Genomic DNA, 57671 nt, shown 5'->3' on the forward strand with positions numbered 1-57671 from the left:
GAAAGCGGCACTTACAAAGTCTGGTTCGCCGCCAGCGATGCAATGTTCTACTTCTTCCCGCTGGTGATCGGTTACACCGCCGGTAAGAAATTCGGCGGGAATCCGTTCGTCACCATGATGATTGGCGGGGCGATGGTTCACCCGCTGATGATTGCCGCCTTCGAGGCACAGCAGCCCGGTGCGCAGAGCGAGCATTTCTTCGGTATCCCGCTGGTGTTTATTAATTACGCCTCATCAGTGATCCCGGTGATTCTGGCTGCGTGGGTATCAAGCTGGCTGGAAAAACGCGCGATGAAAATTCTGCCTTCTTCACTGCGCAACTTTATCACCCCGCTGATTTGCCTGATGGTGGTGGTGCCGCTCACCTTCCTGGTCATCGGCCCGGTCGCGACCTGGGCGAGTCAGCAACTGGCCAATGGCTATCAGTTCGTTTATCACGTCAGCCCGATGGTCGCGGGTGCCTTTATGGGCGCGCTGTGGCAGGTATGCGTGATCTTCGGTCTGCACTGGGGGCTGGTGCCGCTGATGATCAACAACTTCAGTGTGCTCGGTCATGACACCATGCTGCCGCTGTTACTGCCTGCGGTAATGGGCCAGGTCGGTGCGGTCGCCGGTGTGATGCTGCGCGCCAAAGATGCACGGACAAAGGCACTGGCGGGTTCCGCAATCAGTGCCGGTATTTTCGGCATTACCGAACCGGCGGTTTACGGTATCAACCTGCCGCGCCGTCGTCCGTTTATCTTCGGCTGCGTCGGTGGTGCGCTGGGTGCGGCGGTACTCGGTTACTTCCAGACCACGGCGTATTCCTTTGGTTTCGCCAACATTTTCACCTTCACCCAAATCATTCCACCGACAGGCTTCGATAAGACCGTCACCGCCGCGATTGCCGGCACATTGATTGCCCTGTTATTTGCGGCACTGGCGACCTATTTCTTCGGCATGAAAGAAGAAGCAACGCCGGAAGTCAGCGAAAAGGCCAAAGCCGACGCAGTACAGGCCCCGCGAGGAAAAACGCTGATTGCCAGCCCGATGACCGGTGCCTGTATCCCTCTCGAGAATGTCGGGGATCCGACCTTCGCCAGCGGCCTGCTGGGCAAAGGTGTCGCGGTGGTGCCGACGGCGGGACGGGTGGTCTCACCGGTGAACGGCACCGTGGTGTCCCTGTTCAAAACCCATCACGCCATCGGGATTGAATCGGAGGACGGCGCAGAAATCCTGATCCACGTCGGCATCGATACGGTGAAGCTCGACGGTAAATTCTTTACGCCACACGTTGACGTCGATGCGGTGGTGAAGCAGGGCGATTTGTTGCTGGAATTCGACGTGCAGGGGATCACGGATGCCGGTTACGACCTGACGACGCCGGTGCTGGTCACCAACAGCGACGATTATCTCGACGTCATTCCGGCCGGTGTCGGTCAGGACGTCAGCGAACAGACACCTTTACTGACTTTATTACGATAACGACCAGAGCCTGGAGGTTCACATGAACAAGCAATTCCCAAAAGGATTCTTATGGGGCGGTGCTGTTGCCGCTAATCAGGTTGAAGGGGCTTACCTGACTGACGGAAAAGGGTTATCTACTTCGGATCTGCAACCTCAGGGCGTTTTCGGCCCGGTGCAGGAACGTACGGAAGGGGATTTCGGCGTGAAAGATGTCGCCATCGACTTCTATCATCGTTACCCGGAAGACATGAAGTTGTTCGCCGAAATGGGCTTTACCGTCCTGCGTACTTCCATCGCCTGGACGCGCATTTTCCCGCAGGGCGATGAAGCGCAGCCGAACGAAGCGGGTCTGGCATTCTATGACCGCCTGTTTGATGAAATGGCGAAATACGGCATTACGCCGCTGGTCACGCTTTCTCACTACGAAATGCCGTACGGCATCGTAAAAAAACACGGTGGCTGGGGCAGTCGCGACACCATCGGTTTCTTCGAGAATTACGCCCGCACGGTGTTCACGCGCTATAAAGACAAAGTGAAACACTGGCTGACTTTCAATGAAATCAACATGTCGCTGCACGCCCCGTTCACCGGCGTCGGCTTGCCGGAAGACAGCAGCAAACAGGCAATCTATCAGGCCATCCATCATCAGCTGGTCGCCAGCGCCAAAGCGGTCAAAGCCTGTCACGAGATCATTCCTGACGGCAAAATCGGCAATATGCTGCTCGGCGGCATGTTATATCCGCTGACCTGCAAACCGGCCGATATGATGGAAACCTTGCAGCAAAACCGCGACTGGTTATTCTTCGGCGATGTGCAGGTGCGCGGCGAGTATCCGGCCTATATGCAACGATTCTTTAAAGATCGCGGAATGGAGATCATTATTACCGCTGAAGATAAAGCTGCATTAAAAGAAACGGTCGACTTTATTTCATTCAGTTATTACATGACCGGTTGTGTGACGACCGATGAAGAACAAAATATTAAGGCGCGCGCCAATATATTAAATATGGTGCCCAACCCGCATCTGAAAAGTTCTGAATGGGGCTGGCAGATTGATCCGGAAGGTTTGCGTTTCTTAATGAATGAACTTTATGACCGTTATCAGAAACCGTTATTTATTGTGGAAAACGGTTTGGGTGCGCGGGATAAAGTCGAAGCAGACGGCAGTATCAACGACGATTACCGTATTCAATATATCAACGACCATCTGGTGCAGGTCCGCGAAGCCATTGAAGACGGCGTTGAAGTGATGGGCTACACCAGCTGGGGGCCGATTGATCTGGTCAGCGCCTCGAAAGCGGAATTCTCCAAACGCTACGGCTATATCTACGTTGACCGCGACGATCAGGGTAATGGCACGCTGGAACGCCGCCGTAAGAAAAGTTTCTTCTGGTATAAAGAAGTGATTAATTCAAACGGTGCAGCGTTAACATCCTGATCTGAATTTCCCGCTAATTATCAATAACCCGTGCGGCTTATATATTATAAGCCGCCTGTTCGCCTTGTATTGCCCGATAACAATAATGATGATGTTAATAATCATACGGAAATATAATAATGAAAATTTCTCAGACTTCTGCAACACCTACCACTACACCTGTAAATAAGAATATCCGGCTGCTGAAAAGCAGCCTTCTGGCGCTGTGTTTTACCACGGCAAGTATTTATTCAGCGCAGGCTGCCGAAAACTGGAACGGTACCGTTCTGGGTTTTGAAGCGCCCGGCGAAGGGATGCTCGGCGATATGATGGGCATCCGGCCGATTATTGAAGATCACGGTTTCCATTATCAGCTGGGCTACCTGAGTGAATCTTCTTATAACGCCGGTGGCGGGTATAACCACGATAAACATCTGGCGTATATCGATCAGTTCTCGCTGACCTTTACCCAGGATCTGGAGATGTACACCGGCATTCCCGACGCCGCCATTGAAGGCAACATTGTTAACCGTAACCACAATGATAACCTGACCACCAAACGGACGCAGGATCCGCGCGTCGGGATTAACGACATTGCGCAGGAAAGCTGGGGCGGGCAGTCGATTACCCGTCTGGGCTGGCTGACGTTTGGCCGCAGCTTTGATGACCGCAAGCTGCACTGGCGTATCGGCATGATGAACAAGAATCAGGATTTCGATCAGATCATTCCCTGTGATTTCCAGTTGCTGAGCCAGTGCGGCGGTAAATCGGCTAACTCAATGACCTGGTACAACTGGAACAAACATTACTGGGGCACCACGATCCAGTACAAACTGACGCCGGAACTGACGCTGAAAACCGGCATCATGGAACAAAACCCCGACGCGTCGGATCGCAAATACGCCTGGAGCGGTTCCCTGAAAGGCGCGCGCGGTATCCTGCTGCCGATGGAAGCCGAGCTGAAAACTAAAGTGAATGGTTTGCCGGGGATTTATAACTTTGGCCTGCTGTATACCAACTCACCGCAAACCGATTTGTCAGAAGGCAAAACGCAGAGCGTGGGCGCGACGGATCCTGAAGGGTATCGCAAACACAGCAGCACCTGGTTTATGTACACCGGCTTCAACCAGCAGGTGACGCAGCGCGGCGACGATCCGAACCGTGGCATGAGCGTCTCTTACAGCCTCGGTCTGGGCGATCAGCGCAGCAACAGCATTCATTACACGCAGGCGGCGTCTATGCGTTATCGCGGGCTGTTTGATGCCCGTCCTGACGACTGGCTGGGCTTTGGCATGACTTACATTAAAATGAGCAATCACTACCGTCAGAATCAGGAAAACCTGAATGACATTTATCAGGTGGATGATTACGGCAATCCGCTGTATACGCCGCTGTCGGGGCATTCGGTGAACGCCGATTTGTATTATCAGATCAAAGTGCGTTCATGGCTGATTCTGCAACCGGATTTGCAATACTGGTACCGTCCGGGCGGGGTGAAGGAAACGCAGGATGCCTGGGTGACGGGACTGAAAGCCATCGTCACGTTCTGAGTGCAAAATTTACGTCTGACTGAGGATCGGATCTGGTAAAATTATCAGGCAGATCCCAAGACTGCGGCAGACAAAACCTGATCATCCGTACGGACGATCGGGTTTTTCTTTTCAGGGAGTTACAATGAAAATCGCCAAAATACTCAATAATAATGTGGTGGTGGTTGTCAGCGAACAGCAGCGCGAACAGGTGGTGATGGGCCGCGGGCTGGCGTTTATGAAAAAAGCCGGGGATGAACTCGATGACAGCAAGATCGAGAAAATCTTCGCCCTGCAAAATGACGAACTGGTGGCGCATCTGACGGAACTGCTGTCGCATATTCCGATGGAAGTGATGACCACCTGCGATCAGATCATTTCGCTGGCGCGGGGACGGCTGGGGAAATTACAGGAAAATCTGTATATCGCGCTGACCGATCACTGCAATTTTGCCATCGAACGGCAAAAGAAAGGCGTGCCGATCAGCAATGCCTTGCTGTGGGAAACCCGCCGTTTGTACCCGAAGGAATATGCGCTCGGGCTGGAAGCGCTGGAGATTATCGATTCCCGTCTGGGCGTGCGTCTGCCGGTGGATGAAGCGGGGTTTATTGCCCTGCATCTGGTCAATGCGCAGCTCAACGGTGAAATGCCGGAAGTGGCGCAAATCACCCGCGTGATGCAGGAAATCCTCAATCTGGTGAAGTACCAGTTACGCATCGAATATGACGAAGAGTCGCTGAGCTATCAGCGTTTCGTCACCCATCTTAAATTTTTCGCCCAGCGGATGCTCAGCCGCACGGTGGTGGCGGATGACGACATGACCCTGCATGTGGCGGTGAAAGAAAATTACCCGCAGGCGTGGCTGTGCTCGGAAAAAATTGGCGATTACCTGACCGCGCAGTATCAGCGTGAACTGACCACCGAAGAGATCATGTATCTGTCGATTAACATCGAACGGGTGAGAAAAGAGTGTTTACCGAAAGGAACGGCCTGACCGCACGCAAGGGCAAAATTCTCTGCGCGAAATATGACTGCTCACAATTTTTAATGACGGTTTTTTTTGCCACGGTTAATGAGAACAGGTAGCATCCCTCGCCGTTATTGCACCAAAACAGTTCCGGCTAAAAAAACTACAGTGGGTAAACCCCATAAACGGCGAGGCTTGCAATCGTTTGCTTGCAGCACCCGGCGTCAGGTGAAGGTTATTTTGGAGAACAAGTCATAATGAAGTCTCATAAGAAAACGGCAGAGGCGAAGCACGCGGCGAAACGACGCTGGCTGGACTCGCACGATCATGGTTATCACAAAAGTATGGGCAACCGTCAGGTTCAGATGATTGCCATTGGTGGTTCTATCGGTACCGGTCTGTTTCTCGGCGCGGGTGCGCGATTGCAGATGGCCGGCCCGGCGCTGGCTATCGTCTACGCGGTTTGCGGTATTTTCTCCTTCTTTATTTTGCGCGCACTGGGCGAACTGGTGTTACACCGTCCGACCAGCGGCAGCTTCGTATCCTATGCACGTGAATTTCTGGGCGAAAAAGCCTCTTATGTCGCAGGCTGGATGTACTTCCTCAACTGGGCGATGACCGGCATTGTCGATATCACCGCAGTGGCGCTGTATATGCACTACTGGGGCACCTTTGGTGATGTCCCGCAGTGGATGTTTGCCCTTGGCGCACTGGCGATTGTCGCCACCATGAACATGATCGGCGTGAAGTGGTTCGCTGAGATGGAATTCTGGTTTGCGCTGATCAAAGTTGCCGCGATTGCGATTTTCCTGGTGGTGGGCGTGGTGTTCCTCGGCACCGGCAAACAACTCGACGGCAACACCACCGGCTTGCATCTGATCACCGATAACGGCGGTATCTTCCCGCACGGGTTGTTACCGGCGCTGGTTCTGGTTCAGGGCGTGGTCTTTGCCTTTGCGGCGATCGAACTGGTCGGCACCGCAGCGGGCGAAACCAAAGATCCTGAGAAAGTGCTGCCGAAAGCCATCAACAGCGTGATCTGGCGTATCGCCTTATTCTACGTCGGTTCCGTGGTGCTGCTGGTTCTGCTGCTGCCGTGGAATGCCTATCAGGCGGGGCAGAGTCCGTTCGTGACCTTCTTCAGCAAACTGGGCGTGCCTTATATCGGTACCATCATGAACATCGTGGTGCTGACCGCCGCGCTGTCGAGCCTGAACTCCGGGCTGTACTCCACCGGCCGTATTCTGCGCTCGCTGTCGATGGGCGGTTCCGCACCGAAATTCATGTCGAAGATGAGTGCGCAACAGGTGCCTTACGCCGGTATTCTGGTGACGGTCGGTATTTACGTGATCGGCGTGGTACTGAACTACTACGTGCCTTCACAGGTGTTTGAAATTGTCCTGAACGTCGCGTCACTCGGCATCCTCAGTTCCTGGGCTTTCATCATCGTCTGTCAGATGAAACTGCGTACCGCGATTAAAGAAGGCCGCGCGAAAGACGTCTCCTTCAAAATGCCGTGGGCACCGTTCACTTCGTGGCTGACGCTGGCGTTCCTCGCGGGCGTGCTGATCCTGATGGCGTTTGACTACCCGAATGGTACGTTCACTGTGGCGACGATCCCGGCGCTGATTATCCTGCTGGTTCTGGGCTGGATTGGCCTGCGCAAACGCGCCGCTGAAGTACACGCCGAACAGGCTGCGCAGGAAGAAGCGCATCAGGAAAGCATTGAAGCGAAATAACCTATTTCGTGGAATATCCGTAAAGGGCTGCCGTCATGGCGGCCCTTTTTTATATCCGCATGAGTAATAAATCCGAAACCGCCGGAGTGACCCTGTGGATTGACTAGGCTTAGCCTTTGGTTATGGAGGCCAACCTATGCTTAAGATTGTATTGCAGATTTTTTCCAGCCCGGAAAAATTCCTCGGATTGTTCAGTGCTGCGGATATGGAAAATACGCTGGAAGAGGGCGAGCGTATTTTGATTGATGAGAATGGTACAGCGTCGGTGAACCCGGCCAATCAAAGTATGCAGGCAGACTTTGCCCGCCACGTAAAACGCATGAGTGTGCTGTAATGGCGACAGCGGTTTTCATGGTGTTAATGGTCTGCGGCTACTGGTATACCACCCGCGACATCTCATCACGTTTCAAACTTAAACGGACTTTCGGCTGGGACGTCTATTTTCTGGTGGCCTTGTACGGCTGCATTTTTGTCCTTCAGGGCGTACTGGTCATCGCCCTGGTCTATATGGCGCTGTGGGGGATTTCCGGCGTGATCAACTGGCTGCCCGCGCTGCCACACTTGCATCAGGATGTGCATTATCATCGCGATTTCATCAACTGGAGTTTCCTGGGCATTCAGGCGCCGGTGGTGATTATGCTCGCGGTGTCCGTGATGCTGTGTCTGGTGCGAACCACCTGGTCGCCGGGTTTACGGCTCAATACCGCCGGACGCAAACAGTTGTACAAACAACTCACCCGCGCCAACGGGGTAGAAGGGCTGTTATATCAGTGCATGGAAGAGGGCGACATGGTGTTTATCACCTTACAGTCACGTCGCGTTTATATCGGCATGGTGCATACCGCACGCTGTGAAACCAGTTCGTCGGACAACGTGGTGGTGATCCCGATGGTCAGCGGCTATCGCGATAAAGACACGCTGGAACTGCGCGTTGAGCACAATTATGCCCGTTATTATCAGGAACACGGCGTTACGCCGGTATCTGATCCGGTGAATGCGCTGAAATTCCGCAAGGTGATTTTACTGAGTCAGATCGAAACGCTGTCGTTGTTTGATCCGTCAAGTGCCTGTGCGTTTGAGAAGCTGATCCCACAGGTTGAGGAAGAGATGAGGAGAGAACCGGCTGAAAAGGACGCCTGAGAAAAGGCGTCCTGTGCGCATTACACGAGGGTGAAGCTGAACTCGCTCAGACCGTCGATGCCGCCGGTGATCACATCACCGCGCACTGCCGGGCCGACGCCCGCCGGTGTGCCGGTGTAAATCAGATCGCCTGCCTTGAGTTCCACCGCCTGCGACAGATAACTGATGACATCCGCCACCTGCCAGATCTGGTCACTCAAATCGCCGCGCTGACGTTTCTCTCCGTTCACATCCAGCCAGATTTTACCGGCCGCCGGATGTCCGGTCTGGCTGACAGGCAGCAGCGGACTGGCCGGTGCGGACGCATCAAACCCTTTGGCAAAATCCCACGGACGCCCTTGTTTCTTGGCCTGCGCCTGAATATCGCGACGGGTCAGATCCACGCCGACGGTATAACCCCAGACGTGCGACAATGCCTCTTCAGCAGTGATGTTTTTGCCGCCTTTGGCAATCGCAACCACCAGTTCCACTTCGTAATGCAGATCTTCGGTCAGCGTCGGATAAGGCACGTTGCCGCTGGCGGGAACCACCGCATCAGCCGGTTTACCAAAGAAGAAAGGCGGTTCACGGTCGGGATCATGGCCCATTTCGCGGGCATGTTCGGAATAGTTGCGGCCAACGCAATACACGCGGCGCAGAGGAAAACGGGCGCTCTGGCCAGCAACGGCAAGAGAGGGAACTTCGGGTGCAGCAATTACATAGTCAGTCATCGTATTCACTTCACAAAGTTGTCGAATTAACATATTTGCAAAGCGAATCCACATTGACCAGTAAATTTATGTTACTGGTCAATGTGTCAGTGTCAGGCTTTGTAACGCGGTGCCGCGTGAGCCTGCAGGAAGTTCGGCACCATCGCGCCGCGCAGGGCATCAAAATCGTCCCACTGTTTTTCATCCTGCAATGGCGGGATAGTGACTTTCTCTTTGCGGTCAAAGCCCAGCAGGGCGGCGTCCACCAGTTCACCCACTTCCATCACGCCCGGCACTTCATCGATATTCTTGCCTGAACGTTCCCAGATTTCCGTACGTGTTGCGGCAGGCAGCACCGCCTGAACGTACAGGCCGCGCTGAGCCATTTCAAATTGCAGTGTCTGGCTGAAGGTCAGTACAAACGCTTTGGTCGCGGAATACACCGCCGATTGCAGCTCTGGCGTCAGCGCCATCACGGACGCGATATTAATGATCGCGCCGTCCGGATGTTTGATCAGGCCATCAAACGCCACGCGGGAAAGTCGCGCCACGGAGGTCACGTTCAGGGTGATCAGATTCTCAATGGCATCGGCATCGCTGTTCTCAAAACCGGCTTTGAGGGACGCCCCGGCATTGTTGATCAGCAGGGAAATCTGCGGCGTGGCGCGGATAAAATCCTCAACCCGGGCTAACTCTTCGCTGCGGGTTAAATCGGCAGGCAGCACGGTGATATTGACGCCCGTTTCCTGTTGCAGGCGTTCAGCCAGCGTTTTCAGACGCGCCGCATCACGGGCAACCAGCACCAAATCATAGCCGCGTTTCGCCAGACGGTCGGCATAAGTGGCACCAATGCCGCTGGAAGCGCCGGTGATTAAGGCTACAGACTGAGAGCGAATTGAATCTGACATGAGAAGACCTCTGGGTTGATTAAGTGGTTTAATAATGAAACCAGATGATTTTTAGCACCAGTGGTTTTATAATGCAACCAGATTCTTTCCGACCCTATGAGCAGGAAGTGCCATGAAACGAACCCGTCTGGAAAACACGCCGTGTCCGGCTGGCCGTGCGCTGGATTTAATTGGTGACTGGTGGACGCTGCTGATCGTACGCGACGCCATGCGTGGCATCTCGCGTTTCAGCGAGTTCCAGCGCAGTCTGGGCGCGGCAAAAAACATTCTCAGCACCCGTCTGAAAGCACTGGTGGCGGAAGGCATTTTGAAAATTGAACCGGCAGCCGATGGCTCGGCGTATCAGGATTATGTGCTGACTGAAAAAGGGCTGGCGCTGCAACCGGTGCTGGTCGCGCTGGGGCAGTGGGGAAGTGAATACCTGTTTGAGGAAGGCGAAGCCTGTACGCAACTGGTGGACAGTGAAAACCGCCAGCCGCTGCGCAAACTGGAAATCCGTGCGCAGGACGGGCGGGTACTGGAAAGCCAGGATATTACGGCGATTTTTCCTGAGATTTAAAATTTGAACGCGATCGGCTCCCGCGCCTGCGCAGGGGAGGAGCTAAAAGCGAAACCTGCAATGGCTCGATCGGCTCCCACCCCTGCGAAGGGCAGGAGCACGATTACCGCGCAATCCTCTCGTGCCAGTATTTGGTGAACTCTTCCTCGCCGTTGAGGCTCACCACCATATCGCCGCTGACGATAAAGTGCGTCAGGTCGCTGCGCAGTTCGAGGGTGATTTCCGCTTCCATCCACCAGCCTTCACGTCCCATTTTCATGGTCTGCGTCAGCAGATAACGGGCGGATAGCGGATCGCTGTTACTCACCGTCAGTTCGCGGCGCAGACCGTGATCGACGGTGGTATCGATATCATCAAAGCGGTAAACCCCTTCACCAAAGACGCCGCCCACGCCGTGCGTGACGCTGGTCCAGCTGTCGGTGAGGAAATCATAAGTGATGTTGCGGTCAACGCGTCCCGGCGACAGCACGGTTTGCGGCGTCAGCGGCGCGCTTTGCGGTTCTTTGATCGGGCCTTCAATCGCCACCGGCTGCTCGCACACCGGCAGGCTGAGTTGCGCACTGTGCAAATCTAACGTCAGGATCGCCGCTTCTGCCATCGGCCAGATCATCGGCCAGAAGGTGGTCGCCAGCGAGAGTCGCATCCGGTGGCCGGTGGCAAAGCGGTGCGCAATGCCGTCCAGTTGTACCGGTACTTTAACTTTCTGACCGGGGATCAGCGGCACAGATTTGTCGTGACCGTGCAGATGGGAAAGATTCAGCCAGCCGTGGGTGACGCGGTTTACTGCGCCGTCCGGCGAAACGTCTGAAAGCCGGACGTACAGCATCGCCGCCGGTTTATCGCTGCTCAGTTCGACGGTGAATTCCGGGAAACCGAAAATGGTCAGCGGTTCGGCCAGCGGTTCGCCGTCGAAGATTTCCGCCATGCCGTCATCGACACGCTGATCCGGCGGCATTTCGCCGGGCACACCGGCGCCCATCCATTCTCCGGCCATCAGGCCGTGATTCTGCGGCGAACAGATATTGAGCACGCCTGCGTCAACGTCCGGCTGGGTATTCAGCTGGCCGCGTGTCAGCCAGCGCGGGCTGTGATTAATGTTGCTGGCGGTGCCGCGATCAAATCCGACCCATTCGCCACGACTGGCCGGACGCATCGCCGAGGGCGGCTGACTGTCCTGCAACCAGGTCTGGATCATCGGGCCTTCCATCGCGCCGTTGTCTTCGCCTTTCAGCCAGTGATCCCACCAGCGGACGGCTTCCTGTAAGAAACCTATCGCCGGTTCCGGCGTGCCGTCCTGCGGATAAATATGCGCCCACGGGCCGAGAATGGCGCGGCGCGGGACTTTCAGGTTGTCCATCAGGCGGAACACGGCGTTGCTGTAGGCATCCGCCCAGCCGCCGATCGCCATCACCGGACACTGGATTGCTGACCAGTCTTCGCACACCGAACCGTGCTGCCAGTATGCATCGCGCAACGGATGTTCCATCCACAGCGCCGGGAAGAATGGCATGTTTTCCAGACGGTTCAGCCAGTCCTGATACCAGCTTTCGCCGACCAGTGCGGGGTCGGCAGGGCGGCTCTGGTACGCCAGCATAATGCCGCCCCACCAGAGATTGTCGTTGAGCAGGCAGCCGCCTTTGTAATGAATATCGTCGCGGTAACGGTCATCCGTTGAACACACCGTGATGATGGCTTTCAGCGCGGCGGGGCGGCGGGCGGCCACCTGCAGGCCGTTAAAGCCGCCCCAGGATTTCCCCATCATGCCGACGTTGCCGCTGCACCAGCGTTGTTCGGTGATCCACTGAATAACTTCCAGCGCGTCGTCCTGTTCCTGCAACAGGTATTCATCGGCCAGCAGACCGTCGGACTCGCCGCTGCCGCGCATATCCACACGTACGACTGCATAGCCGTTTCCGGCGATAAAGCCGTGCATCGGTTCATCGCGGGTGCGGGTGCCGTCGCGTTTACGGTAGGGAATGTATTCAAGAATGGCCGGAACCGGCTGGCGTTCAGCGTCATCCGGCAGCCAGAGACGGGCGGCGAGACGCGTGCCGTCGCTCAGCGGGATCCACAGATGTTCAGTCACGGTGACGGCGTGAGGGAATTCGGTCACGATACGTTTGGTGCTCATAAGACTCCTGTCGAAGAAATGGCTGCCGCCGGAAGCGCCGTGCCGCGCAGGGCGAGAACTTCGTCCAGCCAGCTGGTGCGCATTTCCGGTACGGAGGTCAGCAGTTTTTCGGTATAGCTGTGCATTGGCGCGCTGAAAACCACGTCGGTATCGCCGCTGGCGACCACCTGCCCCTGATACATCACCGCGACCTGATGAGCGATACGTTTAACCGTACCGAGATCGTGTGTGATGAACAAATAGGACAGACCGAGCTGTTCCTGCAAACGACGCAGCAGATTCAGCACTTCCTCCGCCACCAGCGGATCGAGCGCCGAGGTGGCTTCATCGCAGATAATTAGTTCCGGCTGCGCGGCCAGCGCGCGGGCAATACAGACGCGTTGTTTCTGTCCGCCGGACAGTTCGCCGGGGCGACGGTCGATCAGTTTGACCGGCAGTTCGGTCAGGCGCAGTAACTCTTCCACGCGTTCGCGCACCTGCTTTTTGTTCATCCCGAAGTAGAAGGTCAGCGGGCGGCCGATGATGTCCAGCAGGGTCTGGCGCGGATTGAGCGCCACATCGGGAAGCTGATAAATCATCTGCATACGGCGCAGCGTTTCTTTATTGCGCTGGTGGAAATTGTGCGAAAGCGACATGCCGTCGAAATCCACCGTACCTGCGGTGTCGGGCAGCAATCCGACCAGCGCCCGCGCCAGCGTACTTTTCCCGCTGCCGGATTCGCCGATAATCGCCAGCGTTTTGCCGCGCGGCAGTTGCAGGCTGACATCGTGCACCACCCGTTTACCATTGTAGCCGGTGCTCAGTTTACGCATCGTCAGCAACGGCTGACCGGCAGTGTCATGGTCGTCTGCCAGCGGCTTCAGCCCCTGTTCGCGCTCCGCCACCAGACGCCGTGTGTAATCCTGCTGTGGATTTTCCAGAATGGTTTGTGTGTCGCCGGTTTCCACTTCTTTGCCGTGGCGCAGGACCATAATGCGGTCGGCAAGCTGCGCAACAACCGCCAGATCATGCGTGATGTACAGCGCCGCCGTGTTGAATTCGCGCACCAGTTTGCGCAGCATCACCAGCACTTCAATCTGCGTGGTGACGTCCAGCGCCGTGGTCGGCTCATCCATGATCAGTAAATCAGGTTTACAGGACATCGCCATTGCAGCCATCGCACGCTGAAGCTGTCCGCCGGAAAGCTGATGCGGATAGCGTTTGCCGATGTTTTCCGGATCCGGCAAATCCAGCGAGCGGAACAGTGAAATCGCCCACTGACGGCTTTCTTCTTTGTTCATCAGCCCGTGGCGGATGGGACCTTCGCAGACCTGTTTTTCAATGGTCAGCGCCGGATTAAACGAAGCGGCCGCGCTTTGTGCCACATAGGCCACACGCCTGCCGCGCCATTCACGCTTGATGCGTGAGGGCTGCGAAACGATATCGGTGCCATCGAGGAAGACTTCACCACCGGCAATCCGGCAGCCCTGCCGCGCATAGCCTAACGCGGCCAGCCCGATAGTGGATTTGCCTGCGCCGGATTCCCCGATCAGGCCGAGCACTTCGCCCGCGGCCAGCGTCAGGGAAATATCCTGTACCAGCGGCGAACCGTCGAGAGTTTCGATGCGCAACCCGCGCATTTCTAAAATCGTGCGTGTCATGCTTCATCTCCATGCGGCAGGCTGTTGCGTGCCAGCAGCCAGTCGACCACCAGATTGACGCCGATCGTCAGCAGGGCAATGGCCGCCGCCGGATACAACGGCGCGAACTGACCAAAGTTAATCGCCTGCGCGTTGTCGCGCACCATGCTGCCCCAGTCGGCATACGGCGGCTGAATACCCAGCCCTAAGAAACTTAAGCCCGCGATAAACAGGAAGGTAAAGCAGAAGCGCATACCAAACTCTGCCAGCAGCGGCGGCAGGGCGTTGGGCAGAATTTCTTTCATCAGCACCCAGCGCAAGCCTTCACCCCGCAGACGGGCCGCTTCCACGTATTCCTGACAGACGATTGCCTGCGCCACCAGGCGCGCCAGACGAAACACGCGGGTGGCATCGAGCAGGGCGATGGTCAGCACCAGCACCGGAATCGAGGTGCCCATCACGGACAATACGATCAGCGCGAAAATCAGCACCGGAATCGACATCACGGTATCGACGATGCGCGACAGCACCACATCAACCCATTTGCCATAAATCGCCGCCGTGAAGCCGGTGACAATGCCGATGATGAAGGAGCTGAAGGTGATGGTCAGCGCAATGGCAATGGTGGTGCGGGCACCGAACAGAATGCGGGACAGCATGTCGCGCCCGAGACTGTCAGTGCCAAAGGGCGTGGCGGCGGAAGGCAGCAGCCAGATGTCGCCGACCTGCTCGGTTTCGCTGTGCGGCGCCAGCCAGGGCGCAAAAATAGCCGCCAGCAGGTTCACCGCAATAATCACAATACCAATCCAGGCCGACAGCGGGATGTTAATGAAATATCGGTTCATGTGTTCCCCCTTTTAGCGCGCATGGCGCAGACGTGGATTGCACCAGATCGCCAGTAAATCGGCGGTGGTGTTGAGGAAAATATAAGTGCCGCCAAACAGCAGACCGCAGGCCTGAACCACCGGCAGGTCGCGTTTGGTCACGGCATCTACCATGTATTGCCCGATGCCCGGATAGACAAACACCACTTCCACCAGGATCACGCCGACCACCAGATACGCGAGGTTAAACGCCACCACGTTGATGATCGGCGCAAGGGCGTTCGGCAGGGCGTGAGAAACCACAATGCGCCAGCGCGGAATACCTTTGAGCACCGCGCTTTCGATATACGGGCTGGCCATGACCGCCGTCACCGAAGCCCGCGTCATGCGCAGCATATGCGCCAGCACCACCAGCGTCAGGGTAAGCATCGGCAGGGTGCAGACGTAAAGACGGTCAATGAACGACGAGCTGCTGTCGACCATCGCCAGACTCGGAAACCAGGTCAGACGGATGGCGAAGGCGATCACCAGAATGTAGCCGACGAAAAACTCCGGCACCGAAATGCTGATAAGCGTCAGGGTATTGGCCAGCCGGTCAAAGACGGAACCGCGCCAGATAGCCGACGCGATACCCAGACCGACCGCCAGCGGAATGGCGATGACTGCCGCGTATCCGGCGAGGAACAAGGTGTTTGCCAGACGGGGCAGCAGTTCGTCGCTGATGGCGCGACCGTTCGCCAGTGAATGCCCCAGATCGCCGTGCATAATGCCCGCCAGCCAGTGCAGGTAACGCAACACAGAGGGTTCATCCAGCCCGAGTTGCAGGCGCAATGCGGCCACGGTTTCAGGCGTGGCGCTCTGGCCTAAAATGGCGGTGGCGACGTCACCGGGCAGCATTTCCGTGCCGATAAAAATCAGCACGGAAACCAGCCACAGCGTGATGATGCCCAACAGGACCCGCTGTAAAATCCGTTTTTTCATCATGCCTCCAGCCAGACGCGCTCGGCCAGACGACCACCCATAAAGTTGAACATCGGATGCGGTTTGATACCGCCGACTTTTTTGCTGGCCGCATCCAGATAATCGCCAAACAGCGGGATCATCGCGCCGCCGTTATCGCGCACGATACTTTGCAGTTCGCCATAGATTTCTGCGCGTTTGCCTTCATCAAGCAGGGAACGGGCCTGTAACAGCAGGGCGTCAAACTTCTCATCTTTCCAGTGCGTATCGTTCCATTTGGCGGTGGACTGGTAGGCGGTGGAGAACATCTGGTCCGCCGTCGGGCGTCCGCCCCAGTAACCCATGCTGAACGGCGCTTTCATCCACACATCATCCCAGTAACTGTCGGCGGGCTGGCGCTTGATGTTGACCTGAATACCGCCTTTCTGCGCCTGTCCCTGGAACAGGGCAGCGGCGTCGAGCGCACCGGCAAAGGCGGCGTCAGAGGAAGACAGCTCGATTTTGAGATCCGTCAGACCGGCTTTTTTCAGGTAGAATTTTGATTTATCCGGATCGTAAACGCGTTGTTCCAGACTGTGATTGAAGAAGCGGTCAGTTTTCGGGATCGGATGGTCATTGCCCAGCGAGCCGTAGCCGCGCAGCACGGTATCGAGGATTTTCTGGCGGTCGATGCCGTGTTTGATCGCCATGCGCACGTCGTTGTTGTTGTACGGCGCGACGCTGCAATCCATCAGGAAGGTGAAATGCTGGCCGCCGGAAGAACGCACAATGTTCAGCGCCGGGCTGCGTTTAAGGAAATCGACAGTTTTGAAATCGACGCGGTTAATTGCATGAACCTGACCGGAAATCAGGGCGTTGGTACGCGCGGTCGGGTCGTTGATAACCAGCACTTCTACCGCATCGACAAACGCGCGATCCGGCTTCCAGTAGTTCGGGTTGCGTTTGAACAGGGAGCGTACACCCGGCTCATACTGATCAAAGATAAACCCGCCGGTACCAATCGGGTGCGACCAGTCGGTGAAGCCGTCCGGCACCACCACCAGATGGTAATCCGCCAGCAGATACGGCAGGTCGGCGTTGCCGCTGTCGAGGGTGATCAGGATCTGGTTGTCGCCCTGTTTGGTCAGGCCGGTAATCGGTGCCAGCTGGGTTTTGATGGCGCTTTTCGATTTGTCGCCGCGATGCAGGTTGATGGAGTAGAGGATGTCCTCGGCATTGAGTTTCTTGCCGTTATGGAAGGTCACGCCATCGCGAACGGTAAACACCCATTCGGCGGCACCCGGTTTGGCTTCCCAGGCGGAGAACAATTCCGGCGTGGCTTTGTTATTTTCATCAATTTCAATCAGGCCGTTCATCAGCATATACGCCTGATTTAAGGGCACCCAGTCGCTGAATAATGTCGGGTCCAGCGTATCACTGGTATTTCCGCCTGACATACCCAGTTTTAATACGCCGCCTTTTTTCGGTCCGGCCGCGAACGCAGAGAACGGTGAAAAGCCCATGGCACTGGTAATACCCACAGCGGAAGCGCTGGTAATAAAGCCGCGACGGCTAAGTTGTGCATCCTGCATTAATTTCGTCAAAGGGGAATTATTATCTTTCATTAATTTTCTCCATAGTACGTGCTGGAATTTTATAGGTGCAGGCGAAATACCCCGGGTGTTTCTAAATGGCGCAATGGATTGCCTTGATGATTTATATCAAAACCCCCTGTTGAACTTGCATGAGAATTTATCATGAGGGTATGCGAAAAAGACGCGGCAGAACACCCTGAAAAGCTTTATTTTTCCAGCTAATCACTATGAGGAAAGGAAAGGGACCCGTGGAACTGCATACGGTTGTCGGCTTAATTGGCGTGTTTTGCTATCTTCTGGCTTATGCGCTGGTTCAGATGCGCAGGCTAGCGGTTGATGCTAACAGTTACGCCTATCTTAATATAATCGGCGGTGTGTTTGGGCTGTATTCGTTAAGCCATGATTTTAACCTTGCATCCTGTATTTCACAGTCATGCTGGCTGTTGTTTACATTAATTGGTATGAATTCTGCGAGAAAACGAAGATATCTGGAAAGGAATAAAATCCCGCCTGCAGATATATAATTAACATATAAGATTATTATTATTTTACGCCTCCCCGGCAAAGGGGGAGGCGTTTATTATGGCTGTTTCAGCCAGTTAATCACTTTGTGCACCACCGGTTTCAGGAATCTGTCCTGCGGGGTCAGCATGTAGCATTTTCCGGCGGCGGCCAGTTTGCCGGGGTGTGCGGCGACTAACTGGCCGTTGTTAATATAATCCTGTACCAGTCCTTCCCAGCCCAGCAGAATTCCATCCCCCAGTACCGCCGACTGCACCAGAAACGGGTAGTTATTGGCACGCCAGGTTCTGCGCGGCGTCACGAAACTGACATCCTGTGAGGCAAACCAGTCGCGCCAGCCGGTCCATTCCCGCTGCGGGTCGTCCTGGATCAGCAACGTCTGTTCGAGCAGATCAGCCGCAGACGCGTCCGGCGGAAGCCGGGTAAGAAATTCCGGCGAACACATCGGATAACACACTTCATCAAACAGGGCCTGAACGTGATAGCCGGACGGTGGCTCGCGGAGATAGAAAATAGCCAGATCAAATTCTGATGACTTGAGGTCTGAAAAACTGTCAGAAATCTTCATGCGGATTTGCAGGTCAGGCAGTAACTGGCGCAAAGAGGAGAGGCGGGACGAAAGCCACAGCCCGCTCATGGCGCTGGTGCAGGCCAGCGTAACCTGCGGCAGGCCATTCCAGCCCATGACTTCCGCAGTGGATTGCGAAATATCGCCCAGCAGTTTACGTACCTGTTGCGCATAGGTTTCACCGCGCGGTGTCAGCGTGGTTTTACGCTGGGCGCGCTGGAAAAGCTTACAGCCGAGCATGTCTTCCAGCTGGATAATCTGGCGGCTGATGGCGCTCTGAGTCAGATTCAGCTCATCGGCAGCCCGCGAAAAACTGCAATAACGCGCCACGCATTCAAAAGCCACCAGTGTGTTCAGTGGCGGTAACGGTTCTATCTGCACGGTAAAAGTCTCTCCGGATGGCGTTTAGCAGTTTTCCAGCATTTGTGAAATCGTCATGCCCACCTGCTGGACAGCACGTTCAGTTTTGGCCGTCAGCGTCTGGGCATAGTTGATGCGCAGACAGTTGCGGTATTTGCCAGAGGCAGAGAATATCGAACCGATGGCAATTTGCACGAAATGTTCTTCCAGCAACCGGTTCAGGCGCTGTGTATCTACGCGTTCATCGAGTTCAATCCACAGCAAAAATCCGCCCTGAGGACGGCTGACCCGCGAGCCGCAGGGGAAATATTTCATCACCCAGTCGGTCATGGTGCACAGATTTCGCTGATACTGATTACGCATCCGCCGCATATGTTGCAGGTAATGCCCCTGTTTGATGAAGTCCGCGATAGCGATTTGCGGCAGGGTGGCCGACGCGCCGGTGGTGATGTATTTCATGTGCAGGGCGCGGTCATGATAGCGACCCGGTGCAATCCAGCCGACGCGCAGACCGGGCGCCAGCGTTTTGGAAAACGAGCTGCACAGCAGCACGCGGCCATCTTCATCAAACGAGGTAATGGTGGCCGGGCGCGGATACTGATAGGCCAGTTCGCCATACACATCGTCTTCGATAATCGCGATATCGTAGCGTTGCGCCAGTCGCAGCAGGCTTTTCTTGCGGTCATCCGGCATGTTGTAACCGAGCGGATTATTGCAGTTGGGCGTCAGCTGTATGGCTTTGACCGGCCACTGCTCCAGCGCCATCTCCAGCGCTTCCAGACTGATGCCGGTCACCGGGTCGGTGGGGATTTCCAGCGCCTTCATGCCGAAGCCTTTCAGGGTCTGCATCGCGCCGTGAAAACTGGGGGAATCCACTGCCACAATATCGCCATGCTCGCAGACCGAACGGATGGCGATAGACAGCGCCTCATGGCAACCGGTGGTGATCAGAATATTGCTGGCATCCATATGGCTGCCGCTGTCGATCATCAGGCGGGCAATCTGTTCGCGCAGATCTTCTGAACCGTAAATGCTGTCGTAATGAAACGCGCTGAGGTTTTGATGCTGCCCGGCACGCCCCATCAGGCGGCTGAGCGGCCTGAGCGTGGCAGCAGTCACGTCCGGCGAGCCGCGTCCCAGCTGAATGACGCCGGGACGATGCGGGGAAGTGATCAGTTCCAGCACCTGATCCCACTGGGAAATATCCACCGGACGCTGCGTCGGACGGCAAACCGCCGGAAGGGCCGCCTGAATACGGGAATCTTTCACGAAGTAACCCGATTTCGGCCGGGCTTCCACCAGCTGTTTTTCTTCCAGCACCCGGTACGCCTGCTGAACAGTGCTGACGCTGACGCCGTGTTCACTGCTTAACACTCGCACTGAAGGCAGACGGATCCCCGCCGGATACAGCCCCTGTTCAATACGATCACTCAGGACATTTGCCAGATTTTCGTAACGATTCATTATCTTTTCCTCAACGCCTGTGCAAAGAAAGCAGTACAGATGGACACAATCTAACGCTGAATCTGTCATCAGATCCAGATCTGTATGGTCGAAATACAAAAAAACTGAATCTGTAATGTTTTTGCCCGTTGTTAGATCCTGATGTCAGGTCGTCAACGGGAGCAGAATATGAAAAATATCATTGAAGAACGGCAGTTTGCCGGATGTGAGACACGGGTTTGTGCAGAAATTGCGGTGCATGAGCGGGCAGTACAGATGCCGCAGAAAAAGGCCGGATGGTTGAAACAGTTTTTTGCCGCAGTACATGGCTGTAATGAGCGGCGCGTCAGTCGCAAGATTTTGCATGCGCTGAGTGCAGATCAGCTGAAGGATATCGGGCTGGCGAAATCGGATATCGACAGGGAGTATCCGCGCAGCGTGTGGCCGAACTGGCCGAAGTGATTATGCTCCCACCCCTGCGAAGGGGAGGGCCTAAGCTGAAGTTTTCTCCAACCCTTAATTTAGTCTGTAAAACCCCCTCCCAACCTCCCCCTTCGCAGGGGGAGGAGCAGTCATGAGTTTTATTTAACCTGCATACCTGGCTGTGCGCCGGAATCCGGGCTGAGCAGGAAGATGTCTTTTCCGCCCGGGCCTGCTGCCATTACCATCCCTTCAGAAATACCGAAACGCATTTTACGCGGGGCGAGGTTGGCGACCATGATGGTCAGACGGCCTTCCAGTGCTTTCGGATCAGGATAGGCTGAGCGGATACCGGAGAAGATCTGACGGGTTTCGCCACCCAGATCCAGTTGCAGACGCAGCAGTTTGTCCGAACCTTCCACGAAATCAGCGCTCTTGATCAGCGCGATACGCATATCCACTTTGGCGAAATCATCAAAAGTGATGGTTTCCTGAATCGGATCATCTGCCAGCGGACCGGTTGCCGGTGCGTTGGCGGCAGCGATATCTTCTTTCGAGGCATCAACCATCGCGGTCACTTTATCCATTTCAATACGGTTAAACAGCGCCTTGAACGGATTCACCTGATGCGAGAGCAGCGGTTGCGCAATCGCGTCCCAGTCCAGCGTGCAGTTGAGGAACGCCTCGGTGCGCTCTGACAGGGAAGGCAGAACCGGTTTCAGATAGGTCATCAGTACGCGGAACAGGTTGATGCCCATTGAGCAAATCGCTTGCAGGTCGGCGTCGCGGCCTTCCTGTTTTGCGACCACCCACGGGGCCTGCTCATCGACATAACGGTTAGCCAGATCTGCCAGCGCCATGATTTCACGGATTGCACGGCCTGATTCACGGCTGTCGTACGCCTGAGCGATGCTTTCAGCGGCATCGGTGAAGGTTTTGTACAGCGCTTCGTCAGCCAGTTTGTCAGCCAGTTTGCCGTCAAAACGTTTGGCGATGAAACCGGCGTTACGTGACGCCAGGTTAACCACTTTATTCACGATGTCTGCGTTAACGCGCTGCACGAAATCTTCCAGATTCAGGTCGATATCGTCGATGCGTGAAGACAGTTTCGCCGTGTAGTAATAACGCAGGCAGTCCGCATCCAGGTGATTCAGATAGGTGCTGGCCTTGATGAAGGTGCCGCGTGATTTTGACATCTTCGCGCCGTTAACCGTGACATAACCGTGCACGAACAGGTTGGTTGGCTTGCGGAAACCGCTGCCTTCCAGCATCGCCGGCCAGAACAGGCTGTGGAAATAAACGATGTCTTTACCGATAAAGTGATACAGCTCGGTGGTGGAATCTTTTTTCCAGAACTCGTCGAAGTTCAGGTCACTGCGGCGGTCGCACAGGTTTTTGAATGACCCCATGTAGCCGATCGGCGCATCCAGCCAGACGTAGAAGTATTTGCCCGGCGCATCCGGAATTTCAAAACCGAAATACGGCGCATCGCGGGAGATATCCCACTGTTGCAGACCGGATTCAAACCATTCCTGCATTTTATTCGCCACCTGCTCCTGCAGCGCGCCGGAACGTGTCCACGCCTGCAACATGGCGCTGAATTCTGGCAGATCGAAGAAGTAGTGCTCGGAATCACGCAGTACCGGCGTCGCGCCGGAAACCACTGATTTCGGCTCGATCAGTTCGGTCGGGCTGTAGGTCGCGCCACACACTTCACAGTTATCGCCATACTGATCAGGCGATTTACATTTCGGGCAGGTGCCTTTGACGAAACGATCCGGCAGGAACATGCCTTTTTCCGGATCGTACAACTGGGAAATGGTGCGGTTCTTGATGAAGCCGTTTTCTTTCAGACGACCGTAAATAAGCTCAGACAGCTCACGGTTTTCGTCGCTGTGCGTGGAGTGATAATTGTCGTAGCTGATGCCGAAGCCGGCGAAATCTTTCTGATGCTCCTGGCTCATTTCGGCAATCATCTCTTCCGGCTTAATCCCGAGTTGCTGCGCTTTCAGCATGATCGGCGTGCCGTGTGCATCGTCCGCACAGATGAAATGCACTTCATTGCCGCGCATTCGCTGGTAACGAACCCAGACGTCAGCCTGGATGTGCTCGAGCATGTGACCGAGATGGATGGATCCGTTGGCGTACGGAAGTGCACAGGTTACCAAAATTTTTTTCGCGACTTGAGCCATAGTAAGAGCTTGCTTTCTGTAGTTGAAATCAGGGGTATTGATGTTAACCGAAACCGCCGCCCCGCGTAAACAAACGGGGGGATCTCCTTACGCGTGTTCTGTTATGCTTAAAGGCAGATACATAGTCTGATAACACCTTTCAAGGAGCCGGGATGACATCTCAATCCCCACAGCAGACCACCCCCGCAGGGCTGCGCGCACTCGTGACCGGCGTACTGGCCACCTTCCGCCATTCCACATTGCAAAAAGACCTGTCCGCGATGAAAGCGTTGCATCAGTGCGTGCTGATGGACGACGTATTGCACATCGATCTGACGTTGCCGTTCGTGTGGAACAGCGGATTTGACGCATTAAAAGAAGAAACCAGCAATGAACTGTTGCGGGTTACCGGTGCTTCGGCGATTCAGTGGAACCTGCGTCACGATGTCGCCACGATGAAGCGGGCCAACGATCAGCCCGGCATCAAAGGTGTCCGTAATATTCTGGCGGTCAGTTCAGGCAAAGGTGGCGTGGGTAAATCCACCACCGCGGTGAATCTGGCGCTGGCGCTGGCGGCAGAGGGCGGCAAAGTCGGTATTCTGGATGCCGATATCTATGGCCCGTCAGTGCCCAATATGCTGGGCACCGAAGACGAACGCCCGACCTCGCCGGACGGGGTGCATATGTCACCGATTATGGCGCACGGACTGGCGACCAACTCGATTGGTTATCTGGTCACTGATGAAAACGCCATGGTGTGGCGCGGGCCGATGGCCAGCAAAGCCCTGATGCAGATGCTTTCCGACACGCTGTGGCCGGATCTGGATTATCTGGTGATCGACCTGCCACCGGGTACCGGTGATATTCAGCTGACGCTTTCGCAAAACATTCCGGTGACCGGTGCCGTTGTTGTGACCACACCGCAGGACATCGCGCTGCTGGATGCGATGAAAGGCATTGTGATGTTTGAGAAAGTGCATGTGCCGGTTCTGGGCATTGTCGAGAACATGAGCATGCATGTGTGCAGCAACTGCGGGCATCATGAGCCGATTTTCGGCACCGGCGGTGCGCAACGTCTGGCGGAGAAATACCGCTGCGAATTACTGGCGCAATTGCCGCTGCATATTTCATTGCGTGAAGATCTGGATCGCGGTGAACCGACGGTAGTGTCGAATCCGGAAAGTGAATTCACCACGATTTACCGCGAACTGGCGGCAAAAGTGGCGTCACAATTGTTCTGGAAAGGCGACGCCATCCCGACAGAAATTGCATTCCGGGCCGTTTAATCTCCCAACTCCGCGATTTATTGCCTGATGTCAGCGATTACACAGCCTTAACGCTGGCATCGGGCAGTGTCTTGTACTTATAATTGGCGCGTTCAAAGCACATGCCTTGTGCTTGCCTTCCAACTTCCAAATCAGGTCTTTAATTTTATGTCTGACAAATTCCATCAGTGTGTCATCGTGGGTATCGCTGGCGCATCTGCTTCGGGAAAAAGCCTTATCGCCAGTACGTTATACCGTGAACTTCGTGATCAGGTGGGTGATGAGCATATCGGGGTGATCCCGGAAGATTGCTACTATAAAGACCAAAGTCACATGACCATGGAAGAGCGGGTCAAAACCAACTACGACCATCCAAGTGCGATGGATCATAATTTACTGTTCCAGCATTTGCAGGCCATGAAGTCGGGTCAGGCGATTGAATTGCCGAGCTACAGCTTCATTGAGCACACGCGTCTGCCTGAGACAGTGACGTTAAAACCGAAGAAAGTGATTATTCTGGAAGGGATCCTGCTCCTGACCGACGCGCGCTTGCGTGATGAAATGAATTTCTCCATCTTCGTTGATACCCCGCTGGATATCTGTCTGATGCGCCGCATGAAGCGTGACGTTAACGAACGTGGTCGTTCGATGGACTCCGTAATGGCGCAGTATCAGAAAACGGTACGTCCAATGTTCCTGCAATTTATCGAGCCTTCAAAACAATACGCAGACATCATTGTGCCGCGCGGCGGCAAAAACCGGATTGCGATTGATATCCTCAAGGCGAAAATCAGCCAGTTCTTCAATTAATCGCGGAACAATCCGTAAAAACCATACCGGAGAAACGATGAGACTTTGCGACCGAGATATAGAAGCCTGGCTCGACAGCGGCAAATTAGGCATTTCACCCCGTCCGCCGGTTGAACGAATTAACGGCGCAACGGTAGATGTGCGTCTGGGTAACGGATTTCGCGTTTTTCTGGGGCATAACGCGGGTTATATCGACCTGAGTGGCCCGAAAGATGAAGTCAGCGCCGCGCTCGATAAAGTGATGAGCGATGAGATTGTCTTGCCGGAAGGCGAAGCTTTCTTCCTGCATCCGGGCGAACTGGCGCTGGCGGTCACCTATGAGTCTGTCACCCTTCCTGACGATCTGGTCGGCTGGCTGGACGGACGTTCATCCCTGGCACGTCTCGGACTGATGGTGCACGTGACTGCACACCGTATTGATCCGGGCTGGCAGGGGCGTATTGTCCTGGAGTTCTATAATTCAGGTAAGCTTCCGCTGGCGTTGCGCCCGGGAATGTTGATTGGTGCACTGAGTTTTGAACCGTTATCTGGTTCAGCGGCGCGCCCGTACAACAGCCGTCAGGACGCGAAATACCGCGACCAGCAAAGCGCAATTGCCAGTCGTATTGATAAAGACTGATTCTGTTTTTTATCCGTTCATTGGGATAAAAACGTGAGGAAGGCATGAGAAGACTACTGACAACACTGGTGATTTTACTGGTGGTTATCATTGCCGGCATGACTTCGCTGGTGTTCCTGATCAACCCCAATGATTTTCGCCAGTACATGGTGGAACGCGTTGAGGTCAAAAGTGGCTATCATTTAGCCATTAACGGATCCCTGCGCTGGCATGTCTGGCCGCAGCTCAGCATCATTGCGGGACAAACCTCCCTGACCGCACCGGGTGCTAAAGAACCGGTTGTCAGTGCTGAAAACATGCGGCTGGATGTCAAACTCTGGCCTCTTCTGTCTCATCAACTTGCGGTGAAAGAAGTTCTGTTCAAAAACGCGGTGATCCGTTTAACGCCCGATACTGAAGAGAATCAGCCGGATGCGCCGGTCGCGCCTTCCACACCGACGCCGATTGCCCCAGTGGCCACCGGCATCGACGCCGGATGGAAATTTGATATCGATAAGATCACGGTCGCCGACAGTCTGCTTATCTGGCAGCGCGGCGATGATGAGCAAATCAATGTGCGTGATATCAATCTGGAAATGGAAAAAGACGACAGCCGTCAGGCGACGATCCAGCTTTCCACCCGCATCAACCGTAACCAACGTGATCTTGCCTTTACGATGAAGGCGGATCTGGATATGCAACATTATCCGCAGGCTGTCTCTGCCAATATCAGTCAGTTCAGCTATCAGCTCAGCGGTGCCGATATTCCGGTCAAAGGCATTCAGGGCAAGGGCGCTATGCAGGCCCGTTACGAGCGTGATAATGATTCCCTGACCCTGGAGCAGCTGGCATTAACGGCGAATGACAATCAGATTTCAGGCACCGCGTCTGCCATGCTGGGCGGCGATACTGCGGACTATCAGCTGAATTTAAATGCCGATAAACTCGACCTTGATGCGCTTTCCGGCTGGCAGCCACCGGCTGCGGAACAACCGGCAGATCAGACCGCTCAGTCGATGACATCAGCCCCTGTTATTGCGCGCGATGTGGACGAGCAGCCTAACGGCCTCAGCAGCCTGCAAGCTTTCAATGCGCGTCTGGCGTTGAAAGTCGCGGATCTGACCTATCGCGGAATGAAAATTCACGATCTGGCACTGAACGCAGATAACCGGCAAGGCAAGGTCTCTCTCGCGACGTTCAGCGGGACAATGGGCAACGGACATTTCTCCCTGCCGGGTGATATGGATGCCACCGGGAAAAATATCCGGGTTCATATGACCCCGGACGTCGATAAAATTGAACTGGGTAATCTGCTGACCGCGTATGGATTACCGCAGGCGCTGACCGGTAGCTTTTCCATGAAAGGTGAGGTGAACGGCGAAGGATTGTCAGCAGCCGATTTTGCCCGTCGCTGGCAGGGCAACGGCCAGTTGTCGATGGATAATGCACGCCTCAATGGTCTGAATATCCAGCAACTTATCCAGCAGGCGGTCTCGCGCAACAGCGATAAGGTTCAGGGGCTTGAACGTTATGAGCATTACAGCCAGATCGATACCCTGAAAGCGGAAGGGGAACTCGCCGGCGGCAAGCTGACGCTGAGTAATCTGGAAGGCCAGTCGCCGATGGTGTCGGCAAAAGGCGATGGCACGATTGATATGGCCGCGCAGAAAGTGGATATGAACCTGCTGATCCGCGTGACCGGCGGCTGGAAAGGCGACAGTAACCTGATCAATACGCTGAAAACCACCGACATCCCGCTGCGTGTTTACGGACCGTGGGCGCAAATGGGTTATCAGTTGCAGGTCGATCAGGTGCTGCGTAAAACACTTGAGCAAAGTGCCCGCAGCGCTATTCAGAACTGGATCGACAAGCGGAAAGACAGCAAAGAAAACGATGATGTGCAGAAATATCTGAATAAGTAATTGTTCTTAAACCAAAAAGATTAAACGGGGTGCCCGCAAAGGCATCCCGTTTTTTTATCGGCGAATCGTAACATCTCAGACTTCGTAATCGTCTTCTGATTCGGTTTTAGGCGGGGTGATTTTCACTTTCAATATACGGTGACTGCTCACTTCCAGCGGTTCAAACAGATAATGGTTAATTTCTATCTGTGCGCCAACCTGCGGGATGCTTTGGGTATATTCCATCAACAGACCGGCAAGGGTATGGTATTCCCGCTTTTCATCCACCGGCAGCGCGATATACATCACCAGATCTTCAAGAGGCATATAGCCGTTGGCAATCCAGCTGCCGTCGTCCTGTCGCTGGATATCGTGACGGGCGTCCGGCGTTTCATCCGATTCCGGCAGATTTCCGGCAATGGTTTCCATCACATCGGTCAGGGTAACAATCCCTTCGACAGAACCAAACTCATCCACCACAAAGGCAAAATGGGTTTTCGCCAGCCGGAATTGTTCGAGGGCCATCAGCAGCGAAAGTTGCTCAGGGAAGATCAGCGGCTGACGGATCAGTGCCTTCAAATCTAATTCATTCTGCAGAAGCTGTTGTCTTAGCAGATCAACAACATGCACCACGCCCAAAGGTTCGTCGGTCGAACTGTCCTCCGTCACCACCAGCCTGGTGTGCTGATTTTCGGCAATCTGGCGGGTCAGGACTTCGAGCGGATCATTAAGCTCCAGATTGTCGACGTCATGACGGGAAGTCATCACGCTGCTGACGGTCCGTTGTCCCAGCCCCAGTACGCGCTCAATCATATGGCGCTCTTGCTGGTTAAAAATTGCGTCTTCTTCGTTAGCGCTGTCTGCGATCAGGTTGGAAGAATGGGCATCCAGCTCGGCTTCTTCATGTTTACCGCGCAATACACGCAATACCGTTTCTGCCGTACGCTCACGCAAAGACCGGCGCGAGGATAAAAAACGTTTACGGTTAAACTGCGCCAGCTGGTTCAATCCCTCGATGATGACTGAGAAGCCGATAGCCGCGTACAGATAGCCTTTGGGGATCGCGTAGCCAAAACCTTCAGCGACCAGACTAAAGCCGATCATCAGCAGGAAGCTGAGACATAAAATGACTATGGTGGGATGTGCGTTCACAAAGCGCGTCAGCGGTTTACTCGCCAGCAGCATGAGCCCGATGGCAATACAGACGGCAGCCATCATGACGGCAAGATGCTCCACCATGCCGACAGCGGTGATCACGGAATCGAGTGAAAATACAGCATCCAGCACCACGATTTGCGCTACAACCGGCCAGAATTTAGCCCCACTTTGCTGGTGACTCTGCTCCTCATCCTTTCCTTCAAGCCGCTCGTTCAGCTCCATCGTGGCTTTGAAGAGCAGGAATATCCCTCCCGCGAGCATGATCATATCTCGTGCACTGAACGGATGACCGAGAAGGCTGAGAAGAGGGCGGGTCAGAGTTGATAACCAGGAAATGGACGCCAGCAGCAACAAACGCATCACCAGTGCCAGCAGAAGCCCGGTAACCCGTGCTTTATCACGCTGCTGGCGTGGGAGTTTTTCCGCCAGAATGGCGATAAAAATGAGATTGTCTATCCCAAGAACAATTTCGAGAACGACCAGGGTGGCCAGCCCGGCCCAAATCGACGGATCGGCGATCCATTCCATATTGCGTTTTTCACCTTTGGTTACACGGCGGTCGCCGCACGTTGAATAATGGGCGGGAGAGGGTGAAATTTCAAATTTAAATCAGCGTGGTAGTTAAAACAGTAAGGGCTTTGCGGGGATAACGGCGGGGAGGCGGGAAGGACGTCTGCAAGGTTGATTTGGAAAGCAGCAGGTTGTGATTATTAAATCGACGAACAGGTATAACATTCCTAAAAATAAGCCTTTAGCTTACCGTTTGGTGCAGCTTGCTGGTATCGTAACTCCATAGAGAAAATCGTGTTTGAGTCCTAAAGTCATGACTATGGCCTCCCTAAACCAGGTGACAGAGACTATACTCATGGAAGATTTATCGAATTGGGAATTTCAATCAGTTTAACAATTTCAGTTCAGTGAAATCCATGAAACGTGTGGATGCCAGCAGACTGAATTTACACATCAATAGGTTTCAAGGAGTATCCTTTACAATGTTAAAAGCTGTTATCCCTGTTGCCGGTCTGGGCACACGTATGTTGCCAGCGACGAAAGCCATTCCAAAAGAAATGTTGCCTATCGTCGATAAGCCTTTGATTCAGTACATCGTTAATGAATGTGCTGCCGCAGGCATCAAAGAAATCATCCTTGTGACTCACTCTTCTAAAAACGCAATTGAAAACCACTTCGATACCTCCTTCGAACTGGAAAGCATGCTAGAAACGCGCGTTAAACGTCAGTTGCTGGAAGAAGTGCAATCTATCTGTCCTAAAGGCGTAACGATCATGAACGTGCGTCAGGGTCAGTCTAAAGGCCTTGGCCATGCTGTCCTGTGTGCGAAACCTTTAATCGGTAACTCGCCGTTCGCGGTTATTCTGCCAGACGTTCTGATGGATGAAGCATCCAGTGACCTGCGCAAAGATAACCTTGCCGCCATGCTTCGTCGCTTCAAAGAAACAGGCAACAGCCAGGTTATGGTTGAAGAAGTGCCTGAGAAAGACGTGTCTAAATACGGTGTAGTTGATGTTAACGGTGCTGAGGTTGAACCTGGCGAAAGCGCACCAATGACAGCGATTGTTGAGAAGCCTGAGCTGAAAGATGCGCCTTCCAACCTCGCCGTAGTTGGCCGTTACGTTCTGTCTGAAGCTATCTGGCCTCTGCTGGCTATCACGCCTTACGGTGCAGGTAACGAAATTCAGCTGACAGATGCCATTGCTATGCTGATGAAAAAGCAAACCGTTGAAGCTTTCTCAATGACCGGTCGTTCACATGACTGTGGCGATAAACTGGGCTATATGAAAGCCTTTGTTGAGTATGGTATTCGTCATAACTCGCAGGGTGAAGCATTCAAAGCGTGGCTGAAAGAGTTTGCTGCAGAGTAAAGTTACTCTTGTGATAAAAGACCTCCATATGTAGGTTGCTTTAAGTTTGCCTCCGCCAGGAGGCAAACTATTTAGAAATCCCCCACTTAACTCTCATTTGGTAGAAATTCTTCGCAACACAGCTGTATTGATATCGTTGAACTCAATTAGTACAAACTCTAATCAATAGCGCTGTGAAAACAAACATTTGCTGACAAAAAATCACTAATTAGGCTGCGTTTCCTTACACATTGCGCTAGGCTATATGCTGCAAATTTCGATGGGTTTGAAGCGATTGGTGCAATCCTCACAGGAATGAAATTCGATATTGATAAAAGGCAGATGAATCAATTGTGGATAAGCAGAGATTTTTTGCAAAGCTCAAAAATTAATCTATAGTTTGATGGTGTTAATTATAGAGATTCTTACTAATTTACAGGTACATAGAAATTTCTTGCTCTTGACAGATGGTTTGAGAAAGATGAGCGCTAGGAAGAATGATTTTTAAGATAATTGAATCTTGTGATTGAAGGCGATTAGGTTAAGAATCAGTGCCACATGTGCAGACAGTCTATCTTCTAATGTAAAAATTTTTTGAGTACAAAATAGGAACGATGTTTAGTAATAAGTGTATTGGTAGCTTTTGAGCCAAGGGCGGTAGCGTGCTTACAGCGAAAGGCCCTGATGTGACGCTCCTCAGTTTAAAGTAACCTACTTGTGACCAGGCTAAGCTTAAAGCCCTTGAATGTTAATTATTTCTAATCACCATATCAAAGTTGCAATTAGAAAATATTAGAAACTGGATGGAGCCAGAAATTGTTAATAATAAACCTTATAAGTTAAGTGAATGATATTTCACGTTATAAACATAAACTTTTTGAAATATAATTCTCTAAAAACACGGTGCAGTTATGCAAGAATACTTAATAATATTTCTAAGCGCATTGGCCTCTTTGTTCATTGCTAGAAAAATAGCGCGGCGTGTTGGGCTTGTTGATAAACCTAACGCCAGAAAACATCACAGTGGGCATATACCTCTTGTGGGAGGGGTTTCGATATATGTGTCTATCTGGATTTTATTTTTCATGCAACCAGATTGGTTTCCAAATTTTAACTATTTCATTATCTCTGTAAGTCTGCTTTTATTTGTCGGAGTATTGGATGACCGGTTTGATCTACCTGTCATGCCAAGGATCGTTTTGCAATGCATTGTTGCCATTATTATGATGGTGGGTGGGCTACGGCTTATTACTCTCGGAGATATCTTCCTGGGTTATACGATTGGGCTCGGGATTTTCGGATATATCATTACCATTTTTGCCGTTATGAGCGCAATTAATGCTTTCAATATGGTAGATGGTATTGACGGGCTGCTCGGTGCTTTATCCTGCGTTAGCTTTGCTTCATTAGGAATCGTTTTTGGTCTTCATGGTAAAGAGCAGTTATCTCAGTGGTGCTTCTGTCTGACGATCGCCTGTACTCCCTACATTCTGTTGAATTTAGGTATTCCCTGGGGTAGGAAATTCAAAGTCTTTATGGGAGATGCAGGTAGCACATTAATTGGCTTTACAATCATATGGTTACTGATTCTTGCGACTCAAGGTAGTACCGCGATCATACACCCGGTTACAGCATTATGGCTAATTGCAGTACCTCTTATGGATATGGTGCGTGTTATGGTCTCCCGTGTGAGACGTGGAGATAGTCCCTTTAAGCCAGATCGCGAACATTTACATCACATATTGCTGAAATACGGTTTTAGCCACTTTAAAGCCCTAATGATTGTTTTGATTCTATCTGTGACACTTGCTGCTGTAGGGATAATTCTAAATCAATATAACGTCTCACAATTGGGCGTGCTAATATTGTTTATTTTCTGCTTCGTATTCTTTATGCGATACATTAACAGAATGTCTAATGAATGCGCAGTAAAATGATTATTGTGAAATAAACTTGTTTTAATAGAGACCGAAGAAATGAAAATTTTAGTTACTGGTGGCGCTGGTTTTATTGGCTCTGCTGTAATAAGGCACATTATTGAGAATACAACCGATAACGTCGTCAATATTGATAAACTGACCTATGCCGGGAATCTGGAATCCTTGCATACTGTGTCTTCCAGTGAACGTTATGCATTTGTACAGACGGATATTTGCGACATACATGCTCTAAACCAGATATTTGCAGAGCACCAGCCAGATGTTGTAATGCATCTTGCAGCTGAAAGTCATGTTGATCGTTCTATTACCGGGCCGGCCGAATTTATTGAAACTAATATCGTGGGTACCTACACTTTGCTGGAAGCGTCTCGCAGTTATTGGTCAGCACTAAGCGAAGAGAGAAAAAACCTTTTCCGATTCCATCATATTTCGACGGATGAGGTTTACGGAGATTTACCTCATCCTGATGAATGGGACAGTACTGAAGTTCTGCCGCTCTTCACTGAAAAAACAGCTTACTCTCCAAGCAGTCCATACTCTGCATCTAAAGCTTCGAGTGACCATCTTGTGCGTGCCTGGCAACGAACTTACGGTCTCCCTTGCCTGGTTACAAACTGTTCGAATAACTACGGCCCGTACCACTTCCCTGAGAAATTAATCCCTTTAGTCATCCTCAATGCGCTTGAGGGTAAAAATCTTCCTATTTATGGCAAGGGAGACCAGATCCGTGACTGGTTGTACGTTGAGGATCATGCAAGGGCGCTTTATAAGGTGATCACTGAAGGTCAAATCGGTGAGACGTATAATATCGGTGGACATAACGAGAAGAGAAATCTCGATGTGGTACTGACCATCTGCGACCTGCTCGATGAAATTTTGCCGAAAGAAGGCACATATCGAGACCAATTAACCTATGTTGCTGATCGTCCAGGGCATGACCGCCGCTATGCGATCGATGCACACAAGATTGGTGCCGAGCTAGGTTGGAAGCCAAAAGAAACGTTTGAAAGTGGTATTCGTAAGACTGTTGAATGGTATTTAGCAAATACTGAATGGTGCCGTCGTGTACAGGATGGCAGTTATCAGCGTGAACGCTTAGGATTAGAATAAAATGAAAGGTATCATTTTAGCTGGTGGTTCTGGAACACGTTTATACCCAATCACGATGGGTGTATCTAAGCAGTTGTTGCCTATTTATGACAAACCAATGATATATTACCCGCTATCTGTATTAATGCTTGCAGGAATTAGAGATATTTTAATTATTACAACACCAAATGATTTAGAAGGTTTTAAAAGACTACTTGGAGATGGTAGCCGGATCGGATTAAATTTAAAATATGAAGTTCAGGCTTCACCTGATGGTTTAGCGCAAGCTTTCATAATAGGAGAGTCATTTATCAATAATGATTCCGTATGTCTTGTTCTTGGAGACAATATTTTTTATGGTCAAGGCTTTTCACCAAAATTAAAAGATGCCGTTGTACGCTCTTCTAGTAAAGCAACAATTTTTGGTTACCAGGTAAAGGATCCTGAGCGCTTCGGAGTTGTGGAATTTGATGAAAACAGAAACGTTTTATCGATTGAAGAGAAGCCTGATAATCCAAAAAGTAATTATGCCGTTACTGGTTTATATTTTTATACGAATAAAGTAGTCGAATACGCTAAGCGTGTTAAACCCTCTCCCCGTGGTGAGCTTGAAATTACATCAATCAATCAAATGTATCTCGAGGAAGGAGATTTATCAATTGAGATGCTGGGTAGAGGGTTTGCATGGCTGGATACTGGAACACATGAAAGCTTATTACAAGCAGCACAATTTGTTGAAACTATTGAGGTGAGGCAGGGTTACAAAGTGGCATGTCTTGAAGAGATTGCTTACAATAATCACTGGCTAACTAAACAAGATTTACTAAGCCAGGCAGAACTCATGGCCAAAAATAGTTACGGTCAATACCTTTCTCAATTGGTTAAGTGATACGCTGTGACTGAGCTTAAAAATAAAACTATTAGTGGATTAAAGTGGAGTGCATTCGAGAGGATCTTATCGCAAGGCGCACAATTGGTCTTAATGCTGGTTTTAGCTCGTATTTTGGGGCCTAAGGCGTTTGGTCTAATTGGCATGCTTGCTATCTTTATCGCTATTGGTCAAGTATTTATTGATAGTGGTTTCAGTTCAGCTCTAATAAGAAAAGTCGATTCCACACAGGTTGATTACTCGACTGCATTTTATTTTAATATTTTTGTTGCATTTGTAAGTTATTCGGTTTTGTTTATTTCAGCACCATTGATTGCGACATTTTATCAACAGCCAGAATTGATTTCATTGACAAGAGTCATTGGATTTACGCTCATCATTAATAGCTTTACAGTTGTGCCCAGAACTATTTTGACAAGCAGAATGGATTTTAAAGCACAAGCTAAGGCATCTATCAGTTCTGTTGTTATTAGCGGGACGATTGCACTATTGTTAGCTTGGTATGGGTATGGCGTATGGGCTCTAGTTGCACAAACACTGCTGATGGCATTATGTAATGCTATACTCATTACGATTTTAACCAGATGGTATCCAAGTTTTACTTTTAGTCGAGAATCATTTAACTATCTATTTGGTTTTGGCGGCAAGTTATTGATATCGGGTCTTATGGATACTGCATACAATAATTTATACCAAATTGTCATTGGTAAGAAATTTAATGTTGTAGATGTCGGTCAATATACACAAGCAAATCAGTTATCAAGTATACCAGCTATGACAATGACAAATATCATTCAAAGAGTTACATATCCGATGTTTAGTCATATGCAAAAAGATTACCATAAACTCGAAGAATATTATTTACTGACAATGAAAGTGGCATCCCTGATAATTTTCCCCCTTATGTGTGGGATTGCTATTATATCAAAACCTTTGTTGTTTTTACTTCTTGGGCCAGAGTGGAATGTTGCTTCTAACTTAGTTATGGCCTTAGCTCTTGCTTATATGCTTTATCCGGTACATGCGATAAATTTGAATATATTGCAAGTTAAAGGGCGTAGTGATTTGTTTTTAAAATTAGAAGTTATAAAAAAAATCCTGGGTCTAATTATAATTATGACAACTATGCAGTATAGCATAATGTTTATGTGCATCGGTTTATTAGTCCATTCGTATTTATCTCTGATACTTAATACCTATTATACTAAGAAATTAACAGGATTGAGAGTAATGAGACAAATAAATGAGTTATTCCCTATTTGGTGTATCGCAATTTTCTCTTGTTTTATTGCCTGGTTGTTTGCTATCTACGCAACGAAGAATCAAATTTCGCAAATTTTAATCATGATTGCTTCTTCAGCCATTATGTATGTTCTTCTGATTTTTGTGACGCAAAACAAATTATTCAAGTTTATATTATCAGTTAAAAAAAGAGATATTTAAAAATGAAAAATATACCAGTAACGCAACCATTTTTACCTGATCTAAAAGAATTTATCCCCTATCTTGAGGAAATCTGGAATAATAAATGGTTGACAAATAACGGGCCATTTCATCAAGAGTTGGAAAAAAAACTTTGTGATTACCTAGGTGTTAAATATATTTCATTATTTAACAATGCAACCATTGCTCTGATCACAGCTCTTCAAGCATTACGAATATCAGGAGAAGTAATCACTACGCCATATTCTTTTGTCGCTACAAGTCACTCAATTTTGTGGAATGGTTTAAAACCTGTATTTGTTGATATAGACCCTAATACTTTCAACATTGATCCAAAGAAAATAGAAGAGGCGATCACACCACAAACAACAGCAATTATGCCTGTGCATTGCTATTCAAATCCCTGTGATGTCCTGGAAATTCAACGTATAGCGGATAATTATGGTTTACGCGTCATATATGACGCAGCACATGCATTTGGCATTCAAATGGAAGGTCAAAGTATCCTTAATTATGGAGACATGTCTATACTAAGCTTCCATGCTACGAAAGTATTTAATACATTTGAAGGTGGGGCGATAATATGCCAGGACGAAAAGACAAAGCAGCGTATTGATAGTCTCAAAAACTTTGGAATAGCAGATGAGTTGACCGTAACAGCCCCAGGTATTAATGGTAAAATGAGTGAAATTAATGCCGCATTTGGTCTGGTTCAATTAAAACATATTGATAAGGCTATAGGGCAACGCCAGGAAATAGATAAAAATTATCGTAATGAGTTGGCTAAAATCCAAGGGATTACGGTACCTAATCCTTCAGCACAAGCAAACAGCAATTTTTCTTATTTTCCCGTGTTGATTGAGTCAGACTTCAGGATGTCAAGGGATGAACTCTATAACGAATTAAAGAAAAATAACATTCTTTCGCGTAGATATTTTTACCCAATTATTAGTAATATGCCAATGTATAGAGGGATTGAATCAGCATCAATTGGCAATCTCCCTATTGCTAACAAAACTTCGGATAAAGTCCTCTGTCTACCGATATTTAATGAGTTAACGGAAAACGATTTTAGTCGAATTATAAGTATTATTCGGGGATAACATACCGACTCTTTCGCGCAATGAGATAAAAATCTGTTTTTGCTCATTTGGCGACGATGTTCATATGTCAAATTTAGATTTATTTCATGGTTCATCGAACCTTCATATTCGGGATGATGATTAGTCTATGTATTATATGATTATTCCGATGGTACCCAAAAATATGGGCTAATGTATCTCATACTGATGTCGACATTAGGTACCATGCGATATTAGGCTCGTGAAGTGTCATTCTCCTTAGCGTGGTAGTTGAAACTGATAACGCTGTAAAGGTTCTTTCTGAATAAAAGAAGATTTCGTTCCATATTATATTTATGCACGCAACCAGGCACAAAAAAATTTGCCGGAAAATACACAAATACTTGATTTGGGACAAATATTGAATATTTAAGGCTGCATGATGCAAAGTATCGATAAAAAAAGAAAAACTTTATTACCTAATTCTGATGTAAAAGTTAGTGTTTGTTGTATTACTTACAATCAAGAACTATATGTAGCTGATGCAATAGAGGGCTTTTTATCACAGAAGACCAATTTCCCCTTTGAAATAATAATTTCTGATGATGGTAGCACGGATGAAACATCAAATATTATTGATTCTTACGTTACCAAGTATCCTGGTTTAATAAGATATGTCAAAACGAAACGCAATCTAGGTGCAAACGGAAATTTATTAAATGCTGTTAGCCATGCAAAGGGTGCTTACATCGCGTTTTGTGAAGGGGATGATTATTGGATAGATGATAAAAAAATACAAAAACAGTATGATGCCATGATTGCTAATCCGGATGTTATGTTTTCATTTCACCCATGTTTTCTGCTAAAAGGTGAATCAGTTAGTAAAGTAAAAAGTTACAGCAAAGGTGAATTAATTTCTCTGTTTACTGTTGATGATGTTTTAAAAAGTTTAAATCAATTTGCACCAACTGCATCTTATATGTTTAATAAAGAAATGATTGGCATGTTACCCGAATGGTTCAACAATGCTCCAGTCGGGGATCTGTTTCTGGAATTATATGGGATGAAAAATTCTGGTGGCCTGTATTTACCGTGGCCTATGTCAGTATATAGATTGCAATCACAAGGTTCGTGGTCTGCGCATACACAAAAACAATCAGAGGCGCACACCACTAGACATCTGGCTATAATCGAATCTCTGAAAAAATCTTCAGAGGACTTTCATAGCAATAAACTTTCATTTTTAAATAAAATTTCACATATATATCTAGCGTTAGCGATTAGAGCGATAAAAAGTGGGGATGTGATTGGTTTTAGGAAATATTTAGCTATTCTTGAAAAGAACTCTAGTTTTATGTCGAGCAAATATAGTTTTTATAAAAAATTCAGAAACAAGCCATGGGTATTGTTTTACCTACATAAAATTAAAAGTTTTATTTTTCGCTAACTTATCATTTAAAATAAAACAAAGTGGCAATTGTGAGAATGTATGATTAGAAAATACCTCATGTTTTTGTATGTTTTTTTTAACTTATCTTGTTCAGTGTATTTTCTATCAATAGGAACTCTTGGTGGGGATTTTAAATATGAATATTCGGCTGATGCCGCTCTGATTATACTATCATGTTTGATAGTACTATTTACTTTCCTAATTTTCCAAGGTGTTATATTTAAGGCATTTGAGGCAGTACGTACGACCTCCTGCTGTTTATATAATCATAGCCTTAAGCTTGATTGGTCTATGCTAGCGCTGGTAATTATTGGTATTATGTTATCGGTGTTATACAAAATTGGTGTTCTAGGCGTAAATAAAGACTTGGTAAATGAAGTGCCTAAGCTAATGCTTTATTTCAACACACTATTCCAACCTGTCCTTCTGGTATTAATATATCTTTTTTATCGATGTGAAAGCAAGAGATATGTGTATTTCCTGGTTTATGTTTTATATATCATTCTTATACTGCTAAATGGACAGACTGGCCAGTTATTAATACTTTTCTGCTTGTTTCTAATCAGGAAGAAACGGCAGGGGAAAAATTATAGATTAACAAAAATAATAACTCTAACGACAATCGGTATTGCTCTTTACCCATTTGTTAGAATGATGAAGGATGCAATTGTTAATTCAATTAATTCAGGCGGAGATTTGATTGGCGATATTACCACCGCTATATCCGGCATTGACCTCGAGACTTACTTTAACTATTTATTTATTACATTAGAACGTTTTCAAATGGTCAGTAATACACATTTCATCGTTCAGTATGGGGAGGGTTTAGGGGAACAATTTGCTCAGACTGGTTCTTCGTATTCTTTTTATTCTTTAAATTGGCTGGTAGCCGCACTTGCGCGCTTCTTCAATGTTGATGTATCCATGATAACATCTGCGCAAGATTTTATGGCATATCAGATTAATGGTGTCTCAACCTGGTCTTCACAAATTGGTGTGATCGGATATTTTTATTTTTATCATTTATATGCAGTCACTATAATATTTGTTATTTTATTAGCGTTATTTGTTGCCATAAGATTAAGCTCATTTCTAGGTAATGGTAAGGCCTTGGTTGATTTAACATGGTGCCTGTCGCTGATGCTAATCTGCCATGGATGGTTTATCCCCTTCCTTAACTATATGCAGTGTTTGTTTTTATTTGTATTATTTATACTTGTTTTAAATGTAGGTAAGTCCAATAGAGCAAGTTCATATCAGGAAGTAAATAGTAATGAATAAAAATGTAGTGGTGTTCAGGACTAAACTTTTGCCATTTTCTGAAACTTTCATTAAAGAACAGGTTCTTTCTTATAAAGAATGGAATCCTGTTCTAGTGGGGCAATTCCATATCGAAAATGGTCTTGATATTAATGAATGTGACTTTGTTACCTTCGAAGAAAAGATAAGCATTTTCAGTAATTTTAAAAGAAATTTTTATAAACTCATTAGTTTTTCACCTTCACGCGATGAAAAATTACTTCGAGCTCTCGAACCTGATATTATTCACATTCACTTTGGTGTTGATGCGGTAATTAATTGGTCTCTATTCAGGCGGTTTGACCTGCCTATACTTATTACTCTACATGGTTATGATATTAATATAAAAAAAGCATGGTGGAAGTCAGGAAAAGAAGGTTTACATTTAAAAGACTACCCTGAAAGAATTTTAAAAATTGCACAATCTAAAAATGTGACATTTATTGCGGTCTCACAAGAGCTTAAGAAAAAAGCTATCGAATTTGGTATACCTGCAGATAAGATATTTGTTTCGTATATCGGTGTTGACACAGTCGTTTTCGCAAAACAAAACGTACCCTATGACTCCAGGAAGCAGATACTGTTTGTAGGTAGATTGGTTGAGAAAAAAGGGTGCGGTGTCCTGATCGAGGCATTCTCGAAAATTCATGATAAATATCCTGATGTTGAATTGAAAATTATAGGAACAGGCCCTCTCGAGAAGCAACTCAAAGCGCTAGCTGCCAGCCTAAATGTGAAGGTTAACTTTGTCGGGGCTTGCAATAAACATCAGGTAATCGAAGAGCTTTCAAAATCTTTAGTTTTATGCCTTCCAAGCGTGCATGCTGAAAGTGGGGATGCGGAAGGATTTGGCCTTGTTCTTTTGGAAGCTTCTGCTTGTGGTGTTCCAGTGATCACTTCTGCATTTGGCGGAGCCAAAGAAGGGATTATAAATGGTGTCACTGGATTTGCCTTTGAAGAAAACGATAATAATGAATTATCATATCGATTAACCCAGCTTATTTCTGATCATAGGATGGCAGAAAAAATGGGAAATGATGCACGTAAATTTGTAGAAGAAAAATTTGGTATAGATGCATGTACTGTTTCGCTGGAAGAAATATACAACAAACTTACGAATAGTCCATCCAGATAAAGTTTGAGGGAAAAATTAATTGTATGAAAACTATTGATGTTGTAGTTCCAAGCTTTAACCGGTTAGTGTATTTAATTGATACTGTTAAAAGCATTCTTGAGCAGACTTATAAAATCAATAAGATCATCATTGTCGATGATAATTCAAAATTTACAGAAAATGATTTTTGGAATAAAGTGCATCTTAATGATCTTCCTACAGAAAATATTATCTTTTATAAGAAGAAGAATAATCTCGGCGCGTGTCATTCCAGGAACCTTGGGGCGAGTTTGAGTAGTGCGGAGTTCATTGCTTTTCTTGATGATGATGACTTATGGGAAAGGGATCATATATCCAGTTTGATGGAATGTTTTATTGACGAAAAAGTTGTACTTTCTTATAGTGGAAAAAAAATAAAAAACTATAAAAAAAATAAAATCAGAAATAGTTTAAATATAATACCGTCGTCTAATCAATATGAGTCGTTGATCAGGTGTAATTATCCAGGGTCAACATCCTCAATTGTTGTTCGTAAAAAACATTTTTTAAGTGCTGGAGGATTTGATGAATCATTGCCGGCCATTCAGGATTATGATTTTTACTTGCGACTTGTCAAGGAAGGGAAAATTGCAACGAATGGAATGTACACATTAATATATCGTGATGACACTGCGGTGAAGATTACTAACCAGCTTGATAAAGCTCGCGATGCTTTTTTTAAAATAGTACAAAAACCCGATGTCAAATACACACCTATTTTGGCGAAAACGATTTTCATACAAAATTTAAAAAAAGCAATTTTGAATAAAAAAATAAATTATATTTATTTTTTTGCAAAGGATTATCTACAGGTTTTATTAAAGAGTAAATGATATGAAATATGATTATTTGATTGTTGGTTCTGGATTATTTGGGTGCGTTTTTGCACATGAAATGAAGAAGAAAGGGTTCGCTGTTAAGGTCATAGAAAAAAGAAATCACCTAGGTGGTAATATTTACTGCGAAAATATTGATGGGATCAACGTTCATAAATATGGCGCGCATATTTTTCATACTAATGACAAAAATGTCTGGGATTACGTCAATAACTTAGTTGAATTTAACCGTTTTACAAATTCTCCAACTGCTATTTCTAAGGGTAAAATGTATAATTTGCCCTTCAATATGAATACATTCAATCAGTTGTGGGGAGTTGTTAAACCGCAGGATGCGCGGGATATAATTAGTTCTCAAAATGCAGAGCTTAAAGATAAGGAACCTGAAAATCTTGAAGAACAGGCCATTTCATTAGTTGGTCGTGATATATTTAATACCTTGATAAAAGAATACACCGAGAAACAATGGGGTCGTTCCTGTAAGGACTTACCTCCATTTATAATTAAAAGATTGCCTGTAAGATTTACTTTCGATAATAATTATTTTAATGATAAATACCAAGGCATTCCCATTGGTGGTTATAATAAAATTATCGATGCCCTCCTTGAAGGTGTTGAAACAGAAACAAACGTTGATTTTTTCAACAATAAATCACATTGGATTAATTGCGCTAAAAAAATTGTGTATACAGGTCCAATTGATAAGTTTTTTGAATATGAATTTGGTAAGCTTGAGTATCGCACGCTGGTTTTTGAAAGTGAAAAATTGGATATCGAGAATTATCAAGGCAATGCAGTTGTCAACTACATTGATGCTGTGTATCCGTTTACACGCATTATCGAACATAAGCATTTTGAATTCGGTAATCAAAATTCAACAGTGATTACTCGTGAGTATCCAAAAGAATATTCTGAAGGAGATGAGCCCTACTATCCGGTAAATGATAGCAAAAATAACAGAATATATTCAAATTATAAAAACAAGGCTAAAGCTGTTAGTAATGTTATTTTTGGCGGTAGACTTGCGGAATATAAGTATTACGATATGCATCAAATCATTTCCTCAGCTTTAAGTGCTGTTGAAAAGGAGGTGATTTCATGATGAAAAATGTCATTGCTCTTGTCGTTACTTTTAATCGTAAAGATTTTTTAGCTAAGGTCCTTACGTCATTAGTTAATCAAAGCTATCCACTGCGTGAAATTATCATTGTTGACAATAATAGCAATGATGGTACATTTTTACTGGTAGATGAGTTTATTAAAAGTTCTCATTCAAATATTGCAATTTCATATTTTAATACTGGAGATAACCTTGGCGGTGCAGGGGGGTTTTCTTATGGGTTTGATGTTGTCAAAAGTAAAATTTATGACTATCTTTGGTTAATGGATGATGATCTCTCACCCGAAGTGACATGCTTGGAAAATCTTTTGTTAACAGGTAATGAAGGTATTACTCAGCCGGTTCGCTATAATCTTGATGGTTCCTGTGCTGAGATTTCACCTGTTATTTATGATCTTAGTAACCCTTTCTTAATGAATCCAAAATTATCTACTGTTAAGGATTATTTAGAGGGTTCAGAAAATAACCATTCGTTCGAAATTGCAGGGGTTCCTTTTGAAGGACCTTTAATTTCTCATCGGCTTATTGACATCGTTGGTAAACCTGACGAACGTTTTTTCATTTTTAATGATGACCTCGATTTTTCAATTCGCGCAAAAAGCGCAGGTTTTAAAATAATTTGCGAACCTAAGGCGAAAGCCATAAGGTTGCTAGTTAATCACCAAAAGAATGATTTAAAATCCTGGAAAGGTTATTTTATGTTGCGTAATCATTTCTTTATTCTAAGTACTCATGGCGAATCATTCTTGGTCAGAAGTCGTCCTTTATTCCTTGCTTTGGGTTATTTCTGCCTCTCAATCATTCGCGGCGACATCAAGGCTGCCACAATGTGTTTTAACGCATATATTGATTCTTTTTCTTTGAAAAATAACGATAAATATCGCCCTTGATTTTTACGTTCAGGTAGCCAACAAAGTATGAAGTTCACTTGCTCTGAACAACTTCTGCTACACACACTCCATAACCTGAGTTAACATCTAAGCCACATTCTAAGCCGCGCATATGTAGCGGTGACCACCCTGACAGGAGTATGTAATGTCCAAACAACAGATCGGCGTAGTCGGTATGGCGGTAATGGGCCGTAACCTCGCGCTTAACATCGAAAGCCGTGGTTATTCCGTATCCATTTTTAACCGTTCCGGCGACAAGACTGATGAAGTCATCGCTGAAAATCCGGGTAAAAATCTGGTTCCGCACTACACCGTTGAAGAGTTTGTTGACTCGCTGGAAAAACCTCGTCGTATCTTGCTGATGGTGAAAGCCGGTGAAGCAACTGATAAAACGATCGCATCCCTGACTCCGCACCTGGATAAAGGCGACATCCTGATCGATGGCGGCAACACCTATTATAAAGACACCATTCGTCGTAACCGCGAACTGTCTGAACAAGGTTTCAACTTCATCGGTACCGGTGTTTCTGGTGGTGAAGAGGGCGCACTGAAAGGCCCATCCATCATGCCTGGCGGTCAGAAAGAAGCTTATGCACTGGTGGCACCGATCCTTGAGAAAATCGCAGCTCGTGCAGAAGATGGCGACGCTTGCGTGGCTTACATCGGGGCGGATGGCGCAGGTCACTACGTCAAGATGGTTCACAATGGCATCGAATACGGCGACATGCAGCTGATCGCAGAAGCCTATTCACTGCTGAAACAGTCTCTGAACCTGAGCAACGAAGAGCTGGCTACCACCTTCGCTGACTGGAACAAAGGCGAGCTGAGCAGCTACCTGATCGATATCACCAAAGATATCTTCACCAAGAAAGATGAAGAAGGTAAATATCTGGTTGATGTGATCCTGGATGAAGCGGCGAATAAAGGCACCGGTAAATGGACCAGCCAGAGCTCACTGGATCTGGGTGAACCACTGACCCTGATCACCGAGTCTGTTTTTGCCCGTTACCTGTCATCCCTGAAAGATCAGCGCGTTGCTGCTTCGAAAGTATTGTCTGGCCCGGCTGTTAAACCTTTCGCGGGTGACAAAGCTGAGTTCATTGAGAAAGTTCGTCGTGCACTGTATCTGGGTAAACTGGTTTCTTACGCACAAGGCTTCTCACAGCTGAAAGCAGCGTCAGACGAGAATAACTGGGATCTGAACTACGGTGAAATCGCGAAGATATTCCGTGCTGGTTGTATCATCCGCGCTCAGTTCCTGCAGAAAATTACCGATGCCTACGCTGAGAATGCGTCTATTGCTAACCTGCTGCTGGCCCCGTACTTCAAAAATATTACTGACGAATACCAGCAAGCGCTGCGTGATGTGGTGTCTTATGCCGTTCAGAACGGTATCCCGACCCCAACCTTCTCTGCAGCGATCAACTACTATGACAGCTACCGTTCTGCGGTTCTGCCAGCCAACCTGATCCAGGCACAGCGTGACTATTTCGGTGCCCATACTTACAAACGCACTGATAAAGAGGGCGTATTCCATACCGAATGGTTGGATTAAATTTTTTGTTGCTTGAAATGCTAAATCACGCCCCCTTTGTTCGGGGCGTTTTTGTATCAAACGTTTTCTGTTTCATAAAAATACCTATAATTTACTTTTCTCCTTATTTTCAGCCTAATCTTATGAAAATAGTTACTTTCCATACAGGTTTTTTGCATTCATCGTGACTATAATTGTTGGCACAATTAGGCAATCAAATGTGAACAATCTCCCTTAAGGTGATCATGAATCAAGATAATACTTTTTTAAAACCTCCAGCTAAAAACTCAGCTGAAGATATTGATTTTTTTGATATTATTTTGCAGCTGTGGCGTGGAAAAATAATCATTGCCTTATTTGCTTTTTTGATGATTATTATTGCAGTTGGTTATTTGTTTATCGCTAAAGAGAAATGGACCTCGGAAGCGATTGTTACTTATCCCGATTCAGGTCAAATAGCTAATTACAATAATGCTATGGCTATTCTGTACAGCCAAAACCCCGCAAATGCACCGAGTATAGTCGATGTGCAGCAACGTTTTTTTAGCCGTTTTAACTCAGCAATTGCCGCTTTATCCGAACAGTTGGATAATCAGGAAATCCCGGAGAAATTGGTTATCCTTCCTGCCGTTAAGGGGCAGGAGTTTCCTTTGAGAATAAGCTATACGGGTGACAGTGCTGGTGCAGCACGTAAGACTCTTACAACCTATATCCAACAAATAAATAAAAGGGTTGTTACTGAACTGGAAGATGACTTGCAGAGCAGTGTAACTTCTAAAATTAAAGATTTAAATGAGAGGCTTGATAGCCAGGTTAAAGTTGCGCAAGAAAGAAAAGATAAAAGACTACAAATACTTAATCAGGCTTTAGTTATTGCTGAACAGTCCCATATTAAAGATACACGTGTGCAGCAAGCTGAAACATTATCTGAGGATACGTTGTTCGTTCTTGGAAGCGATGCATTAGCAGCGACTATCAAAAACGAATCAACCCGTCCGCTACCATTAGATGATGATTATTATAATACCCGGCAGGCCCTAATCGCTATTAGCTCTCTGAAGTCCAACCCTGAGACTACCTATGCATTGCGATATGTGATGAAACCCAATATGCCAATTCATCGTGACAGCCCTAAAAAAGCGCTAACTTTAATCATCGGAGCCTTATTCGGCGTAATCTTGGGCGCTGCATTTGTCTTAGGCCGCAACGCAATAAGAAAATACAATGAGTCCGCTTAACGTTTAATTATTTAACCAAATAAAAAGCCGCCAATGCATCAGCAAAGGCGGCTTTTTTACGTCCGTAATCTGACGTTATTTCTTATGACGCTGACGCAGATTATCGATCACTGCACTGAGGTTCAGATCCTGATCCTGCAGTAATACCAGCAGGTGATAGACCAGATCTGAAGCTTCGTTTTTCAGTTCAAAACGGTCATTGACGGTAGCAGCCAGCGCGGTTTCCACGCCTTCTTCACCGACTTTTTGCGCGATGCGTTTGGTGCCACTGGCATACAGTTTGGCGGTATACGAGCTTTCCGGGTCGGCGGTTTTACGCGAGGCCAGCAGTTCTTCCAGCTGATATAAGAACGCCCAGTCGGTTTCGGCAGGGTGGAAGCAGCTGTTGTTGCCTTTGTGGCAGGTCGGTCCGACCGGATTGACCAGCACCAGCAAGGTATCGTTATCACAATCAGGCGTGATGCTGACGACGTTCAGGTAGTTTTCCGACGTTTCCCCTTTGGTCCACAGACGCGCTTTGGTGCGTGAATAGAATGTCACTTTACCGGAAGATTGGGTGACGCTCAGCGCTTCCTGGTTCATGTAACCAAGCATCAGCACTTCGCCGGATACCGCGTGCTGGATGATGGCCGGCATCAGGTTGTCCACTTTTTCCCAGTCGAGCTGGTCGATTTGTTCACCGGTCAGCAGACCGGTTTTTCCTTCCTGATTACTCACAAGCGGATCTCCACGCCATTTTCGGCTAAATAGCTTTTCAGCTCGCCAATATTGATAATTTGTTTGTGGAACACGGAGGCGGCCAGTGCGCCGTCGACCCGCGCTTCGCGGAATGCATCGAGGAAATGCGGCATGGTGCCTGCGCCCCCCGAGGCGATCAGCGGAACATGACAGACTTCGCGGATCATCTTCAGTTGCTCAAGATCGTAACCGTTACGCACGCCGTCCTGATTCATCATGTTCAGCACTATTTCACCGGCGCCACGTTCCTGCACTTCTTTCACCCAGTCGATGGTCTGCCAGGTGGTGATTTTAGTGCGGGCCTCGTCGCCGGTAAACTGATGAACCTGATAAGTGCCGCTTTCGGCATCATGCCAGGTATCAATGCCCACCACGATACACTGTACACCATAGCGGTCGGCGAGACGGGTGATCAGTGTCGGATCCGCCAGTGCAGGGGAGTTAATGGAAATCTTGTCTGCGCCAAACTGCAAAATCTGGCTGGCGTCTTCAAGGCTTTTAATCCCGCCCGCCACACAGAAGGGGATATCAATGACTTCAGCCACACGCGAGACCCAGCTTTTGTCTACAACCCGGCCATCGCTTGACGCGGTAATGTCATAGAACACCAGTTCGTCGGCGCCTTCCTGCGCATAACGCTGTGCCAGCGGCACGATGTCACCGATGATCTCGTGATTGCGGAACTGTACGCCTTTGACGACCTGGCCGTCTTTAACGTCGAGGCAGGGGATTATCCGTTTTGCCAGCATGAAATTGCCTCCGTCACATTAAATTTACCGTCGAGCAATGCACGCCCGACAATCACGCCTTCCACGCCGCTGTCACGCAATTGCGCGATATCTTCCAGCGAGCCGATACCGCCGGAAGCCTGAAACGCTACCTGCGGATAGCGGGCGGTCACTTCGCGATACAGTTCGACGTTGGAACCGGCCAGCGTACCGTCGCGGGAAATGTCCGTGCACAGCACATGTTTGAGACCGAACGGCAGATACTGTTCGACCACCTGTTCCAGCGTGGCATTGGAGTTTTCCTGCCAGCCGCTGATGGCGACATTTTTCGTGCCTTCAGCATCGATACGCACATCCAGCGCCAGCACCAGTGCGTCTGCGCCAAAACGGCTGAACCAGCCCTGCACGGTCGCCGGGTCTTTCACGGCAGTGGAACCGACGACGACGCGGGTCGCACCGGCATTCAGCAGGGCTTCAACATCCTGCTCACTGCGGATACCGCCGCCCACCTGAACCGGCACAGAAACACCGGCCAGTAACGTGGTCAGTAACGGGATCTGGCGGGCGGCCGGATCCTTTGCACCGGTTAAATCGACAAGGTGCAGAACCTGCGCGCCTTGCTGCTGATAATCCTGTAAACGCGGCAGCGGATCATTGCCGTAGTCGCGTTGCTGACCGTAATCGCCCTGATGCAAACGCACCACGCTGCCTTCGATCAAATCCAAAGCGGGAATAATCATGCTGTTTACATCTCCAGAAAGTTTTTCAGCAACTGTGCGCCAGCGGCACCGGAACGCTCGGGATGAAACTGCACGCCGAAGAAGTTGTCTTTTTGAACGGCAGCGCTGAAGGGCTCGCCGTAAAGTGTCTGTGCGACCGTATTTTCGCATACCGGCATGGCAAATCCGTGGACGAAATAGAAGTAAGCATTTTCATCAATGCCGCGAAACAAATGGCTGTCGGCGTTGGCGATGACCTGATTCCAGCCCATATGCGGCAGAGGTAAACCCAGATCCTGCATACGCTGGACCGGCGTATTGATAATGCCCAGCGTATCGATGCCGCCATTTTCTTCACTCGACGACGCCAGTAACTGCATACCCAGACAAATCCCCAGCACCGGCTGGGTGCAGGCTTTGATCAGGTCAATCAGCTCGCGTTGCTCAAGTTGTTCCATCGCGGCCTGAGCCGTGCCCACGCCCGGCAAAAATAACTTATCCGCCTGCAACACAATCTCCGGCTCACGACTTACCGTCGGCTCATAGCCCAAACGCTGAACCGCATATTTAACGGAAGAGAGGTTGGCGCAGCCGGTATCAAGGATAACGACATTCATCACAGCACTCCTTTCGAGCTCGGCAGGGTGTTGCCATCGACGCGGATCGCCTGACGCAGCGTGCGTCCGAAAGCTTTGAACAGGCTTTCAACACGGTGGTGATCGTTTTTGCCCTTGGTTCGCAAGTGCAGGGTACAGGCCATCGCGTAAGACAGGGAACGGAAGAAGTGTTCAACCATTTCTGTGCTCAGATCACCGACGCGCTGATAGTTAAATTCCGCTTTGTATTCGAGGTGCGGACGCCCGGAGATATCCAGCGCGCAACGGGCCAGACATTCATCCATTGGCAGCACGAAGCCGAAACGGCCGATGCCGCGTTTATCGCCCAGCGCCTTATTCAGGGCTTCGCCCAGCGCCAGCGCGGTATCTTCTACCGTGTGGTGATCGTCGATATAAAGATCGCCTTTCACTTCGATGTTCATGCGAAAACCGCCGTGTGTGGCGATCTGATCGAGCATGTGGTCAAAGAAGCCGACACCGGTGCGGATTTTGCTTTCGCCTTCGCGATCCAGCCAGACATCGACATCAATTGCCGTTTCGCGGGTAACGCGGTTCACTTTTGCGTGACGGTCACGTTTGGTCAGCTGTTCCGCAATGCTGGCCCAGTTCAGCGTATCGCGCTGATAGCGCAGCCCGGCGATACCCATATTGGCGGCAAGCTGGATATCGGTATCCCGGTCACCAATCACGTAGCTGTTTGCCGTGTCCAGCACGCCGCTTTCCAGATAGCCCGCCACCAGTTTGGTTTTCGGTTTACGGCAATCACAGTGATCGGCAGGCAGGTGCGGACAAATCAGCACGTCATCAAAAACGATGCCCTGAGACGTCAGGATCTGCATCATCAGGTTGTGCGGCGGGTCGAAAGTGTCCTGCGGGAAACTGGCGGTGCCTAGCCCGTCCTGATTGGTGATCATCACCAGTTTAAAGCCTGCATTTTGCAAGGCTAACAGGGCCGGAATGACCCCCGGCTCGAGGGCCAGTTTGTCCAGACGATCGACCTGGAAATCTTCCGGCGGCTCAGAAATCAGGGTACCGTCGCGGTCGATAAACAGTGTTTTTTGCAATAACGGACTCTGGCTCACATGTGCTCCTTGCGGGGGCTATTTTGATTATCATTAAGGGTCGTGGCGATGGCGCCCGGTAACGGTTGCAGCGCAGTGATCACACGTTGCAGCTCTTCCCGTGTACCGATAGTAATACGCAGGCAGCCGGAAAGCCCCGGTTGCTTGTTCTGGTCACGCAGGATAATGCCCTGATCCCAGAGGTTTTTAAAGACGGCGCTGGATGCGCTGAAGCGGGCGAGCACATAGTTGGTGTCGCTGGCGAAGGCTTCTTCGACACAGGCGCATTGTTCCAACTCTGCGATCAACCATTCGCGGTTGTTCGTGACTTCCGCCACGCGCTGACGCATCACGGCCAGTCCTTCCGGGCTGAGTGCCTGTGCGGCAATATCCGCGACCGGAGTGGATAAAGGATAAGGCGCGATCACCTTCATTAATAAACCAATCAGCTCGCTGTTCGCCAGCGTGAACCCGCAACGCAAACCGGCCAGCGCGAAGGCTTTAGACAGCGTGCGCAGAACGGCCAGATGCGGATATTCCTGCAACCAGCCGGACACCGTCGCCTGCGGGCAGAATTCAATATAGGCCTCGTCGACGGCGACAATGGCGCGACCGCGGGTCATCTCCAGCACGGCACGGATTTCATCCGCATCGATGATATTGCCGGTCGGGTTATTCGGGCTGCACACGTAAACCAGTTTCACGCCATCCAGTGCGGCTTCAATCGCCGGAAGATCCAGAGACCAGTCCGCTTTCGCGGCAACGGTGCGGCCTTCCACGCCGATGGTTTCGGCGCTGACGCTGTACATGCCGTACGTCGGCGGGCAATAAAGGATGGCGTCTTTGCCCGGCTCGCAGAACGCGCGGATCAGCAGTTCAATGCCTTCATCTGCGCCACGGCTGACCAGAACCTGTTCCGGATCGACACCGGCGTAGGCCGCGTAACGGTTGATGACCAGCGCAGGCTGACATTCCGGATAGCGGTTAAAGGTCTGTTGCGTCAGTTCGAACTGGGGGGCAAGGGCATATTCGTTGGCATTCAGCCAGACATCACCGTTGCCGCCGAGACGGCGTGCGGACTGATAAGGTGTCAGTTCCTGCACATTCTTACGTGCCAGCGCCTGAACGCTGAGGTTTTTTGCATCGCTCATCAACGTTGCTCCTTTAAAGCATTCACGCGCAAAGTTACGGCATTTTTGTGTGCGGTCAATTGCTCCGCCTGTGCCAGCGTTTCAATGGTGTTGGCCAGACCCAGCAAACCTTCCGGTGTTAACTGCTGAACGGTCATGCGTTTCTGGAAATCCGCCAGACCCAGGCTTGAACAGGTCGCGGTATAACCGTATGTCGGCAGAACGTGGTTGGTGCCGGAGGCGTAATCCCCCGCCGATTCCGGTGACCAGTCACCGAGAAACACCGAACCGGCGCTGGTGATGCTGTCGACTAACTGCTCCGGCTCGCGGGTTTGCAGAATCAGGTGCTCCGGGCCATACGCATTGCTGATTTCGATACATTGCGCGATGTCCTTCGCCACAATCAGACGGCTGCTTGCCAGCGCCTGACGGGCAATTTCACTGCGGGATAATGTCTGCAACTGGCGCTCGACGGCTTCGCCGACCGCCTGGGCCATTTTCAGATCCGGCGTCAGTAAAATAACCTGCGAATCCGGGCCGTGTTCTGCCTGCGAAAGTAAATCAGACGCCACAAAGTCAGGCGTCGCGCCGCTGTCGGCGATCACCAGCACTTCCGACGGACCGGCAGGCATGTCGATCGCCGCGCCATCGAGACTCTGGCTGACCTGACGTTTCGCTTCCGTCACGTACGCATTACCCGGTCCGAAGATTTTCGCCACGCGCGGTACGGTTTCAGTGCCGAAGGCCAGAGCGGCAATCGCCTGCGCGCCGCCGAGCTGATACACCTCTTCCACACCGCAAAGTTGCGCGGCATACAGAATTTCATCGGCAATCGGTGGCGGTGAACACAGCACCACTTTCTGACATCCGGCGATGCGTGCCGGGGTGGCCAGCATTAATACGGTTGACACCAGCGGTGCCGAACCGCCCGGAATATACAACCCGACGGACTGAATAGGGCGGGTGAGCTGCTGACAGCGGACGCCCGGCTGGGTTTCAATATCCACCACCGCCAGTTTTTGTGCCTGATGGAACGTGTCGATGTTACGCACTGCGTGCGCCATCGCCTGTTTCACCTCTTCACCTAAACGCGCTGACGCGGCCCCGATTTGCTGTGCGGTGACACGCAGATCCTGAACGTCAGTCTTATCAAAGCGGGCGCAGAATTCGCGCAGCGCACTGTCACCTTCACTGCGCACGCGGCGCAGAATTTCACTGACAGATTCGGTAATACGATCAGAGGCTGACATCGCCGGGCGGGTCAGCAGGTCGCGACGTTGTTGTTCGTCGCATTGTTGCCAGTCAATCGGGGTCGTGAACGCGTCAGGCTTCATGGCATTACTCCATCATTTTTTCGATTGGCAGAACCAGAATGGAGCTGGCGCCCAGCGCTTTCAGTTTCTCCATTGTTTCCCAGAACAGGGTTTCACTGCTGACCATGTGCATCGCCACGCGTTGCTGATCGCCTGCCAGCGGCAGAATGGTCGGACGTTCCGCGCCCGGCAGCAGGGCAATGATTTCGTCCAGACGCTCACTTGGCGCGTGCAACATAATGTATTTGGATTCGCGGGCCTGAATCACGCCCTGAATACGGGTCATCATTTTGTCGATCAGCAGTTGTTTCTCTTGCGGCATTTCACCGTCGCGCTGGATCAGACAGGCTTTGGAGCGGTAAATCACTTCGACTTCGCGCAGGCCGTTGGCTTCCAGCGTGGCACCGGTGGACACCAGGTCACAAATGGCGTCTGACAAACCGGCGCGCGGCGCGACTTCGACCGAACCGTTCAGCAGGCAGGATTTAAAATCGACGCCTTTCTTATCGAGGTATTGCTTGAGCAGGTGAGGGTAGGAGGTGGCGATACGGGCATTTTGCAGGCTCTGCGGACCGGTGTAATCGGTGTCCAGCGGTGTGGCCAGCGACAGACGACAGCCGCCGAAATCCAGACGACGCAGGGTGAAGTAACGCGGATCTTCGCCCTGAGCGCGGCGGCTCAGCAACTCTTCTTCCAGCACGTTTTCACCGATGATGCCCAGATCGACCACGCCATCCATGACCAGCCCCGGGATATCGTCATCACGCACGCGCAAAATGTCGATCGGCATGTTCTCTGCGAAGGCGATCAGGCGCTGTTCCTGCAGGTTGATTTTAATCCCGCAGCGGGCGAGCAGTTCGCGTGATTCATCGCTCAGGCGACCAGACTTCTGCATTGCTATCCGTAAACGTGTTTTATCCAGCATGATGACCTCAGTTTCTTAATTATTTATCGTAAAATCGTGAATTTCTAATTTCTTATCTTCAATCCGTCAGGCCAAAAAAAAGCCCCCGGAAGTAATCTTCCGGGGGCTATCTCTGCGTTCTGCGCCACTGGAAGATCTAAACAGTCTCCCAGCACCAATCGCCTGAAAGACTAGTCAGGGTGATGGTGATGATGGTGGTTAATCAGAACGTTTGTCATGTCAGTGTCTCTGTGCGTTTATTCAGGTGCCGCGAGATTCAGTATTGAATTATTCGCCACACGCATCAAATTCATTGCCAATAAAACTAAACTATCGGGCGGCCGCAGCGCAACCTTTTTTTCCGATGATGAGTTTTTCTTATCCGCAGCGGTAGTTTCATCGTAATCATGAATGATCTGTTAACAGACGCAAAGAAAACCTTACGCAGACGGGGCGGGGAAAACGCCGCGTTTGCTAGTATAAAGGAAGAGAGAGCAGCAACTGGCGCAGTGATGCCAAATGCCACTGAACAAACGGAGTGACGTATGAAGAAGGTTTCGATTATCGGTCTGGGCTGGCTGGGAATGCCACTGGCAATGGCGCTGGCGTCGAGAGGATATGACGTCGTGGGCAGTAAAACGACCCTGGATGGTGTGGATGCGGCGCGAATGGTGGGCATCGAATGTTTTCCGCTGGTATTCACGCCTGAAATGGAATGCGAAGCGGAAGATCTCGATCGTCTGCTCAACGTTGATGCGCTGATCATCACCTTACCGGCGCGGAGAACGGTCGAAGGCAGCGAACTTTACTTTCAGGCGGTCCAGATGTTAACCGACAGCGCACTGGCGCATAACGTCAAACGCATCATCTTCACCAGTTCGACCTCTGTTTATGGCGAGGCGGAAGGGGTGGTCCGTGAAGACGCGGTTCTTCAACCGGTCACGGCCAGCGGAAAAGTGCTGAAAGAGCTGGAAAACTGGTTCCATGATTTGCCGAACACATCCGTGGATGTGTTGCGGCTGGCGGGACTGGTTGGCGGCGATCGCCATCCGGGGCGTTTTATGGCCGGTAAGACAGACGTGAAGGACGGGACGCATGGCGTCAACCTGGTGCATCAGGACGACGTGGTGGCAGCAATAACCTTATTGCTGAGCCTGCCCAAAGGCGGGCACACCTATAACCTTTGCGCGCCTGCTCACCCGGCCAAAGCCGACTTTTATCCTGCGCTGGCCAGGCAGATGGGGCTGCAACCCCCAACCTTTGCTGAACAGACTTCAGCAGGTAAAGGAAAAGTCGTGGATGGCGAGCGGATCTGCAAAGAACTCGGCTTCGAATACCAGTACCCTGATCCGCAAGCTATGCCTTTTTAGTCGCTAAACGCGGTTTAAATAATAATATGTTATGACCTGCCGGAAATTCCGGCAGGTGTTCAAAATGTGACGGATTAATGTTCAGTAACTAACCGCTTCATTTTGAGAGCAAGGTTTTGTGCGGCCAAATGCCCCTTATTTATTCTCATGCCATTAATTAGCCTGCTTAATGACGTCCCGTTTCTTCCGGTTATTCTCTTATACGCTTAATAAGCAGAGTTAAAGATGCGTTTTATTCGCTTTTTTGGGGATGAAAGTGGCGGTGGATGCTGTATCAGTAATAAAATTCCTAATCCTGCGCTTTTTATTTGCCATTGAGCGGTATAAACCACTTTTTTAAGCACAATCATTAAAGTTTTCCTGAAGAGTTGCCGATAGGTTTGTACGGCAACAGTCCGCCGTTCCATCATTTCTTCTTATCAATCTAGTCAACAGACTGGATGACGTCCCGTATTTGTTCACAAATTGTTACAATCATTGTCTTTTTGCTTTTGAAACCGCGTGGTTGCTCACGGATTCAAAACAATCTGCGCTTATTTTAACCAAAATTATCTCAGACTACTCCCCGACAGCCCGCAGTATGACTGGGTTGCGCATAATTAGCACAATGATCATGCTATTCTAAATTTTCAGCACAAAACCCTGCCTGAACTATCATTAATTGCTGCGTATGCTAATCATTTGGCTTTAGATGGACTTTGTACAAAATGATCTAAAAATGGCTAAAAAACGCAGTTTGTGAGGAGTTTTTTAGACGGTTTTTTACTTTTGGCTTAAAAGTGCGCAAATTTTTACGATAAATTGCACTTTTAGAGACAAAATAAATTTATAAAGTGTGATGCGCGTCACACTTTATTCAAAATTCGGCAACGGTAAGATTGTATGTATAAAGGAAACGGGGTTAGAGTTGCGTCGTAGTAAGATTATTCCTAATAATGTATGTAAAAGCGTTTCACTGAATGAGACGTCATCACAGCAACGGACCCTGCCAGTACATAAAAACTGAAGTGTTTTTCGATTACTTAGCAGTGCAATTGTCACAATTAATTTAGTTTACATCAGGAACAACTTTGTATTGGCGGTGAAGTAAATACCGCGGGATAAATCTTTTTTCATCGTGAGATTTATTAATCAGCCAATGATCCAATTGTTTTGATAGTAAAAAATACTCCTGTCACGCCGGGTAAAACTCTTGCTGCATGGAATATGTCTATCAATCAGCCGCCTTTAAAAAAGCGGCATCGGTAATGGGGTAGAACAGAATGTCCGAATTGCTTAAGCACATATATGATATCAACCTGTCATATTTACTGTTGGCACAGCGTTTGATTAACGACGAGAAAGCCTCAGCGATGTTTCGTCTGGGGATTGATGACGTAATGGCAGACACCCTCGGCCAGCTCACGCTGCCGCAGATGGTGAAGTTAGCTGAAACGAACCAGCTTTTGTGTCAGTTCCGCTTTGATGACAGCAAGACAATTGAACGCTTGACGCAGGAATCGCGTGTGGATGACTTACAACAAATCCATACCGGCATCCTGTTGTCCAGTCACCTGCTGAAAGGCCTCGCTGCGAAAGACAGCGGCGTGATGAAGAAAAGGGCGTAGCTATGTCTGGTAGAGATGCGACAACCAAACCGGCAGAAAAAAGTATTGTTCAGGAAGCACGGGACATTCAGCTGGCGATGGAACTGATTACGCTGGGTGCCAGATTGCAGATGCTGGAAAGCGAAACGCAACTGAGTCGTGGCCGGCTGATCAAACTGTACAAAGAATTGCGCGGAAGCCCTCCGCCGAAAGGAATGTTGCCCTTTTCCACTGACTGGTTCATGACATGGGAACAAAACATTCATTCCTCGATGTTTTACAATGCGTACTCTTTCCTGTTGAAGAGCGGCCATTGTAACGGCGTGGAAGCGGTGATTAAGGCCTACCGTTTATATCTGGAACAATGTCCTGAACAACCGGGTGAAGCGCCGATCCTCGCGCTGACCCGTGCCTGGACATTGGTACGGTTTGTCGACAGCGGCATGTTGCAACTTTCCGCCTGTAACTGCTGTGACGGTTCATTTATCACCCATGCACACCAGCCCCGTCATGGGTTTGTTTGCAGTCTTTGCCAGCCCCCATCCCGAGCAGTAAAAAAACGTAAACTTTCCCCGCAGGTTGCCGATATAACATCTCAAGAGCTGGACGAACAGGTCAAGCGCGCAGTTTGAGATAGTTGGGTTGCAGTAAGTCGTTCTGAGCGGTGGCTACCACCGCTCATCATTTCTCCCCCGAACATCTCAGTCATTCTCTGGCACCTTTTATGCACGATCCTGCTGCAAGGTCTGTCAGACACATGGCGCGCGTTTTACCTCGCCCTAAAACCACATCGAATTAAGGATTCATCGTGCTAGTGATAATAGGTTACATCGTGGTAATGGGCTCAGTCTTCGGCGGTTTCATGCTCGTCGGCGGTGAACTGGGCGCGTTATACCAACCCGCAGAATTACTCATCATCGGCGGTGCCGGTATCGGTGCCTTCTTTGTCGGTAACAACGGCAAAGCGATCAAATCCACTATGCGCG

51 protein-coding genes and 1 other annotated feature (2 of these 52 cut by a window edge) are annotated in these 57671 nt (G+C 49.5%); of the genes, 32 read left to right on the plus strand and 19 right to left on the minus strand.

Annotation, left to right across the window (positions count from 1 at the left end; translation table 11 throughout):
• From bglF to EDF78_RS19615, 7 genes are all read left to right on the plus strand, one after another.
• On the plus strand, positions 1 to 1464 hold the 3' portion of the coding sequence (gene bglF, locus EDF78_RS19585) for a PTS beta-glucoside transporter subunit IIABC (protein WP_133823724.1). 408 nt of this gene lie to the left of the window's left edge; the window shows 1464 of its 1872 coding nt (coding positions 409-1872); its start codon lies off the left edge, out of view; its stop codon occupies positions 1462 to 1464.
• 22 nt (positions 1465 to 1486) lie between these two features.
• Positions 1487 to 2884, plus strand: coding sequence for a 6-phospho-beta-glucosidase (gene ascB / locus EDF78_RS19590; protein ID WP_133823725.1), 1398 nt, complete (start codon positions 1487 to 1489; stop codon positions 2882 to 2884).
• 119 nt (positions 2885 to 3003) lie between these two features.
• A complete protein-coding gene (locus EDF78_RS19595; protein ID WP_133823726.1) occupies positions 3004 to 4413 on the plus strand; it encodes a carbohydrate porin in 1410 nt (469 codons plus the stop codon).
• A 124-nt stretch (positions 4414 to 4537) separates the two neighbouring features.
• A complete protein-coding gene (gene bglG / locus EDF78_RS19600; RefSeq protein WP_095922376.1) occupies positions 4538 to 5386 on the plus strand; it encodes a transcriptional antiterminator BglG in 849 nt (282 codons plus the stop codon).
• A gap of 230 nt (positions 5387 to 5616) precedes the next feature.
• Positions 5617 to 7098 carry an L-asparagine permease gene (ansP, locus tag EDF78_RS19605; RefSeq protein ID WP_095922375.1) on the plus strand — a complete coding sequence of 494 codons (1482 nt, stop codon included), beginning with the start codon at positions 5617 to 5619 and terminating at the stop codon, positions 7096 to 7098.
• A gap of 136 nt (positions 7099 to 7234) precedes the next feature.
• Complete coding sequence (locus tag EDF78_RS19610; RefSeq protein WP_095922374.1) at positions 7235 to 7432, plus strand: hypothetical protein; 198 nt, start codon at positions 7235 to 7237, stop codon at positions 7430 to 7432.
• Positions 7432 to 8238 (plus strand): hypothetical protein, encoded by an 807-nt coding sequence (locus tag EDF78_RS19615; RefSeq protein ID WP_133823727.1) that lies wholly within the window; start codon positions 7432 to 7434, stop codon positions 8236 to 8238. The genes EDF78_RS19610 and EDF78_RS19615 overlap by 1 nt, the downstream gene beginning before the upstream one ends.
• A gap of 20 nt (positions 8239 to 8258) precedes the next feature.
• On the opposite strand, the gene EDF78_RS19620 is transcribed toward EDF78_RS19615, so the two are convergent.
• Both EDF78_RS19620 and EDF78_RS19625 read right to left on the minus strand, forming a co-directional pair.
• Positions 8259 to 8948 carry a fumarylacetoacetate hydrolase family protein gene (locus EDF78_RS19620; RefSeq protein WP_133823728.1) on the minus strand — a complete coding sequence of 230 codons (690 nt, stop codon included), beginning with the start codon at positions 8946 to 8948 and terminating at the stop codon, positions 8259 to 8261.
• A gap of 92 nt (positions 8949 to 9040) precedes the next feature.
• The gene (locus EDF78_RS19625) at positions 9041 to 9835 is read right to left on the minus strand and encodes an SDR family oxidoreductase (protein ID WP_095922371.1); all 795 of its coding nucleotides are present in this window, start codon (positions 9833 to 9835) and stop codon (positions 9041 to 9043) included.
• Between the two features lie 112 nt (positions 9836 to 9947).
• Between EDF78_RS19625 and EDF78_RS19630 the strand changes: the two genes are divergently transcribed.
• Positions 9948 to 10394, plus strand: coding sequence for a helix-turn-helix domain-containing protein (locus tag EDF78_RS19630; RefSeq protein ID WP_095922370.1), 447 nt, complete (start codon positions 9948 to 9950; stop codon positions 10392 to 10394).
• 103 nt (positions 10395 to 10497) lie between these two features.
• Here EDF78_RS19630 and EDF78_RS19635 read toward each other — a convergent pair whose 3' ends face one another.
• Genes EDF78_RS19635 through EDF78_RS19655 form a run of 5 tightly spaced genes read right to left on the minus strand, consistent with a single transcriptional unit; the run spans position 10498 to position 17532 of the window.
• Positions 10498 to 12525, minus strand: coding sequence for a CocE/NonD family hydrolase (locus EDF78_RS19635; protein WP_133823729.1), 2028 nt, complete (start codon positions 12523 to 12525; stop codon positions 10498 to 10500).
• A complete protein-coding gene (locus EDF78_RS19640) occupies positions 12522 to 14165 on the minus strand; it encodes an ABC transporter ATP-binding protein (RefSeq protein ID WP_095922368.1) in 1644 nt (547 codons plus the stop codon). Before EDF78_RS19640 ends, EDF78_RS19635 begins: the two co-directional genes overlap by 4 nt.
• Entirely contained in the window at positions 14162 to 14989 is an 828-nt protein-coding gene (locus tag EDF78_RS19645; RefSeq protein ID WP_095922367.1) for an ABC transporter permease, read from the minus strand. The genes EDF78_RS19640 and EDF78_RS19645 overlap by 4 nt, the downstream gene beginning before the upstream one ends.
• Positions 14990 to 15001: 12 nt before the next feature.
• Complete coding sequence (locus EDF78_RS19650; protein WP_119822365.1) at positions 15002 to 15949, minus strand: ABC transporter permease; 948 nt, start codon at positions 15947 to 15949, stop codon at positions 15002 to 15004.
• A complete protein-coding gene (locus EDF78_RS19655) occupies positions 15949 to 17532 on the minus strand; it encodes an ABC transporter substrate-binding protein (RefSeq protein ID WP_131693122.1) in 1584 nt (527 codons plus the stop codon). Before EDF78_RS19655 ends, EDF78_RS19650 begins: the two co-directional genes overlap by 1 nt.
• A 218-nt stretch (positions 17533 to 17750) precedes the next feature.
• Between EDF78_RS19655 and EDF78_RS19660 the strand changes: the two genes are divergently transcribed.
• Positions 17751 to 18026, plus strand: coding sequence for a cyclic nucleotide-binding protein (locus EDF78_RS19660; protein ID WP_095922364.1), 276 nt, complete (start codon positions 17751 to 17753; stop codon positions 18024 to 18026).
• Positions 18027 to 18082: 56 nt separating this feature from the next.
• On the opposite strand, the gene EDF78_RS19665 is transcribed toward EDF78_RS19660, so the two are convergent.
• Positions 18083 to 18973, minus strand: coding sequence for a LysR substrate-binding domain-containing protein (locus tag EDF78_RS19665; protein WP_095922363.1), 891 nt, complete (start codon positions 18971 to 18973; stop codon positions 18083 to 18085).
• A 24-nt stretch (positions 18974 to 18997) separates the two neighbouring features.
• The gene (locus EDF78_RS19670) at positions 18998 to 20416 is read right to left on the minus strand and encodes a PLP-dependent aminotransferase family protein (RefSeq protein ID WP_095922362.1); all 1419 of its coding nucleotides are present in this window, start codon (positions 20414 to 20416) and stop codon (positions 18998 to 19000) included.
• A gap of 168 nt (positions 20417 to 20584) precedes the next feature.
• On the opposite strand from EDF78_RS19670, the gene EDF78_RS19675 reads away from it, so the two are divergent.
• A complete protein-coding gene (locus EDF78_RS19675) occupies positions 20585 to 20857 on the plus strand; it encodes a DUF1127 domain-containing protein (protein WP_133823730.1) in 273 nt (90 codons plus the stop codon).
• 119 nt (positions 20858 to 20976) lie between these two features.
• Here the strand turns inward: EDF78_RS19675 and metG are convergent, their stop codons facing one another.
• Positions 20977 to 23049: a methionine--tRNA ligase gene (metG, locus tag EDF78_RS19680; RefSeq protein WP_267890982.1), complete on the minus strand. Its 2073-nt coding sequence runs from the start codon at positions 23047 to 23049 to the stop codon at positions 20977 to 20979.
• Positions 23050 to 23159: 110 nt separating this feature from the next.
• Between metG and apbC the strand changes: the two genes are divergently transcribed.
• The 4 genes from apbC (at position 23160) to asmA (ending at position 27581) form a co-directional block, all read left to right on the plus strand.
• Positions 23160 to 24272 (plus strand): iron-sulfur cluster carrier protein ApbC, encoded by a 1113-nt coding sequence (gene apbC, locus EDF78_RS19685; RefSeq protein ID WP_095922359.1) that lies wholly within the window; start codon positions 23160 to 23162, stop codon positions 24270 to 24272.
• Positions 24273 to 24419: 147 nt separating this feature from the next.
• Positions 24420 to 25061, plus strand: coding sequence for a uridine kinase (gene udk / locus EDF78_RS19690; protein WP_013575064.1), 642 nt, complete (start codon positions 24420 to 24422; stop codon positions 25059 to 25061).
• Between the two features lie 37 nt (positions 25062 to 25098).
• Entirely contained in the window at positions 25099 to 25680 is a 582-nt protein-coding gene (gene dcd, locus EDF78_RS19695; RefSeq protein WP_095922358.1) for a dCTP deaminase, read from the plus strand.
• A gap of 44 nt (positions 25681 to 25724) precedes the next feature.
• Positions 25725 to 27581 (plus strand): outer membrane assembly protein AsmA, encoded by a 1857-nt coding sequence (gene asmA, locus EDF78_RS19700; RefSeq protein WP_133823731.1) that lies wholly within the window; start codon positions 25725 to 25727, stop codon positions 27579 to 27581.
• A 75-nt stretch (positions 27582 to 27656) separates the two neighbouring features.
• Here asmA and EDF78_RS19705 read toward each other — a convergent pair whose 3' ends face one another.
• The gene (locus EDF78_RS19705; protein WP_133823732.1) at positions 27657 to 29246 is read right to left on the minus strand and encodes a TerC family protein; all 1590 of its coding nucleotides are present in this window, start codon (positions 29244 to 29246) and stop codon (positions 27657 to 27659) included.
• A 464-nt stretch (positions 29247 to 29710) separates the two neighbouring features.
• On the opposite strand from EDF78_RS19705, the gene galU reads away from it, so the two are divergent.
• From galU to wzzB, 14 genes are all read left to right on the plus strand, one after another.
• On the plus strand, positions 29711 to 30598 hold the full coding sequence (gene galU / locus EDF78_RS19710; RefSeq protein WP_133823733.1) for a UTP--glucose-1-phosphate uridylyltransferase GalU: 888 nt from the start codon (positions 29711 to 29713) through the stop codon (positions 30596 to 30598).
• An 890-nt stretch (positions 30599 to 31488) separates the two neighbouring features.
• Entirely contained in the window at positions 31489 to 32514 is a 1026-nt protein-coding gene (gene wecA, locus EDF78_RS19715; protein ID WP_133823734.1) for a UDP-N-acetylglucosamine--undecaprenyl-phosphate N-acetylglucosaminephosphotransferase, read from the plus strand.
• A gap of 39 nt (positions 32515 to 32553) precedes the next feature.
• On the plus strand, positions 32554 to 33627 hold the full coding sequence (gene rfbB / locus EDF78_RS19720) for a dTDP-glucose 4,6-dehydratase (protein WP_133823735.1): 1074 nt from the start codon (positions 32554 to 32556) through the stop codon (positions 33625 to 33627).
• Between the two features lies 1 nt (position 33628).
• Positions 33629 to 34495, plus strand: coding sequence for a glucose-1-phosphate thymidylyltransferase RfbA (gene rfbA, locus EDF78_RS19725; RefSeq protein WP_133823736.1), 867 nt, complete (start codon positions 33629 to 33631; stop codon positions 34493 to 34495).
• 6 nt (positions 34496 to 34501) lie between these two features.
• Positions 34502 to 35938: a lipopolysaccharide biosynthesis protein gene (locus EDF78_RS19730; protein WP_133823737.1), complete on the plus strand. Its 1437-nt coding sequence runs from the start codon at positions 34502 to 34504 to the stop codon at positions 35936 to 35938.
• Between the two features lie 2 nt (positions 35939 to 35940).
• A complete protein-coding gene (vioA, locus tag EDF78_RS19735) occupies positions 35941 to 37041 on the plus strand; it encodes a dTDP-4-amino-4,6-dideoxy-D-glucose aminotransferase VioA (RefSeq protein WP_133823738.1) in 1101 nt (366 codons plus the stop codon).
• A 400-nt stretch (positions 37042 to 37441) separates the two neighbouring features.
• Positions 37442 to 38446, plus strand: a complete 1005-nt coding sequence (locus EDF78_RS19740) for a glycosyltransferase (protein WP_166654476.1) — start codon at positions 37442 to 37444, stop codon at positions 38444 to 38446.
• A gap of 42 nt (positions 38447 to 38488) precedes the next feature.
• Positions 38489 to 39730 (plus strand): oligosaccharide repeat unit polymerase, encoded by a 1242-nt coding sequence (gene wzy, locus EDF78_RS19745; RefSeq protein ID WP_279586838.1) that lies wholly within the window; start codon positions 38489 to 38491, stop codon positions 39728 to 39730.
• On the plus strand, positions 39723 to 40883 hold the full coding sequence (locus tag EDF78_RS19750; RefSeq protein ID WP_133823741.1) for a glycosyltransferase: 1161 nt from the start codon (positions 39723 to 39725) through the stop codon (positions 40881 to 40883). The genes wzy and EDF78_RS19750 overlap by 8 nt, the downstream gene beginning before the upstream one ends.
• Positions 40884 to 40906: 23 nt before the next feature.
• Positions 40907 to 41734 carry a glycosyltransferase family A protein gene (locus EDF78_RS19755; RefSeq protein WP_133823742.1) on the plus strand — a complete coding sequence of 276 codons (828 nt, stop codon included), beginning with the start codon at positions 40907 to 40909 and terminating at the stop codon, positions 41732 to 41734.
• A gap of 1 nt (position 41735) precedes the next feature.
• Positions 41736 to 42839, plus strand: coding sequence for a UDP-galactopyranose mutase (gene glf / locus EDF78_RS19760; RefSeq protein WP_133823743.1), 1104 nt, complete (start codon positions 41736 to 41738; stop codon positions 42837 to 42839).
• Positions 42836 to 43747 (plus strand): glycosyltransferase, encoded by a 912-nt coding sequence (locus tag EDF78_RS19765; protein ID WP_133823744.1) that lies wholly within the window; start codon positions 42836 to 42838, stop codon positions 43745 to 43747. Before glf ends, EDF78_RS19765 begins: the two co-directional genes overlap by 4 nt.
• Positions 43748 to 43892: 145 nt before the next feature.
• On the plus strand, positions 43893 to 45302 hold the full coding sequence (gndA, locus tag EDF78_RS19770; RefSeq protein WP_133823745.1) for an NADP-dependent phosphogluconate dehydrogenase: 1410 nt from the start codon (positions 43893 to 43895) through the stop codon (positions 45300 to 45302).
• 224 nt (positions 45303 to 45526) lie between these two features.
• On the plus strand, positions 45527 to 46519 hold the full coding sequence (gene wzzB / locus EDF78_RS19775) for an LPS O-antigen chain length determinant protein WzzB (protein ID WP_133823746.1): 993 nt from the start codon (positions 45527 to 45529) through the stop codon (positions 46517 to 46519).
• A 75-nt stretch (positions 46520 to 46594) separates the two neighbouring features.
• Here the strand turns inward: wzzB and hisIE are convergent, their stop codons facing one another.
• The 8 genes from hisIE to hisG are packed head-to-tail and all read right to left on the minus strand — an operon-like array spanning position 46595 to position 53750.
• On the minus strand, positions 46595 to 47209 hold the full coding sequence (gene hisIE / locus EDF78_RS19780; RefSeq protein ID WP_131694404.1) for a bifunctional phosphoribosyl-AMP cyclohydrolase/phosphoribosyl-ATP diphosphatase HisIE: 615 nt from the start codon (positions 47207 to 47209) through the stop codon (positions 46595 to 46597).
• Positions 47210 to 47232: 23 nt separating this feature from the next.
• A complete protein-coding gene (hisF, locus tag EDF78_RS19785; protein WP_095922350.1) occupies positions 47233 to 48006 on the minus strand; it encodes an imidazole glycerol phosphate synthase subunit HisF in 774 nt (257 codons plus the stop codon).
• Positions 47988 to 48725, minus strand: a complete 738-nt coding sequence (gene hisA, locus EDF78_RS19790) for a 1-(5-phosphoribosyl)-5-[(5-phosphoribosylamino)methylideneamino]imidazole-4-carboxamide isomerase (protein WP_095922349.1) — start codon at positions 48723 to 48725, stop codon at positions 47988 to 47990. Before hisA ends, hisF begins: the two co-directional genes overlap by 19 nt.
• Before the next feature lie 5 nt (positions 48726 to 48730).
• Entirely contained in the window at positions 48731 to 49321 is a 591-nt protein-coding gene (gene hisH, locus EDF78_RS19795) for an imidazole glycerol phosphate synthase subunit HisH (protein WP_133823747.1), read from the minus strand.
• Positions 49321 to 50403, minus strand: a complete 1083-nt coding sequence (hisB, locus tag EDF78_RS19800) for a bifunctional histidinol-phosphatase/imidazoleglycerol-phosphate dehydratase HisB (protein ID WP_095922347.1) — start codon at positions 50401 to 50403, stop codon at positions 49321 to 49323. The genes hisH and hisB overlap by 1 nt, the downstream gene beginning before the upstream one ends.
• Positions 50400 to 51533, minus strand: coding sequence for a histidinol-phosphate transaminase (gene hisC, locus EDF78_RS19805; protein ID WP_095922346.1), 1134 nt, complete (start codon positions 51531 to 51533; stop codon positions 50400 to 50402). Before hisC ends, hisB begins: the two co-directional genes overlap by 4 nt.
• Positions 51533 to 52846 carry a histidinol dehydrogenase gene (hisD, locus tag EDF78_RS19810; protein WP_095922345.1) on the minus strand — a complete coding sequence of 438 codons (1314 nt, stop codon included), beginning with the start codon at positions 52844 to 52846 and terminating at the stop codon, positions 51533 to 51535. The genes hisC and hisD overlap by 1 nt, the downstream gene beginning before the upstream one ends.
• Positions 52847 to 52850: 4 nt before the next feature.
• Positions 52851 to 53750 carry an ATP phosphoribosyltransferase gene (gene hisG, locus EDF78_RS19815; RefSeq protein WP_095922344.1) on the minus strand — a complete coding sequence of 300 codons (900 nt, stop codon included), beginning with the start codon at positions 53748 to 53750 and terminating at the stop codon, positions 52851 to 52853.
• Positions 53751 to 53823: 73 nt separating this feature from the next.
• Positions 53824 to 53945: a sequence feature (His leader region), on the minus strand.
• 329 nt (positions 53946 to 54274) lie between these two features.
• Between hisG and EDF78_RS19820 the strand changes: the two genes are divergently transcribed.
• From EDF78_RS19820 to motA, 4 genes are all read left to right on the plus strand, one after another.
• Positions 54275 to 55099 (plus strand): SDR family oxidoreductase, encoded by an 825-nt coding sequence (locus tag EDF78_RS19820; RefSeq protein ID WP_133823748.1) that lies wholly within the window; start codon positions 54275 to 54277, stop codon positions 55097 to 55099.
• Between the two features lie 1262 nt (positions 55100 to 56361).
• On the plus strand, positions 56362 to 56706 hold the full coding sequence (gene flhD / locus EDF78_RS19825) for a flagellar transcriptional regulator FlhD (protein ID WP_095922342.1): 345 nt from the start codon (positions 56362 to 56364) through the stop codon (positions 56704 to 56706).
• A 2-nt stretch (positions 56707 to 56708) separates the two neighbouring features.
• Positions 56709 to 57317, plus strand: a complete 609-nt coding sequence (flhC, locus tag EDF78_RS19830; protein ID WP_133823749.1) for a flagellar transcriptional regulator FlhC — start codon at positions 56709 to 56711, stop codon at positions 57315 to 57317.
• 176 nt (positions 57318 to 57493) lie between these two features.
• Positions 57494 to 57671, plus strand: partial view of a flagellar motor stator protein MotA gene (gene motA / locus EDF78_RS19835; protein WP_133823750.1) — the 5' end (the start) only. It continues 713 nt past the right edge of the window; the window shows 178 of its 891 coding nt (coding positions 1-178); the start codon lies at positions 57494 to 57496; its stop codon lies off the right edge, out of view.

The organism is Rahnella sp. BIGb0236, from assembly GCF_004364755.1.
Taxonomy (GTDB): Bacteria; Pseudomonadota; Gammaproteobacteria; order Enterobacterales; family Enterobacteriaceae; genus Rahnella; species Rahnella victoriana.

Coding starts and splice junctions, on each gene's coding strand:
- udk (WP_013575064.1), top strand. CDS start 24,420: ATGTCTGACAAATTCCATCAGTGTGTCATCGTGGGTATCGCTGGCGCA.
- EDF78_RS19645 (WP_095922367.1), bottom strand. CDS start 14,989: ATGAACCGATATTTCATTAACATCCCGCTGTCGGCCTGGATTGGTATT.
- hisD (WP_095922345.1), bottom strand. CDS start 52,846: ATGAAGCCTGACGCGTTCACGACCCCGATTGACTGGCAACAATGCGAC.
- EDF78_RS19765 (WP_133823744.1), top strand. CDS start 42,836: ATGATGAAAAATGTCATTGCTCTTGTCGTTACTTTTAATCGTAAAGAT.
- EDF78_RS19640 (WP_095922368.1), bottom strand. CDS start 14,165: ATGACACGCACGATTTTAGAAATGCGCGGGTTGCGCATCGAAACTCTC.
- wzzB (WP_133823746.1), top strand. CDS start 45,527: ATGAATCAAGATAATACTTTTTTAAAACCTCCAGCTAAAAACTCAGCT.
- gndA (WP_133823745.1), top strand. CDS start 43,893: ATGTCCAAACAACAGATCGGCGTAGTCGGTATGGCGGTAATGGGCCGT.
- vioA (WP_133823738.1), top strand. CDS start 35,941: ATGAAAAATATACCAGTAACGCAACCATTTTTACCTGATCTAAAAGAA.
- EDF78_RS19755 (WP_133823742.1), top strand. CDS start 40,907: ATGAAAACTATTGATGTTGTAGTTCCAAGCTTTAACCGGTTAGTGTAT.
- EDF78_RS19625 (WP_095922371.1), bottom strand. CDS start 9,835: ATGTCAGATTCAATTCGCTCTCAGTCTGTAGCCTTAATCACCGGCGCT.
- EDF78_RS19750 (WP_133823741.1), top strand. CDS start 39,723: ATGAATAAAAATGTAGTGGTGTTCAGGACTAAACTTTTGCCATTTTCT.
- hisA (WP_095922349.1), bottom strand. CDS start 48,725: ATGATTATTCCCGCTTTGGATTTGATCGAAGGCAGCGTGGTGCGTTTG.
- wzy (WP_279586838.1), top strand. CDS start 38,489: ATGATTAGAAAATACCTCATGTTTTTGTATGTTTTTTTTAACTTATCT.
- EDF78_RS19820 (WP_133823748.1), top strand. CDS start 54,275: ATGAAGAAGGTTTCGATTATCGGTCTGGGCTGGCTGGGAATGCCACTG.
- EDF78_RS19740 (WP_166654476.1), top strand. CDS start 37,442: ATGCAAAGTATCGATAAAAAAAGAAAAACTTTATTACCTAATTCTGAT.
- rfbB (WP_133823735.1), top strand. CDS start 32,554: ATGAAAATTTTAGTTACTGGTGGCGCTGGTTTTATTGGCTCTGCTGTA.
- flhC (WP_133823749.1), top strand. CDS start 56,709: ATGTCTGGTAGAGATGCGACAACCAAACCGGCAGAAAAAAGTATTGTT.
- rfbA (WP_133823736.1), top strand. CDS start 33,629: ATGAAAGGTATCATTTTAGCTGGTGGTTCTGGAACACGTTTATACCCA.
- EDF78_RS19610 (WP_095922374.1), top strand. CDS start 7,235: ATGCTTAAGATTGTATTGCAGATTTTTTCCAGCCCGGAAAAATTCCTC.
- glf (WP_133823743.1), top strand. CDS start 41,736: ATGAAATATGATTATTTGATTGTTGGTTCTGGATTATTTGGGTGCGTT.
- EDF78_RS19675 (WP_133823730.1), top strand. CDS start 20,585: ATGAAAAATATCATTGAAGAACGGCAGTTTGCCGGATGTGAGACACGG.
- EDF78_RS19705 (WP_133823732.1), bottom strand. CDS start 29,246: ATGGAATGGATCGCCGATCCGTCGATTTGGGCCGGGCTGGCCACCCTG.
- galU (WP_133823733.1), top strand. CDS start 29,711: ATGTTAAAAGCTGTTATCCCTGTTGCCGGTCTGGGCACACGTATGTTG.
- apbC (WP_095922359.1), top strand. CDS start 23,160: ATGACATCTCAATCCCCACAGCAGACCACCCCCGCAGGGCTGCGCGCA.
- flhD (WP_095922342.1), top strand. CDS start 56,362: ATGTCCGAATTGCTTAAGCACATATATGATATCAACCTGTCATATTTA.
- EDF78_RS19635 (WP_133823729.1), bottom strand. CDS start 12,525: ATGAGCACCAAACGTATCGTGACCGAATTCCCTCACGCCGTCACCGTG.
- dcd (WP_095922358.1), top strand. CDS start 25,099: ATGAGACTTTGCGACCGAGATATAGAAGCCTGGCTCGACAGCGGCAAA.
- EDF78_RS19650 (WP_119822365.1), bottom strand. CDS start 15,949: ATGAAAAAACGGATTTTACAGCGGGTCCTGTTGGGCATCATCACGCTG.
- hisH (WP_133823747.1), bottom strand. CDS start 49,321: ATGAATGTCGTTATCCTTGATACCGGCTGCGCCAACCTCTCTTCCGTT.
- ascB (WP_133823725.1), top strand. CDS start 1,487: ATGAACAAGCAATTCCCAAAAGGATTCTTATGGGGCGGTGCTGTTGCC.
- EDF78_RS19615 (WP_133823727.1), top strand. CDS start 7,432: ATGGCGACAGCGGTTTTCATGGTGTTAATGGTCTGCGGCTACTGGTAT.
- EDF78_RS19595 (WP_133823726.1), top strand. CDS start 3,004: ATGAAAATTTCTCAGACTTCTGCAACACCTACCACTACACCTGTAAAT.
- asmA (WP_133823731.1), top strand. CDS start 25,725: ATGAGAAGACTACTGACAACACTGGTGATTTTACTGGTGGTTATCATT.
- EDF78_RS19670 (WP_095922362.1), bottom strand. CDS start 20,416: ATGAATCGTTACGAAAATCTGGCAAATGTCCTGAGTGATCGTATTGAA.
- EDF78_RS19620 (WP_133823728.1), bottom strand. CDS start 8,948: ATGACTGACTATGTAATTGCTGCACCCGAAGTTCCCTCTCTTGCCGTT.
- wecA (WP_133823734.1), top strand. CDS start 31,489: ATGCAAGAATACTTAATAATATTTCTAAGCGCATTGGCCTCTTTGTTC.
- hisF (WP_095922350.1), bottom strand. CDS start 48,006: ATGCTGGCAAAACGGATAATCCCCTGCCTCGACGTTAAAGACGGCCAG.
- hisG (WP_095922344.1), bottom strand. CDS start 53,750: ATGCTGGATAAAACACGTTTACGGATAGCAATGCAGAAGTCTGGTCGC.
- EDF78_RS19630 (WP_095922370.1), top strand. CDS start 9,948: ATGAAACGAACCCGTCTGGAAAACACGCCGTGTCCGGCTGGCCGTGCG.
- ansP (WP_095922375.1), top strand. CDS start 5,617: ATGAAGTCTCATAAGAAAACGGCAGAGGCGAAGCACGCGGCGAAACGA.
- EDF78_RS19655 (WP_131693122.1), bottom strand. CDS start 17,532: ATGAAAGATAATAATTCCCCTTTGACGAAATTAATGCAGGATGCACAA.
- hisC (WP_095922346.1), bottom strand. CDS start 51,533: ATGAGCGATGCAAAAAACCTCAGCGTTCAGGCGCTGGCACGTAAGAAT.
- bglG (WP_095922376.1), top strand. CDS start 4,538: ATGAAAATCGCCAAAATACTCAATAATAATGTGGTGGTGGTTGTCAGC.